This is a genomic window from Enhygromyxa salina (genome assembly GCF_002994635.1).
GTDB lineage: Bacteria > Myxococcota_A > Polyangia > Nannocystales > Nannocystaceae > Plesiocystis > Plesiocystis salina_B.
Window position 1 is genome coordinate 57672 of the sequence record NZ_PVNL01000101.1, and the last position, 57671, is coordinate 115342.

At 68.2% G+C, this 57671-nt stretch carries 47 protein-coding genes (1 of these 47 only partly in view); 29 read left to right on the forward strand and 18 right to left on the reverse strand.

Annotated features, from left to right (window positions below):
• The 3 genes in view from mrdA to ENSA7_RS25225 are tightly spaced (at most 31 nt apart) and all read left to right on the forward strand, a layout consistent with a single transcriptional unit that may run on beyond the window.
• A protein-coding gene (mrdA, locus tag ENSA7_RS25215; RefSeq protein ID WP_106091900.1) for a penicillin-binding protein 2 crosses the window boundary here: on the forward strand, nucleotides 1–1932 show its 3' portion. It extends 324 nt beyond the left edge of the window; only the last 1932 of its 2256 coding nucleotides appear in the window; its start codon lies off the left edge, out of view; the stop codon is at nucleotides 1930–1932.
• A complete protein-coding gene (gene rodA / locus ENSA7_RS25220; protein ID WP_106091901.1) occupies nucleotides 1929–3056 on the forward strand; it encodes a rod shape-determining protein RodA in 1128 nt (375 codons plus the stop codon). Before mrdA ends, rodA begins: the two co-directional genes overlap by 4 nt.
• Nucleotides 3057–3087: 31 nt before the next feature.
• A complete protein-coding gene (locus ENSA7_RS25225) occupies nucleotides 3088–3675 on the forward strand; it encodes a hypothetical protein (RefSeq protein ID WP_106091902.1) in 588 nt (195 codons plus the stop codon).
• On the opposite strand, the gene ENSA7_RS25230 is transcribed toward ENSA7_RS25225, so the two are convergent.
• Both ENSA7_RS25230 and ENSA7_RS25235 read right to left on the reverse strand, forming a co-directional pair.
• Nucleotides 3641–4123: a DUF2062 domain-containing protein gene (locus tag ENSA7_RS25230; RefSeq protein ID WP_106091903.1), complete on the reverse strand. Its 483-nt coding sequence runs from the start codon at nucleotides 4121–4123 to the stop codon at nucleotides 3641–3643. The two genes, ENSA7_RS25225 and ENSA7_RS25230, sit on opposite strands and share 35 nt — an antisense overlap.
• An 8-nt stretch (nucleotides 4124–4131) precedes the next feature.
• Nucleotides 4132–4905 carry a hypothetical protein gene (locus tag ENSA7_RS25235; protein WP_146158110.1) on the reverse strand — a complete coding sequence of 258 codons (774 nt, stop codon included), beginning with the start codon at nucleotides 4903–4905 and terminating at the stop codon, nucleotides 4132–4134.
• A 251-nt stretch (nucleotides 4906–5156) separates the two neighbouring features.
• On the opposite strand from ENSA7_RS25235, the gene ENSA7_RS25240 reads away from it, so the two are divergent.
• Nucleotides 5157–5759, forward strand: a complete 603-nt coding sequence (locus ENSA7_RS25240; protein WP_181234087.1) for a rhodanese-like domain-containing protein — start codon at nucleotides 5157–5159, stop codon at nucleotides 5757–5759.
• The gene (locus ENSA7_RS25245) at nucleotides 5756–6256 is read left to right on the forward strand and encodes a MauE/DoxX family redox-associated membrane protein (RefSeq protein ID WP_106091906.1); all 501 of its coding nucleotides are present in this window, start codon (nucleotides 5756–5758) and stop codon (nucleotides 6254–6256) included. Before ENSA7_RS25240 ends, ENSA7_RS25245 begins: the two co-directional genes overlap by 4 nt.
• Here the strand turns inward: ENSA7_RS25245 and ENSA7_RS25250 are convergent.
• From ENSA7_RS25250 to ENSA7_RS25270, 5 genes are all read right to left on the reverse strand, one after another.
• Complete coding sequence (locus ENSA7_RS25250; protein WP_106091907.1) at nucleotides 6205–7452, reverse strand: RNA polymerase sigma factor; 1248 nt, start codon at nucleotides 7450–7452, stop codon at nucleotides 6205–6207. The two genes, ENSA7_RS25245 and ENSA7_RS25250, sit on opposite strands and share 52 nt — an antisense overlap.
• A gap of 15 nt (nucleotides 7453–7467) precedes the next feature.
• Nucleotides 7468–7818 carry a YciI family protein gene (locus tag ENSA7_RS25255; protein ID WP_106091952.1) on the reverse strand — a complete coding sequence of 117 codons (351 nt, stop codon included), beginning with the start codon at nucleotides 7816–7818 and terminating at the stop codon, nucleotides 7468–7470.
• Nucleotides 7819–7901: 83 nt separating this feature from the next.
• Nucleotides 7902–9245 carry a myxococcus cysteine-rich repeat containing protein gene (locus ENSA7_RS44140; RefSeq protein WP_181234088.1) on the reverse strand — a complete coding sequence of 448 codons (1344 nt, stop codon included), beginning with the start codon at nucleotides 9243–9245 and terminating at the stop codon, nucleotides 7902–7904.
• Between the two features lie 68 nt (nucleotides 9246–9313).
• Nucleotides 9314–10717: a DUF4215 domain-containing protein gene (locus ENSA7_RS25265; RefSeq protein ID WP_181234089.1), complete on the reverse strand. Its 1404-nt coding sequence runs from the start codon at nucleotides 10715–10717 to the stop codon at nucleotides 9314–9316.
• A gap of 134 nt (nucleotides 10718–10851) precedes the next feature.
• Nucleotides 10852–11295: a hypothetical protein gene (locus ENSA7_RS25270; protein WP_106091909.1), complete on the reverse strand. Its 444-nt coding sequence runs from the start codon at nucleotides 11293–11295 to the stop codon at nucleotides 10852–10854.
• Between the two features lie 473 nt (nucleotides 11296–11768).
• Here ENSA7_RS25270 and ENSA7_RS25275 point away from each other — a divergent pair, with 473 nt between their 5' ends.
• The 15 genes from ENSA7_RS25275 (at nucleotide 11769) to ENSA7_RS25350 (ending at nucleotide 30926) form a co-directional block, all read left to right on the forward strand.
• On the forward strand, nucleotides 11769–14054 hold the full coding sequence (locus ENSA7_RS25275; RefSeq protein WP_181234090.1) for a GumC family protein: 2286 nt from the start codon (nucleotides 11769–11771) through the stop codon (nucleotides 14052–14054).
• A gap of 8 nt (nucleotides 14055–14062) precedes the next feature.
• Entirely contained in the window at nucleotides 14063–15160 is a 1098-nt protein-coding gene (locus ENSA7_RS25280; RefSeq protein ID WP_106091911.1) for an NAD-dependent epimerase/dehydratase family protein, read from the forward strand.
• Nucleotides 15157–16158, forward strand: coding sequence for a fatty acid desaturase family protein (locus tag ENSA7_RS25285; protein WP_106091912.1), 1002 nt, complete (start codon nucleotides 15157–15159; stop codon nucleotides 16156–16158). Before ENSA7_RS25280 ends, ENSA7_RS25285 begins: the two co-directional genes overlap by 4 nt.
• A 369-nt stretch (nucleotides 16159–16527) precedes the next feature.
• Nucleotides 16528–17559: a hypothetical protein gene (locus ENSA7_RS44145; RefSeq protein ID WP_244923904.1), complete on the forward strand. Its 1032-nt coding sequence runs from the start codon at nucleotides 16528–16530 to the stop codon at nucleotides 17557–17559.
• A gap of 158 nt (nucleotides 17560–17717) precedes the next feature.
• Nucleotides 17718–18641: a hypothetical protein gene (locus ENSA7_RS25300; RefSeq protein WP_146158111.1), complete on the forward strand. Its 924-nt coding sequence runs from the start codon at nucleotides 17718–17720 to the stop codon at nucleotides 18639–18641.
• Between the two features lie 60 nt (nucleotides 18642–18701).
• Nucleotides 18702–19070: a roadblock/LC7 domain-containing protein gene (locus ENSA7_RS25305; RefSeq protein ID WP_106091915.1), complete on the forward strand. Its 369-nt coding sequence runs from the start codon at nucleotides 18702–18704 to the stop codon at nucleotides 19068–19070.
• Between the two features lie 28 nt (nucleotides 19071–19098).
• Nucleotides 19099–19665, forward strand: a complete 567-nt coding sequence (locus ENSA7_RS25310; RefSeq protein WP_106091916.1) for a type II 3-dehydroquinate dehydratase — start codon at nucleotides 19099–19101, stop codon at nucleotides 19663–19665.
• A gap of 129 nt (nucleotides 19666–19794) precedes the next feature.
• On the forward strand, nucleotides 19795–20277 hold the full coding sequence (gene accB, locus ENSA7_RS25315) for an acetyl-CoA carboxylase biotin carboxyl carrier protein (RefSeq protein ID WP_106091917.1): 483 nt from the start codon (nucleotides 19795–19797) through the stop codon (nucleotides 20275–20277).
• Complete coding sequence (gene accC / locus ENSA7_RS25320) at nucleotides 20274–21647, forward strand: acetyl-CoA carboxylase biotin carboxylase subunit (protein ID WP_106091918.1); 1374 nt, start codon at nucleotides 20274–20276, stop codon at nucleotides 21645–21647. Before accB ends, accC begins: the two co-directional genes overlap by 4 nt.
• Nucleotides 21648–21665: 18 nt before the next feature.
• Complete coding sequence (locus tag ENSA7_RS25325; protein ID WP_106091919.1) at nucleotides 21666–24524, forward strand: tetratricopeptide repeat protein; 2859 nt, start codon at nucleotides 21666–21668, stop codon at nucleotides 24522–24524.
• Nucleotides 24525–24765: 241 nt separating this feature from the next.
• Nucleotides 24766–25953, forward strand: coding sequence for a trans-sulfuration enzyme family protein (locus tag ENSA7_RS25330; RefSeq protein ID WP_106091920.1), 1188 nt, complete (start codon nucleotides 24766–24768; stop codon nucleotides 25951–25953).
• Between the two features lie 221 nt (nucleotides 25954–26174).
• Entirely contained in the window at nucleotides 26175–27542 is a 1368-nt protein-coding gene (gene tig / locus ENSA7_RS25335; RefSeq protein ID WP_106091921.1) for a trigger factor, read from the forward strand.
• Nucleotides 27543–27982: 440 nt separating this feature from the next.
• A complete protein-coding gene (gene clpP / locus ENSA7_RS25340) occupies nucleotides 27983–28594 on the forward strand; it encodes an ATP-dependent Clp endopeptidase proteolytic subunit ClpP (protein WP_106091953.1) in 612 nt (203 codons plus the stop codon).
• Nucleotides 28595–28596: 2 nt separating this feature from the next.
• Nucleotides 28597–29847, forward strand: coding sequence for an ATP-dependent Clp protease ATP-binding subunit ClpX (gene clpX, locus ENSA7_RS25345; protein ID WP_106091922.1), 1251 nt, complete (start codon nucleotides 28597–28599; stop codon nucleotides 29845–29847).
• A 323-nt stretch (nucleotides 29848–30170) separates the two neighbouring features.
• Complete coding sequence (locus ENSA7_RS25350) at nucleotides 30171–30926, forward strand: hypothetical protein (protein ID WP_146158112.1); 756 nt, start codon at nucleotides 30171–30173, stop codon at nucleotides 30924–30926.
• Between the two features lie 32 nt (nucleotides 30927–30958).
• On the opposite strand, the gene ENSA7_RS25355 is transcribed toward ENSA7_RS25350, so the two are convergent.
• On the reverse strand, nucleotides 30959–34072 hold the full coding sequence (locus ENSA7_RS25355; RefSeq protein ID WP_181234093.1) for an MXAN_5808 family serine peptidase: 3114 nt from the start codon (nucleotides 34070–34072) through the stop codon (nucleotides 30959–30961).
• 184 nt (nucleotides 34073–34256) lie between these two features.
• Between ENSA7_RS25355 and ENSA7_RS25360 the strand changes: the two genes are divergently transcribed.
• From ENSA7_RS25360 to ENSA7_RS25370, 3 genes are all read left to right on the forward strand, one after another.
• Nucleotides 34257–35375 carry an RNA polymerase factor sigma-32 gene (locus tag ENSA7_RS25360; protein ID WP_106091925.1) on the forward strand — a complete coding sequence of 373 codons (1119 nt, stop codon included), beginning with the start codon at nucleotides 34257–34259 and terminating at the stop codon, nucleotides 35373–35375.
• Between the two features lie 6 nt (nucleotides 35376–35381).
• A complete protein-coding gene (gene rsmI, locus ENSA7_RS25365) occupies nucleotides 35382–36212 on the forward strand; it encodes a 16S rRNA (cytidine(1402)-2'-O)-methyltransferase (protein WP_106091926.1) in 831 nt (276 codons plus the stop codon).
• A gap of 407 nt (nucleotides 36213–36619) precedes the next feature.
• Nucleotides 36620–36883 carry a hypothetical protein gene (locus tag ENSA7_RS25370; RefSeq protein ID WP_106091927.1) on the forward strand — a complete coding sequence of 88 codons (264 nt, stop codon included), beginning with the start codon at nucleotides 36620–36622 and terminating at the stop codon, nucleotides 36881–36883.
• Between the two features lie 323 nt (nucleotides 36884–37206).
• On the opposite strand, the gene ENSA7_RS25375 is transcribed toward ENSA7_RS25370, so the two are convergent.
• From ENSA7_RS25375 to sfsA, 7 genes are all read right to left on the reverse strand, one after another.
• A complete protein-coding gene (locus ENSA7_RS25375; RefSeq protein WP_106091928.1) occupies nucleotides 37207–38682 on the reverse strand; it encodes a hypothetical protein in 1476 nt (491 codons plus the stop codon).
• 217 nt (nucleotides 38683–38899) lie between these two features.
• The gene (locus tag ENSA7_RS25380; protein WP_106091929.1) at nucleotides 38900–39940 is read right to left on the reverse strand and encodes an ATP--guanido phosphotransferase; all 1041 of its coding nucleotides are present in this window, start codon (nucleotides 39938–39940) and stop codon (nucleotides 38900–38902) included.
• Nucleotides 39941–40105: 165 nt separating this feature from the next.
• Nucleotides 40106–41602: a sigma-54-dependent transcriptional regulator gene (locus ENSA7_RS25385; RefSeq protein WP_106091930.1), complete on the reverse strand. Its 1497-nt coding sequence runs from the start codon at nucleotides 41600–41602 to the stop codon at nucleotides 40106–40108.
• A gap of 274 nt (nucleotides 41603–41876) precedes the next feature.
• Entirely contained in the window at nucleotides 41877–44177 is a 2301-nt protein-coding gene (locus tag ENSA7_RS25390; RefSeq protein ID WP_146158113.1) for a sensor histidine kinase, read from the reverse strand.
• A 103-nt stretch (nucleotides 44178–44280) separates the two neighbouring features.
• Nucleotides 44281–45084 carry a phytanoyl-CoA dioxygenase family protein gene (locus ENSA7_RS25395; RefSeq protein ID WP_106091954.1) on the reverse strand — a complete coding sequence of 268 codons (804 nt, stop codon included), beginning with the start codon at nucleotides 45082–45084 and terminating at the stop codon, nucleotides 44281–44283.
• A 40-nt stretch (nucleotides 45085–45124) separates the two neighbouring features.
• A complete protein-coding gene (locus tag ENSA7_RS25400; protein WP_106091932.1) occupies nucleotides 45125–48028 on the reverse strand; it encodes a LamG-like jellyroll fold domain-containing protein in 2904 nt (967 codons plus the stop codon).
• 71 nt (nucleotides 48029–48099) lie between these two features.
• On the reverse strand, nucleotides 48100–48915 hold the full coding sequence (gene sfsA, locus ENSA7_RS25405) for a DNA/RNA nuclease SfsA (RefSeq protein ID WP_244923905.1): 816 nt from the start codon (nucleotides 48913–48915) through the stop codon (nucleotides 48100–48102).
• A 143-nt stretch (nucleotides 48916–49058) separates the two neighbouring features.
• Here sfsA and ENSA7_RS25410 point away from each other — a divergent pair, with 143 nt between their 5' ends.
• From ENSA7_RS25410 to pgeF, 6 genes are all read left to right on the forward strand, one after another.
• Nucleotides 49059–49328 carry a hypothetical protein gene (locus tag ENSA7_RS25410; RefSeq protein WP_106091934.1) on the forward strand — a complete coding sequence of 90 codons (270 nt, stop codon included), beginning with the start codon at nucleotides 49059–49061 and terminating at the stop codon, nucleotides 49326–49328.
• A 1-nt stretch (nucleotide 49329) separates the two neighbouring features.
• Complete coding sequence (locus tag ENSA7_RS25415; protein ID WP_106091935.1) at nucleotides 49330–50307, forward strand: RluA family pseudouridine synthase; 978 nt, start codon at nucleotides 49330–49332, stop codon at nucleotides 50305–50307.
• Between the two features lie 66 nt (nucleotides 50308–50373).
• Nucleotides 50374–53202: a molybdopterin-dependent oxidoreductase gene (locus tag ENSA7_RS25420; RefSeq protein WP_181234094.1), complete on the forward strand. Its 2829-nt coding sequence runs from the start codon at nucleotides 50374–50376 to the stop codon at nucleotides 53200–53202.
• Nucleotides 53199–54203, forward strand: a complete 1005-nt coding sequence (locus ENSA7_RS25425) for an FAD binding domain-containing protein (protein WP_106091937.1) — start codon at nucleotides 53199–53201, stop codon at nucleotides 54201–54203. The genes ENSA7_RS25420 and ENSA7_RS25425 overlap by 4 nt, the downstream gene beginning before the upstream one ends.
• A 1-nt stretch (nucleotide 54204) precedes the next feature.
• Entirely contained in the window at nucleotides 54205–54438 is a 234-nt protein-coding gene (locus ENSA7_RS25430; RefSeq protein WP_106091938.1) for a hypothetical protein, read from the forward strand.
• A gap of 41 nt (nucleotides 54439–54479) precedes the next feature.
• The gene (pgeF, locus tag ENSA7_RS25435; protein WP_106091939.1) at nucleotides 54480–55220 is read left to right on the forward strand and encodes a peptidoglycan editing factor PgeF; all 741 of its coding nucleotides are present in this window, start codon (nucleotides 54480–54482) and stop codon (nucleotides 55218–55220) included.
• Nucleotides 55221–55226: 6 nt separating this feature from the next.
• Here pgeF and ENSA7_RS25440 read toward each other — a convergent pair whose 3' ends face one another.
• The 3 genes from ENSA7_RS25440 to aroB all read right to left on the reverse strand — a co-directional run bounded on the left by ENSA7_RS25440 (nucleotide 55227) and on the right by aroB (nucleotide 57563).
• The gene (locus tag ENSA7_RS25440; RefSeq protein ID WP_106091940.1) at nucleotides 55227–55445 is read right to left on the reverse strand and encodes a hypothetical protein; all 219 of its coding nucleotides are present in this window, start codon (nucleotides 55443–55445) and stop codon (nucleotides 55227–55229) included.
• A gap of 158 nt (nucleotides 55446–55603) precedes the next feature.
• Entirely contained in the window at nucleotides 55604–56284 is a 681-nt protein-coding gene (locus tag ENSA7_RS25445) for a hypothetical protein (RefSeq protein WP_146158114.1), read from the reverse strand.
• 106 nt (nucleotides 56285–56390) lie between these two features.
• Nucleotides 56391–57563: a 3-dehydroquinate synthase gene (gene aroB, locus ENSA7_RS25450; protein ID WP_106091942.1), complete on the reverse strand. Its 1173-nt coding sequence runs from the start codon at nucleotides 57561–57563 to the stop codon at nucleotides 56391–56393.
• Nucleotides 57564–57671: the final 108 nt, after the last annotated feature.

Below are 57671 nucleotides of genomic sequence, written 5' to 3' on the forward strand. Positions count from 1 at the left end.
GAGCAGAACTTCGTCGACACGATCGACGTCGAGGCCCCGCGCGGTCGGATCTTCGACACCAAGGGCCGGCCGCTGGCCACCAATCACGCGACCTACGCCCTGTACGTCACGGCGATCCCCCGCGTGCAGGTCGAGCCCGAGCAGCCCGGCGACGAGCCCAAGATCGTGCGGATGCCGATCGACGACCAGCAGATCATCGACCTCGGGGCGCTGATCGACTTCGTCGACGAGGACGACCGGGCCAGCTTCGTCGACAAGCTCGATCGCCTGCGCGCCGACGAGCGCAACGGTCGCTACGCCGTGGCCGTGCGCAACAACCTCTCGTGGGACGAGAACGCCCGGATCCAGACCCGCGGCTTCGACACCTGGGTCGAGATCCGCGAGTCCGCGCGCCGCTACTACCCGGAGCGCGAGCTGACCGCGTTCGTGACCGGCTTCATGCGCGAGATCGGTCGCAGCGCGCTCGAGGACAGCCGCTACATCGACTACCGACCCGGCGATCGGATCGGGGTGACCGGGATCGAGCGGCAGTGGGAGAACTACCTGCGCGGGCGACTTGGCGAGCGCTCCCGAGTAGTCGACGCGCTCGGCCGCGAGGTCGCCGAGCCGCCGCCGGCCGCGACCGCGGCGCTGCCCCCCGACCGTGAGCCGATCCCCGGGCAGGACATCTACCTGAGCTTGGATCTGGATCTGCAGCGGGTCGCCGCCACCGCGCTCGCGGGTGAGACAATGGAGGGGCTGGGCGGCGAGAGTCTAGCGATCGGCGGGCTCGATGGCACCGGCGCGGTCAAGCGCGCGGGCGGGGCGATCGCCATGGAGGTCCACACCGGTCGGATCATCGCGATGGTCTCGGCGCCCGCGATCGACCCCAACGTGTGGGAGGGCCGGATCACCCGGCAGCAGTACGAGGACTGGCTCAACTCCCCGTTCAAGCCGTTCGTTGACAAGACCGTCCAGGAGAACTTCTACCCGGGCAGCACCTATAAGGTGGTCTCGGCCCTCGCGATGCTCGAGGAGCCCAACTTCAACCCCGAAGAGACGATCGAGTGCGACGGCTACGTCGAGTACGGCGGCCGCCGCTTCAACGACACGCACAGGCACGGGATCATCAACCTCGAGCAAGCGATCGTTCAGAGCTGCAACGTGTACTTCTATCACCTCGCGATCGAGAAGGACCTCACGCTCGCGCGCATGGAAGAGGTCGCCCGGCGGCTGGGGCTGGGCGAGCGGACCGGCCTGGGGATCAACGCCGAGGTCCCCGGGGTCGTCCCGACCGAGGCGTCCGAGGCCCGCCAGGGCACGTTTCAGCGGGGTGTCCGGCTGAACTCGGCGATCGGACAGGGCAACGTGAAGGCCACGGTGCTGCAGATCGCGGTGCTCTACGCGGCGCTGGCCAACGGCGGGTATGTCGTCACGCCCTCGCTCGTCGATCGGGTCGAGACCTCGGACGCCAAGCTGGTCCTGCAGACCGAGCCCAAGTTCAAGCAGTCCGAGCCCGTGATCGCGCCCTTCGATCGCCAGCGAATCCACAAGGGGCTGATCGGCGTGGTCAACAGCGAGCTCGGCACCGCCTACAGCGAGCGGCTGTCGAGCGTGACCGTGGCCGGCAAGACCGGCACCGCGCAGGTCGGGATCGATCCCAAAGAGGGTGAAGAATTGATCGAGGGCTGGGACGTGACCAAGGACCACGCGTGGTTCGCCAGCTACGCGCCGGCCGAGAACCCCGAGATCGTGGTCGTCGCGCTCGTCGCTCACGGTGGCATCGGCGCCGACGCGGCCGCGCCGATCGTGATGCGCGTGATCGATCACTACCTGGGCTCGAAGGGCGCCGACGGCGATCTCTCGGCCCACCCGCGCGCGCCCGGGGTCCCGCCGCCGCTCCCGGGCGAGACCGAGCGCCAGCGCCAAGCCGAGATCGAGGAGGGCCTGTGACCAATCCGTTGATCACGGGGCCGCAGACCTGGTGGACCGAGCTGCGCCGCTCGATCGACTGGGTCGTGATCACGCTGACCTTCGGCATCATCACGCTCGCGCTGATCAACCTCAACAGCGCCGAGGGTGGCGACTGGAGCGGCGAGCTGGTCCGCGATCAGCTCCGGTTCGTGGCGATCGGCACGCTCTTGATGATCGGCGTCGCGGCTGTGGACTACCGGGTCTACTACCGGGTCGCGTACCCGGTCTACGCGATCGGCATCGGCTTCGTGCTGCTGGTGCCGATCGTCGGGACCACGATCAACAACGCCACGCGCTGGCTCGACCTGGCGTTCGTGCGGATTCAGCCGTCGGAGCTGATGAAGCTGCTGCTGGTGATCGGCCTGGCTCGCTACCTGCACCGGCTCGCGCGCAAGGACACGCGTCGAACCCTGGTCCAGACCCTGGTGCTGCCGGGCTTGCTGGTGCTGACGCCGGCGTTCATGGTCATTCAGCAGCCTGATCTGAGCACCGGGATCATCTTGATCCTGATCGCGCTGTCGATGCTGGCGATCACCGAGTTCGACCTCAAGACCCTGCTGACGCTGCTGGTCGCTGGTGGCATCAGCTTCATGGTCGCGTGGTCATTCTTCATGCAGGGCTACCAGACCAAGCGGATCGACGTGTGGCTGGACCCCGAGTCACACCCGGACGAGGCCTACCAGATCGTCCAGGCGCGCACGGCCGTGGGCAACGGCGGGTTCTTTGGGCGGGGGATCGGTCAGGGCACCCAGAACGTGCTCGACTTCGTGCCCTACAAAGAATCCGACTTCTCGTTCGCGGTGTTCGCCGAGGAGTGGGGCTTCGTCGGCTCGACGATGTTACTGGCGCTGTACATGAGCCTGGTGCTGTGGGCGATCAACCTGGCCTCGCAGGCCCGCGATCGGTTCGCGGCGTGCCTGTGCGTTGGAATTGGCGCGATGTTCCTGTGGCACGCGGTCCTCAATGTCGGGGTCGTGCTCGAGTTCTTTCCGAACACGGGTCTGCCGCTGCCGTTCTTCTCGCACGGCGGCTCGAGCGTGGTCACGCTGATGATCTCGCTCGGGATGCTGATGTCGATCAGCCGCTCGCGCGAGTGGCGATGAGCCGCTCGCAGTTGCGGTACTCTCGCGGGGGATGTCCCAGCTGCGGTTCACTGCGATCGGTCAGTCCTTGTCCCTGGTCAGCCTGATCGGCCTGGTCAGCCTGATCGGCCTGATGAGCCTGGTCAGCTGTGGACCCGAGCCAGAGCCCGAGCCCGAGCCGCAGATCTTCGACCCCGACGCGATCATCGCCGAGGCCGTGGACTACGAGGCCAACTACGTGCGGCTCGACCTCGACGGGGTCATCACCAAGCACGACGACACGGGCAGCACGACAGCGAGGATGTGGGCCAACGAGATCGGCGCCGAGGTGTTTCGGACCATCGATGTCACCGACCCCACCCAGACGCTCGAGATGCCGCGGGGGGCGGTGTTCGTCAAAGAGAGCTACAGCGCGCAGGGCACCCCGCTCAACGCCATGCAGGTGCTCGCCAAGTTCGAGGAAGGCTACAACCCGACCTTCGACGACTGGTTCTTCGCGCTGGTCGAGCGCGATGGCACCCCGATCGACGGGCGGATCGGCAACGGCGCCAAGGTGTTCTTCTGCGCCGACTGCCACAATTCCATGGGTGGCATGACCGACCTCGTCATTGGCTTGCCGGCGGATCAGCTGGCTCCGTGACCGACGCGGGTGGGTGGCGGCGCTGAAACCCAGCGACGATCCGGCGCAGGATCGGGTAGCACAGCGCCGAGATCCCCGTCATCAGGATCGCCGCGCCCAGCAAGAACGCGGGGACCTTCGAGCTGAACAGCTCCCACCAACCGCGCCAGTCGTAGGTCCGCACGACCGCCCAGCCCGGCAGCGGCTCACTCAGGGCGACGCTGCCCAGCCACAGCTCCGCGAAGTAGATCGCCGCGCCGGTCAGCGGGTTGACGATCGCGGTCCCGGCATAGACCGCCGGCAGGCTCGCGCCGAGCAGCGGAGCCAACGCCAGCGCCGCGAACATGCCCGCGAGCGGGATCGGGAACAGCGACAGCCCCAAGCCCAGCGTGAACCCCAGCGCGATCCCGTGCGGCGACGCGTTGAGCCGCAACAGCGAGACGATGCCCTGCCGGAGCCGAGCGAGCATGTGCTGGCCTAGAACCGGTACTCGAGCACCAGCGGCAGGATCTGCAGCGGCAGGATGAACGCCGGATTGTTGTTGGGTTCAGCGACGGCGGGCAGCCGCTCGCGGTGGATCACGAAGCCTGGCCGCAGCTCGACGTCGATCCCGAGCGCCAGCTCGCGGAGCAGGAAGAACCGGACCCCGGCCGCCGCCTGCAGGCCCAGCATCCAGCTGAGCTCGCGGGTCTGCTCCCGAGTGCCGTTCAGCCGCGGGTAGTACCAAAACCCGCCGGCCACGCCCGCGCGGAAGGTCGGCACGATCCACGGGTGCTTCTCGATGAACAGCTTGTGCGTGTAGCCAACCCACAGATCCAGGCCCGAGGTGGTCCCGGGCTGGCAGGTGCCCACTTGCGCCTCGAGGCCGCACGAGTCCATGCGGAAGGTCTGCCAGTCGCCACGATCGAACAGCGCCGCGGCGCCGATGTGCAGCCAGTGGGCGCGGTGCAGCTGCCGGTCGTACTGAAACCCGATCCGCCCGCGCGGGATGTACCCGTTGGGCGTCAGGCCGATCTGGACCGGAGCGAGCAGCGACACCGCGTTGCCACCGTAGACGAAGTCGGGCAGCTGAAAGCCCGACGGGGCGGACTTGTAGGTGCCACCTGGTCCGCCGCGACCGGACACCGCCGGTGACGCCGAGCCGGACGCCGAGCCAGACGCCGAGCCAGAAGACGGCGGCGCCGCGAGGGCAGCGCTCGCGAGCGGGAGCGTGACTGCGATCAGCACCAAGGCCAGCAGCAATCGACGCAAGACGGGTCGGCGGTGAAGCTTAGATCGAGGCATGGCGAACGCGCCGTCAGTGAAACACTGGCGCGGCTTCTATGCCAGCGCGTGTTTGTGCGCGAGGCTGCTCGGGGCCGCTGTAGCGCGCTTGCTCGCCACTTTCGCGGAGTACGCGCTGTGCACGGGCCCACTCCATGATCGCGGCGCATTACGCGAACACCCGCCTACGCCCAAAATCGCGTTGGGCGGTTGAACGGCTCGGGTCTAAGGTAGTCCCAGTGCTCGCGTTGCTCCTGATCGCCGCGCTCCTCGTGGCAACCATCGCGCTCGCGCGACAGCTCGAGTTGCTCACCGATCTGCTGCTGCTCGGCGGGGCGTCGCTGCTCGCTGGCGTGGTGTTCTTGGGGCTCCACCCCGACCTCGAGTGGATCGCGACCCCGCCCGCGGACGAGGGCAGCTGCAGCGTCGACGAGATCCCCAGCGTCGCGCCCGTGGTCGATCGCGTCTCGATCGAAGAGGCGCAGGTGTTGCTCGAGCAGGCGCAGGTGACCTTCGTGGACGCCCGCCCGGCCTACCACTACGCCGCCGCCCACATCCCCGGCGCGATGAACCTCCCGGCCGAGGACGCCGAGGGTCTGCTCGACATGCAGTCGCTGCCGATCCCGCCCGAGGGCGCCGTGATCACCTACTGCGATGGCGGCCGCTGCGAGCAGTCGGAGTACCTGGGGCTGCTGTTGCGCGAGCGTGACGTGTGCCAAAAAGTTCGGGTGCTCGAGGGTGGCTGGCAGGCCTGGGTCGCCGCGGGCGGCCCCATGGTCAGCGGTGACACCCGCTTTGGTGACGCGCCGAGCTCCAGCGTCGCGCCGGAGGCAGCCGGATGAGCTCGGTAGACCAGTCCAAGCAGGTGTCCGCAAGCGGGCGAGAAGCCCCCCCCAGGTGGATGATCCTCGCCAGCTGGCCCGCGCGGCTGATCGCGGGCGGCGTGTTCATCTACGCGGGGGTGCTCAAGCTGATCGACCCCGCGACGCTCGCCCAGGACATCGCCAACTACCAGGCGTTTCCGTACTGGACCTGGAACCTCGCGGCGGCCGTCGTCCCGATCGCCGAGCTGCTCGGGGGCCTCGCGCTGATCACCGGGTTCAAGCGGCGGGCCGGCTCGTTGGTGCTGGGCGCGCTGACGGTCGCGTTCATTGGCTTGATCTTGTCGGTGATCGTCCGCGGCATCGATCTGAGCTGCGGCTGCTTTGGCGAGGCCACGCAGGCCAGCGCGGTCGGCTGGCCGCTGCTGCTGCGCGACGTGGCGCTGCTCGCCGCGATCGTGGTCGCCTACCTGCCGCCCGAGCCACGGTCCAGCTCCGCCAAGCGCCTGGCCAAGTAGTCGCGCGCGACCTGATTGGGCGCCCCCGCGATCGCCTGCTGATAGGCCGCGACCGCGGCGTCGATCTGCCCGGCGCGGCGAAGCAGGTCAGCCCGCGCGGCGTAAAAGGGCTGGTAGTCACCCAACGAGCTGTCGTGTGCGAGCGCCTCGAGCAGCGCGAGCCCGGCCTCGGGGCCGTGGGTCCGAGACACCGCGACGGCGCGGTTGAGCTCGACGATCGGCGACGGATGCCGACGCGCCAGCTCGGTGTAGAGCGCGACGATCTGCCGCCAGTCGGTCGCGTCGACGCTCGGGGCCTCGGCGTGCAGGGCCGCGATCGCGGCCTGCAGCTGATACGAGCCGGCCGGGCCGATGCTCAGCGCGCGCTTGGTCAACGCGATGCCCTCGGCGATCTCCGCGTGGTTCCACAGGCCGCGATCTTGCTCGTCGAGCACGTGGTCGCGCGCGGCTCGGCGCGAGTGGTGCAGGGTCACGAGGGCGAGCAGGCCGAGCACCTCGGCGCGCTCGGGGAGCAGCTGCGCGAGCAGCCGGCCGAGCCGCAGCGCCTCGTCGCACAGATCCCGGCGCACGCCATCGGGACCGGTCGCGCAGTAGTAGCCCTCGTTGAACACCAGGTAGACCACGGCCAGGACCGAGTCGACCCGCTCGGGCAAGGCCTGCGCGCTGGGAACGACATACGGGATCTTGGCCGCGCGGATCTTCGCCTTGGCCCGAACCAGGCGCTGGGCCATGGTCGGGACCGGGACGAAGAACGCCGCGGCGATCTCGGCCGTGCTCAGGCCCCCGAGCGTGTGCAGGGTCAGCGCGACCTGGGCCTCGCGGTTCAGCGCCGGGTGACAGCAGGTGAAGATCAGCCGCAGTCGATCATCGGCGATGTCCGGCTGATCCAGCGACGCGGCGTCACGGCGCTCGTCGGCCTCGAGCTCGATCAGCGCGGCGACGCTGGCTTGCTTGGCGCCACGGGTGGCGGCGCGACGCAGGCGATCGATCGCCTTGCGCCGCGCGGTCGTGGTGATCCACGCGCCAGGGTTTTCGGGGATCCCGTCGCTCGGCCAGCGCTCGAGCGCGCTGGCCAGCGCGTCATGAAGCGCATCCTCGGCCAGATCAAACTCGCCAAGGATGCGGATCAGCCCAGCCAGCACCGCGCCTGACTCGCGCCGAAACACCCGCTCGACCGCGACGCTGACCGGGATCATCCGCGATGACCCCGACTAACTGAAGACCATGACCGGGCGGACCTCGATCGTGCCGGTCCGCGCGCCGGGGCACTTGGCGGCCCACTCGAGCGCGCCGTCGAGATCCGCGGCCTCGACCAGGTAGTAGCCGCCGAGCTGCTCTTTGGTCTCGGCGAACGGGCCGTCGGTGATCATGCGCTCACCATCGCGCAGCCGGACCGAGGTCGCGGTCGAGACCGGCTGCAGCGCGTCACCAGCGACGTACGCGCCCGCGGCCTTCATGTCGTTGGTGTAGGACATCCACTCGCCGAACACCTCCTGGCGCTGTTCCTGCGGGACTTGGGCTTCGGCGGCTTCGTTGGCGTAGATGAGCAGTAGGTATTGCATCGTCGGTGTCTCCTGGTGGTGAAGGTTCATCCCCTCGACGCACGAGCTCACGCCCGATCGACAGGGTCCCGAGCTTTTTTAACTCAGATCTCGAATTTTCGGATCCACAGATCCGAGTCCTCGCCCCCGCTCGCGTGAGCGCCCACCGCGATCGCGTAGTTGTGGGTGGTGACGACCACGTCGTAGAGCCGATCGAGATCGGCGTTGTCGAGCACCACGTCGGCCGCGAGCTCGCCCCCGTTGGCGTCGTACCAGCTCAACAACCCGTCGGCGGCGCCCCCCGAGCCGTTCGTGTACCCGGCGACCACCAGCCCTCCGGGCAGCAGCGCGAGGCCGCTGGCGCCGTGCTCGAGCCCGCCGCCATCGTGGGTCTGCGACCACTCGAGGGCACCCGCGGCGTCATACTTGCTCAGCGTGAACGAGCTCTGATCCGCGGCCCGAGCGAGCAGGTAGGCCTCACCGCCGCCGCCGATCACCAGCTCCTCGAACACGTGGTCGGCCTGACCCTCGATCGGCGCGGTCCAGCCAGGATCCCCGGTGACGCTGTAGCGCTCGAGCAGCGCCGCGTCGCCGCGGACCGCCCAGATCTCGCCACTCGGTGACACCCCGACCGGACCGAGCGAGCCGGCGGTGACCTGCAGCTGCGCCCAGGACTCGAGGTCGAGCGGATCGTAGCGAGCCAGGAACCCGCTCTCGCTGTGGTAGCCGACCGAGGTCACGAAGTCCTGCCCGTCGACGGCGACGCCGAGGATCCCCGAGTTGCCGACGTCGACCAGGGTCGTCCAGCCCGAGTCGCCGTCGGTGTCCCAGACCCGCGTGGCCCCCTGGCTGCCCAGGAGCCCGCCGACCGCGAGCTCGTCGAGCCCGGTGAGCTCCAAGCTGGGCTTGTCGGTCTGCAGCGAGCTCACGCTCCACACGAAGTTACCGTCGACGTCGAACTCGGCCAGCAGGTAGCTGCTGGCGTCGATCGAGATCAGCACGTCGATGTTGCGCTGGGCGTCGACGACGACCTCGAGGCCGACGTCGTCACCCTGCTGATCGTCGATGTCGATGAACCGCTCCCAGATCAGCGCGCCGGGGAGCTGACAGAACGCCGAGCAGCCGTCGCCGGGCTCGTTGTTGCCGTCGTCGCAGGCCTCGCCAGGGTCGAGCTGGCCGTCGCCGCAGCCCAGCGGCGGATCGCCGTCGCCGTCGCCAGGATCGTCATCGCCGTCGCCCTCTGCCTCGCCAACGTCACCCGCTGGATCGCCGTCGCCGTCGCCCAGGGTCCCGTCGCCCAAGGTTCCGTCGCCGTCACCGTCACCAGGCGCGCTGCCGCCGTCGCCGTCGCCGTCGCCGTCGCGGGCCGAGCTGTCACCGCAGGCCGGACAGATCAGCGCGCCGACGACGAGCGCCATGAACACGGGACGGTTGAGCGAGCTCGACATCCAACGATCCTGACGAGCGGCGCGCGAGCGTGTCAAATTTTGGTTGCTGGCGCTTGGTTTGAGGAGCCTTAGATCTCGAACTTGCGGATCCACAGATCGCCGTCTTGCCCGTCCGCGTGGTGACCACCGACAGCGACCGCGTAGCCGTCTCCAATGACCACGTCGACGAACACGTCGAGATCCACGGCCGCGTCACCATCCACGACGATGTCGGGGATCAGGGTGTCACCGTCGGCGTCGTACCAGGCGAGCAGGCCGTCCGCGCCGTCGGGGCCGCCGTTGGTGCTGCCGCTGACCAGCACGCCACCGCCGGGCAGCACCGCCAGGCCGCCCGCGGCCTCGAGCTGGCCGGGGTCATCGTGGTCCACGGTCCAGCTCAGCTCGCCGCTGCTGTCATACTTGCTGATCGTCAGCAGCGAGCCGTCGTTCGCGGCCGAGAGCAGATAGCTGTTGCCCTCGCCGTCGACGGCGAGGTCGGCATAGACAGCGTCGTCGAGCGGCGCAGAGACCCACGCAGGTGCACCCGCGGCCGTGTAGGTCTCGAGCTGCCGCGGGCTGCTGCGCATCGCCCAGCTCTGCCCGTCGGGGCCGACCGCGACCAGCCGGATCGAGACACCGTCCGAGTCGAAGTTGCTCCAATCCTCGGTCCCGGTGTTGTCATCGCGAAACAGGAGCGCCTTGTCGTTGGCGTGGTACCCACCCGCGACGATGAAGCCCATGTCGTCGACCGCGACGCCAAGCACCCGCGAATTGTTGACCGGGACGTTCTGCGTCCACTGCGAATTGCCGTCGGTGTCATACATGCGAGTCGCGCCCTGGTTGCCGTTGCTCCCGCCGACCACCAGCGTGTCATCGGGGCTGACCGCGAGGCTGGGGACCAAGGTTGCGAGCGAGGGATAGCTCCACAGCGCCGTGCCGTCGCCCGCGTACTCGGACAGGCGATAATTGCCGTTGGTGCTGATCAAGATGTCGATGTTGTCGCCGCTGTCGAGCACCACCTGAACCCCGACGTCGTCGTCACCCGCGTCGTCGTAGTCGAGGATCGACTCCCACACGACCGCCCCAGGCACCACGCAGCTGGCCGTGCACGCGTCGCCCGGGTCGGTGTTGCCGTCGTCGCAGACCTCGTCGTTGCTGGGCTGCACATAGCCGTCGCCACACGCCGCGAGCTCGCAGGCGCTCGTGCACGCGTCCTCCTCGACGTCGTTGCCGTCGTCACAGGCCTCGCCCGCGTCAAGCTCACCGTTGCCGCACTCGGCCTGCGGGTCGCCGTCGCCGTCGCCGTCGCCGTCACCTGGATCGCCGTCGCCGTCGCCGTCACCTGGATCCCCGTCGCCATCCCCGTCACCCGTGTCCCCGTCACCATCTCCGACTTCGGTCCCGGTCCCGGTCTCGGCCTCGGTCCCGGTATCGGCCTCCAGCGGCTCGGTCTGGCACGCGCCGAGGGTGAGGCCGACAGACAGGGTGAGCAATGAAGTACGGGCAGTCCTCATACGCGCAGCGGACATCAACCATGGTGACGTGTCAACTAATCCGCAGCGCAATTGCTACCCAGACCAATCGCACGCACGAATCGCGGACCACCCACAGATCGCAGGAAATGCTGCTACACCGAGCCGGTGCTCTTCACGGCTTGGCGGGCTGCGATCGCGGCTTGAATCGCGGCGTCGAATTCTTCGCGCTCGGCGAAGCTCTTGATCTTGGGCCCGATCGTGGCGTTGACCAGCGCGGCGCCCATCATGACGAGACGCGAGCTGAACAGCAGGTGCACGTCGTCGAGGTGAGCCTTGTTCTCGCGCATCCAGTCGGTCAGCCGGCGGCGAAACTCCGCCTCGAAGAACGCGAGATCCGTGGCGTCGATCGACAGGCTGATCCGATGACCAGCGGCGATGCGATCATTGAAGCGTGAGATCACCGGATCGACGACGATCACGGGTGCGGTCCCGTAGTACCGAGTGATGAAGACCGCAGGTGCCAGCTCACGCACTTCCACGTGGCCGTGTTCGTGCTCGATGAGCAAGCGGTCGTCGTCGAGTTCGCGGACGTCCATGTGTGGGCGGAGGAGGCAGCACCAAAAAGGTGACAGTTCGAGAGTGTACCTAAGACCGTTGAAAGTGCGAAGGTCTCAGTGCGCGGATTCGCCCGCTTAGACCCAACCCGCGGCGGCGGCCAGCGGCACGCCAGCTTGTGCCCGAGCCCGCCCGTTTCGCCAGCACGCTCGCATGGTACCCCCAAATCTCCGACCCCGGTTAGCTCCAGTCGACTCGTCGCAGGCTGGTGACTCAAAATGGTCACTGCTCAGCTGCACCGTCTTTGGGTGCGGAGTTTCTCGGGCCCTGGACCACGCGATGAGACCGCGCAGTCAGTCGAGACCCCTACCCAACGCCGACGAGCGTGCGCTGCGTCCCCCCAATGTTCAGGCTGTGCATGCGAAGCCCGTCAGAACCGCCGGGCAGGCCGGCCGGGAGAAGGATCGCCGCGTCTTGGACATCCCCCAGCGTGGCTCCTAAGCTGCGCGAAGACATGACGCAGCCGCCCGGCAGCCCACGGCCGTACGCCGCGCCTCGAGCAGGCGCAGATCGGGCGATCACGCCACGCGGCGGGGGCGAGGATGACGAGGGCGCGAAGGATGCTCTCGACGCGCTGCTCGAGCTCACGTCGATCCTCGGGCGTCGCTGGCTGGTCGTCGCGGTCACCACGGTGCTCGCCCTCGCGACCGGCGTGCTGGCGATCTCGCTGCTGCAGCCGCAGTGGCGCGCGACCGCGACCATGGTCATCAACCCCAGCGGACCGCAGGTGCTCGACGACGTGCGCGGCGTCAACGAGGAGCAGGGCACCGACCGATTCGCGTTCAAGCAGTACTTCGAGACCCAGCGCGAGATCATCTCGAGCCGCAAGGTCCAGGAGGCCGCGCTCGCGCGGCTCGGGCTCGCCGATGACCCCACGTTTCTGGGCACCGACGGGATCCGCGACGCCGATCTCCGAGATGAAGCCGAGGCCGGCATCGATCCGGTCACGCGCTTGCAGTCGATGATCACGATCGAGGAGGTCCGTGGCTCGCGCGTCATGGCGATCTCGGCCGAGTATCCCGACCCCACGCTGGCCCGCGACATCGCCAACGAGGTCGCCAAGGCCTACCTGGCCCACATCAATCGGCGCCGCTCGGACACGGGGGACAAGGCCCAGACCGACCTTCAGGCCGAGCTCGCCAGCGCCAACGCGGATCTTCAGGCGGCCGAGCAGGCGCTCGAGCAGTTCAAGCGCGAGCACCGGATCACCTCGATCTCCCTCGAAGATCGCCAGAATCTGATCGCCCAGGGGATCTCCACGCTGACCGCATCGGCCAAGGCCGCGCAGGCCGACCGCATCGGGATCGAGGCGGTCTATCGCCAGGCCAAGAAGCTCCGCGAGCAGGGCAGCCTCGCCGGGGCGTCACTGCTCAGCAGCGGCGAGCGCATCATCTTCGATCGGATGCTGGCCGAGCGGCTCGAGGCCGAGCGCGAGTTCAACGACATCGACCTGCGCTACGGCCAAAAGCACCCGCAGTGGCGCAAGTCCCAGCGGCGCGTGGAGCTGATCGAAGAGCGGATTGACGGGGAGAGCAAGGCCATGATCCGCACGATCGAGGCCCGCTACAAAGCCGCGGCCGAGACCGAGCAAAAGCTCGAAGCCGCGCTCACGGCCGAGCGTGACGACGCGATCGAGCTCGGCCGGCTCGAGCCCGCGTACCGCCAGCTCGAGCGCGAGACCCAAAACGCCGCCGACGCCTACGCCAAGCTGCGCAGCCGGACCGACGACATCGGGGTCAGCAACCGCGTCGAGATCCCGCCGGTCGAGGTGCTCGACTTCGCGACCTTGCCCGAGCGCCCCGTTCGTCCGCGCAAGCCGCTGCTGCTGGCGATCGCGGCGATCGCCGGGCTCAGCCTCGGGGCCGTGTTCGCGGTCATCATCGATCTGCGCGACCACCGGATCCGCTCGGTCGCGGACCTCGAGCGCGCGCTGTCTGCGTTCGGGCTGCCGACCCTGGGTCAGCTGCCGCTGCTGCCCGCCGATCCCGCCCTGGGGGTCGGCAACGTCCGCGCGCAACGTCGCCGCCGCGATCTCTACTCGCACCTGTTTCCCCAGTCGCTGATGGCCGAGCGCTGCCGGGGGATCCGAACCTCGCTGGCGTTCATGACCTCGAAGGCTGACTCGCTGGTGCTGCTCGTGACCTCGCCGGCGTCGGCGGAGGGCAAGAGCTCGACCGCGATGAACCTGGCCGTGAGCTACTGTCAGGCCAAGAAGAAGGTGTGCCTGGTCGACGCCGACATGCGCCGCCCACGACTGCACCAGGTGTTTCCTTCGGTCGTCGGTAAAGAAGACTACGGCCTGGCCACGGTGCTGCAGGGCGAGCACCTGCTGGTCGACGCGCTGCAGGGTCAGCTCGAGGGCGCACCCGAGACCCTGCAGGTGTTGACCTGTGGGCGGGTGCCCGAGAACCCGGCCGAGCTGCTCGAGTCGCCCGCCTGTCGCAAGACCATGGCCGAGCTGCGCGAGCGCTTTGACGTGGTGATCATCGACTCGCCGCCCGCGCTACCGGTCACGGATCCGTTGATTCTCGCCCCCCAGGTCGACGGTGTGATCGTGGTCGCCCGCTGCCGCTCGACCACGTGGACCGACATCCAGCGCGCGCTCACCCAGCTGCGCCAGGGCGACAACAACCTGCTCGGCGTGATCCTCAACGAGCTCGACGCGCGCGACGAGGGTCGCCGCTACAGCTCCGAGTACTACACTTATCGCCCGCACGAAGAAGCCACCGAAGGCGTCTGAACCACCTCATGAGCAAGCCCGAGATCGAAGCCGTCGAAGCCCACCTGCGCGCGACACCCCGCAAGTGGTTGGTCACCGGAGCGGCCGGCTTCATCGGCTCGCACCTGGTCGAGCACCTGCTCACGCTCGATCAACAGGTCGTGGGTCTCGACAATTTCGAGACCGGCACCCACGCCAACATCGAAGCGCTGGTCCGCAGCGCGGTCGCTCGCGGGGCGACCGACGCCGACGATCGCTTGCTGGTCGTCGAGGCTGACGTGCGCGAATTCGACGCGGTGCTGCACGCGTGCGAGGGCATCGATCACGTGCTTCACCACGCCGCGATCGCCTCGGTCCCGCGCACGATCGCCGAGCCGATCGAGGGCTTCACCGTCAACGTCGACGGCAGCTTTCACGTGCTCGAGGCGGCCCGCCAGGCGGGGGTTCGCAGCGTCGTGCATGCCTCGTCGTCGGCGGTCTACGGTGACTGCCCGGGCGAGCCCGGCACGGGCGCCCAGCGCGAGCAGACGATCGGCCGTCCGCTGTCGCCCTACGCCGCGCACAAGCACATCGCGGAGGTCCTCGGCCAGACCAGCAACCGCACCTTTGGCGGCGCGAGCGGCCTGTCCGTGGTCGCGCTGCGCTACTTCAACATCGTCGGCGCCCGCCAGGATCCCGAGGGCGCGTACGCGGCGGTGATCCCCAAGTGGGTCGCGCTGCTGGGCAAGGGCGAGCAGCCGGTGATCTTCGGCGACGGCCAGCACACCCGCGATTTTTGCCCGGTCGAGGACGTCGTCCAGGCCAACTTGCTGGCCGCGACCTGGGCCGAGCGCGTCGCCCCCGAGCTGCGCGAGCGACCGGGGGATCCCAGCGAGGGCGTGTTCAACATCGGGCTGGGCGGGCGCACCACCTTGCTCGAGCTCTATGACCTGGTCCACGCCGGGATGCTCGAGCTCGGGGCCCCGTGCCAGGGCATCGCCCCTCGCCACGAAGCTGCGCGAACCGGCGACATCGTCCACAGCCGCGCCGACATCACCCGCGCCCGCGAGCTGCTCGGCTACGCGCCACGCACGGCCATGGCAGACGCGCTGCGCAGCACCATGAGCTGGCTGCTCGGGCGCGCATGACCACCCGGGCGCGCCCGCGGGGGGTCACCGACTTTCTCACGGCCGCCGAGATCCGCGAGCTGACCGAGCGCAGCGACGCGCGCGGCTTCATGGCCGTCGCGACCAGCTGGGGCATGATCGCGGCCAGCTTCGCGCTGGTCGGCCTGCACCCGCGCTGGTGGACGATCGTGATCGCGCTGATCGTGATCGGAGGTCGCCAGCTGGGGCTCTCGATCTTGATGCACGACGCGGCCCACCGGTCGTTGTTTCGCACGCGCCGTCTCAACCTGGTGATCGGTCAGTGGCTGTGTGCCGCGCCGGGCTGGACCTCGCTGGCCCGCTACCGCGCGCACCACCTGCGCCATCACGCCCACACCAACGAGCCCGATGATCCCGATCTCGCGCTGGTCGCCCCGTTTCCGATCTCGCGGGCTTCGCTCGCCCGCAAATTTGCCCGGGATCTCTCGGGGTTGACCGGCCTCAAGCGCGTGGTCGCGCTGTTGGCGATGGACTTTGGCGTGCTGGAGTACACGGCCTCGGTCACGATCACGCGCATCGACCAGCGTGGGCGCTCGGTCGTCGACGTGGCTCGCTGCGGTCTGCGCAATTTTGGACCGGTCTTGCTGACCAACGTCGCGCTAGGTTTGCTGCTGCGCGCCGCCGGCCACGGTGAGCTGTACATGTTGTGGGTTGGGGCCTACCTGACCAGCTTCAGCCTGTTCTTGCGGATCCGCGCCATGGCCGAGCATGCGTGTACGCAGCCGCCCGCGGAGTCGGGCCCAGCTCCGCGCGCAACGGTGTTTTTCAATACCCGGACCACGCAGGCCAATCTGATCGCGCGACTCACCGTCGCTCCGCACGCCGTCAATTATCACCTCGAGCATCACCTGCTGCCCACCGTTCCGCTCTACTCGGTTTCGCGCATGCACCGGCTATTGCGTGAACGCGGGGCGCTAGCTGGCTGTCACGTGTCGTCGAGCTATCGCGCGATGCTTCGAACCGTGACGACCGCGCACTGATCCTCGGGACATTTAGGGGCGCGGCCAGGTTTGGGCCCGCGGGTCGCCATAAAAGTTGGGCTGCTCCCAATCTTTTTCATGACCGAATCAGCCGCTCGAGACACAACCAATCTCGAACGTTACACGGCTCGTGTGCGTCCTGGACAGGCGCACGCGGCAAATCCGCGCAGGGGGCTCATTTGGGGCAAACAATGAGCACCCAGTCCTCTGGATAGTCCTCTGGACACTGCGCCACCACCGACCCACGCACCGTGAACTCGCTTCCTGGGGAGTTTGCGGTGCGTGACCTATTGTTCGTTGTCGTGTCGTACCATTTGGATCTGGCGAGCGCGCCGGATCGGAATGAATGACATGGTACAGAAAAAATTGTTGTGGGCTTCACTTGCGTGGCTTGGCCTCGCGATCGCTTGCGCAGATGACGGGACCAGCGAGGGCTCGAGCGGCGACGGAGACACCGACACCGCGACCGCTGGCGACGAGACAAACGATACCCAAGAGAGCGGTGACACGATCTCCGGCGACGGCGACGGTGACGGCGACGGCGACGGCGACCCGGGTGACGGCGACGGCGACGGCGACCCAGGTGATGGCGATCCCGGCGATGGCGACCCAGGTGACGGCGATCCCGGTGATGGTGATGGCGACGGCGACGGCGACGGCGATGGCGACGGCGATGGCGACGGCGATGGTGACGGCGACGGTGACGGCGACGGCGACGGCGATCCCAACCAGCCGCTGGTGCTCGTCCATGTCCGCAACGACATCGACACGCTCGTGAAGATCGACGTCGAGACCGGGGACGAGACCCAGCTGTGCGACTTCGGCGTGAACGTCTCCTACCCATCGATCACCTTCGGCCTCGACGGCGAGCTCTACGGATCACGCAGCGGTCAGTTCCTCGACATCATCGACACCTGCGACTGCAGCACGACCCAGATCGGTCCGATGGGCTACACCGGGATCAACGGGATCACCGCCAACGGCCTCGAGGTCCAAGAGCTGTTCGGCATGACCAACGTGCAGGACGTGCTGCTCAACATCAGCACCCAGACCGCGATGGCGGTCGAGGTCGGCAACGGCCTGGGCGTCAACATCGGCACCCACGGCTCGACCTTCTCGTCGGACATCCAGGGGCTGTTCATGATCAACGGGACCGACGACGATCTGTACGACGTCGACATCCTGTCCGGCATCGCCACCAACACCACCCCGCTCGACGTGCCGTTCGGCACCGTCGGGATCGAGTGGCACCCCGGCAACGGGATCTTGTACGCGTGCACCGACGGTCACCTGTACGAGGTCGACCCGATGGACGGCACCACGATCGAGATCGGCAACATGGCCCACCCGTGCACCAACCTCGCCGCCCAGTGGACCCCGGTGGCCTGCGTCGACGGGTGATCTAGGCCCAGCAGCTGCGCATTGGGCCAGGTCGCTCGGTCAGGTGAAGGAGTTCGCCCTCGCGGACATACAGGCGGCCCCGCGCGGCGACCTTGGACTGCTGCGGGGCGGGCAAAACGGGCTTTGACGACTCGCAGGGGCCCGTGCAAGATCGTCCGATGACCCTGCGTGTTGGCCTCGCTTCGCTCGGCCTCGCTGCCTGCCTGCTCGGCTGTGGCCTGCGAACCGATCCCGACTACAGCCCCGTGTGCGTCGACGACAGCACCATCGCTGGCACGGGCGACACCGGCACGGGTGACACCGGCGGGATCCCAACGGCGCCGCGCGTGGGCTCCTGCCAGGATCCGATCGACCTGCCCGCGGGCGACACCATCGTCGTGCGCGGCAGCCTCGGCGGCTGCTCGGGCGTCGAGGGTTGGTGCGGCGGCACCGGGGCCGAGGACGTCTACCGGATCGGCTCCGTGTCCGGCGACGTGTTCGTCGACTTCCTGCCGCAAGAGACCAACTTCAACCCCGTGCTTCGGGTCGTGCGCGGCGAAGATCCCTGCGCCGAGGGTGGCATCGAGGAGTCGGAGGTCTGCGCCGACATCGTCAACTCGGTGCCCGGTCGCGGGTTCTACGACCAGGGCGGCGGCGACACCTACTTCATCATCGTCGACACCGAGCTGGGCGAGTCCGGCAAGTATGCGTTCGAGGTCCGGTTCGGCGATCAAGCGTTCGAGGGCGACTGCTACGACGCCGTCGAAGAGCAAGCGATCGAGCTGATGCCCGGCGGCAACTTCGTGTGGGAGGCCAGCCTCGAGCCCAAGCAAGGCCGGCTCGACAGCACCTGCTCGGCGCCCGGCGACGAGGACATCTTCGACCTCGTGCTCACCGGCGGCGGCACGGTCACCGCCACCGTCGAAGCGATCGAGGGCGACATCGTCCCGATCGTCTCGCTCCGCAACGACTGCGCGACCGAGAGCGAGCTCTCCTGCGGACCCTCAACCTCCGCCAACTTCGGAAGCTCGACGACCACCTACCTGGTCGTCGACCAGCTCGGCGCAGGCAAAGGCCGCTACCGCCTTTCCGTGAATTTTTAGGACCCCCACACCCCCTTGACCGGGGTTGGGGTTGGCTGCGAATCTCTTGGGAGAGCGCCGATGGACGAAATCCTGCAGAAGATCGTCGAGAGTACGCCTGGCGCCAAGGGCGCGATCCTCATGGGCTTCGACGGCATCACCGTCGAGCAGTGGGTGAAGCCGCAGTTCGAGAACGAACTCGACATCGAGTCGATGGCGATGGAGTTCTCGTTTCGGTTTCTCGAGCTGCGCGACGCGGCCCACAGCCTCGAGATGGGCATGATCTCGGACATCACGATCAAGGCCGAGTACGGGACCGTGTTGGTCCGCGTGCTCTCGCAAGAATTTTTCGTGACAGTCCTGCTCGAGAACGCGGCCCACATGGGCAAGGGCCGGTGGCTGCTGCGCTCGCAGGCCAGCGCCTTGAGCTCGGATCTCTATCCTGGCTGATCGCGAGTGCGCGGCCCGGTGACGGTTGATGGCTGGTGATCGACCGCGGGTCCTGGTTCTGCACGGACCCAACTTGAACTTGTTGGGCGTCCGCGAGCCACACATCTACGGCGCGACGGGGCTGGCGGAGATCGACGCGGGCCTGGTCGCGCTCGGTGATCAGCTCGGCGTCACCGTCGAGACCCACCAAGCCAACGGCGAGGGCCAGCTGATCGATCGCATCCATTTGTTTGCCGGTTTGGTCGACGGCCATGCGATCCCCGCTGCACACCCTCGAGCGGGCGGCCAAAGTGTGGATCCTCCGCACACCGCCCGCGGGTTGATCATCAACCCCGGCGGCTACACCCACACCTCGGTGGCCCTCCGCGACGCGATCGCTGGCGTCGGGCTCCCCACCATCGAAGTCCACCTGTCGAACATCTACGCCCGCGAGCCGCTGCGTCACACCTCCATCACCGGGGCGGCGTGTACAGCCGTGATCATGGGGCTGGGGTCGGAGTCGTATCGCCTCGCGCTTCACGCCCTCGCCGCACGCCTCGTGCCGGACGAGCCAGGTGAGCAGGGCGAGCCAAAAACGCCCGGTTCGCGCCGCTGAGCTCTTCGCGGCCGGCCCCCGCTCCAGTACCCTGAGGCGCCTGCAAGCGAGCCGCAAACCTGGCCCGCGCCTGCAAATTCTCTAGACTGGCCCGGCCTCCACGGCTGAACTTCGCTTCCGAACTCCGACATGTCCGACCAAGACTCGAAGCTGCCCGACATCGCTTACGTCAGCGAGCTCGCCAAGTTGTTCAAACGGTTCCGTCTCGACGAGCTCGAGATCGAGACCGGTGAGCAGCGCATCTTGATGCGCCGCGGCGACCTCACGACCTCCGCACAGCTGCCGATGCCGGCGCCGGTGCCTGTGGCCTCCGCCGCAGCGCCAGCGCCCGCCGCCAACCAGGCGCCGGCGGCCGCGGAGACCAGCGGTTCCGGCGACTACATCACCTCGCCCTTCGTGGGCACCTTCTACACCAGCCCTCGCCCCGACGCCCCGCTGTTCGTCAAGATCGGCGACACCGTGTCCGCCGGGACCACCGTGTGCATCGTCGAGGCCATGAAGTTGTTCAACGAGATCGAAGCCGAGTTCGGCTGCATCATCGAAGAGGTCCTCGTCGACAACCAACAGCCGGTCGAATTCGGGACCAAGTTGTTCAGGGTGCGCCGCCTGTGACCGAGATTCGCAAGGTCCTCATCGCCAACCGCGGGGAGATCGCCCTGCGTGTCATTCGGGCCTGCCGCGAGGTCGGCATCAAGACCGTCGCCGTGCACTCCACGGTCGACGAGATGGCCCTGCACACTCGCTTCGCTGACGAAGCGGTGTGTATCGGCCCCGGTCCGGCGTCCAAGAGCTACCTCAACATCCACAACCTGATCGCCGCTGCGGAGATCTCGGGCGCCGACGCCGTGCACCCGGGCTACGGGTTCTTGTCCGAGCGGGCCGAGTTCGCCGACGCCGTCCAAAAGTGCGGCATGACCTTCATCGGGCCCGATCCCGATCACATGCGCCTGATGGGCGACAAGGTCCAGGCCCGCGAGACCATGCAAAAGGCCGGCGTTCCGGTGCTCCCGGGCACCGGCGTGCTCGAGTCTGGCGAGCAGGCCCGGGCGGCCGCCGAGTCGATCGGCCTGCCGGTCATCCTCAAGGCTTCAGCCGGCGGCGGCGGCCGGGGCATGAAGATCGTGTGGGACATCGACAAGATCGCCTCCACGCTGGAGACCGCGCAGGCCGAGGCCCAAGCGGCGTTCGGCTGCGGCGACATGTACCTCGAGCGCTACGTTCAGAGCCCGCGCCACATCGAGATCCAGATCGTCGCGGACAAGCACGGCGGCGTGATCGACCTGTTCGAGCGCGAGTGCTCGGTCCAGCGCCGTCACCAGAAGGTCATTGAAGAGGCCCCGGCGGCCAATTTTCCCGAGGCCGTGCGGGCCAAGATGCGCGAGGCCGCGATCGCCGCTGCCCGCGCGATCTCCTACCACTCGCTGGGTACGGTCGAGTTCCTGCTCGACGGGGATCACTTCTACTTCATGGAGATGAACACCCGGGTCCAGGTCGAGCACTGCGTGACCGAGATGGTCACCGGCGTCGACCTCGTGCAAGAGCAGATCCGGCTCGCGGCCGGCGAACCGCTCGGTCACCTGCAGCGCGAGTTCAGGCCCCGCGGTCACTCGATCGAGTGTCGGCTCAACGCCGAGGATCCAGTGAATTTCGCGCCACACCCGGGTACCATCACCGCGCTGCACCTTCCGGGCGGAACCGGCGTGCGCGTCGACACCCACGTGTACCAAGGCTACACCGTCTCCCCGTACTACGACTCGATGCTCGGAAAATTGATCGTTCACGCGCCGACCCGAGAGCAAGCGATCGCCCGGATGCGACGCGCGCTCGGTGAGTGCGTGATCGAGGGGATCTCGACCAACATCGCCCTCCACCGCTGGATCCTCAAGCAGCCGCCCTTCGTCACGGGCGTCTACGACACCCACTTTCTCGAGCGCGACCTCGACTCCGACGGAGTCCGGGCCGAGCTCAACTCTCACGCCTGATCCACGAGGTGCTAGGCGGTGTCGTTTCGGCGAGACAAGGCTCTTCAGGCAGCTCAGCAGCACGCTGCCCGTGGTGACTTGTCCGCCGCGGTCGGCGAGTACCAGAGCGTCGTCGAGCATCAGCCCAACGACGCACCGACCTGGGTGCTGCTCGCCGACACCCTGCACCGGGCGGGCGACGTCGACGCGGCCGTCGACCGCTACGTGCACGCGGCCAACTTGTTGTTCGAGACCGGCGAGCTACCCAACGCGCTGCAGATCTACCGGCAGGCGCTCAACCTCGCGCCCGAGCGCTACGACATCCACATGCGCACGGCCCAGGCGTTCGAGCAGCTGCGCCGCTACCCGGAGGCCGTGGCGCTGTACGAGAAGGTCGCGGGCGTGTACCTGCGCAGCGGCAACACCCGCGAGGCGCTGCAGCTCTACGAGCGCGTCGCCGATCTCATGCCCCGCGAGATCGCCAAGCGCCTGCGCCTCGCCGAGCTGTTCTCGCGCGAGCGCCGGGTCGACGACGCGGTCCGGCACTTCTCGGCCGGCGCCGACTTCCTGCGCCAGGCCGGGCGCGCCGAGGAATACGTCCGGGTCGCCGAGCGCCTGCTCTATCACCGCCCGCTCGACGAGGTCACCCGCGAGCTCGTGCGCGTGTACCTCGAGCTCGATCAGCCCCGCCGCGCGCTGATGAAGCTCAACGAGCTGCTGCAGCGCCAGAACAACGACCCCGAGGGGCTCGAGCTGCTCGCCGACACCTTCGTGCGCATGGGCAAGGCCGACAAGGCCTGCTCGGTCGTGCTCGAGCTGGTCAAGCATCAGCGCCAAGCTGGGCCCGAAGGGATCCGCACCAGCGTCCGCGTGCTCCGCAAGGCGCTCGCCTGGGTTCCGAACAACAAGAAGCTCGAGAAGGCGCTCGCGGAGCTCGGCGACGTGCCCACGCCGACGCCGCCACCGACGCCCCCACCGACGCCGCCACCGACGCCCCCCTCGTCGCGTCGAGATCCCGACGCGCTGGCGATCCCAGCCGACGACGACGATGACGACGACGAATTCGAGGAGTTCGACGAGATCGAGGAATTCGACGAGATCGAGGACTTCGAAGAGCTCGAGGACGACGACGACGACGCGGCGGCAGCTCCGGTGGCCCCGCCAGCTCCAGCCCATCGTCCGCCGCCACCACCGGAGGCCGACGACACCGCGACCGTCCGGCCGCGGCGTCACACCCTGACTGAAGAGGTCATCTCCGAGGGCGCCCAGGCCGGCAGCGAAGACGCCGAGATCGACACCGACAAGCAGCTCGAAGAGATCCGCGTACTCATGAAGTACCACCTGTTCGAGCACGCCCTTGGGCACGCCGAGCAGATCCTCGCGGCCTCGCCCAAGCACGCCCAGGGCCTGGAGCTCGCGGCCGAGATCCTCGCCGCGCTCGGCCGCAACGACGACGCCGCCGACGCCCGCGCCCGGCTCGCGGCCCAGCTGATCGCCCGCGACCCGTCCGGCGCCGCGCGTCACGTCGAGCTCGCGCTGGCGCTGATCCCCAACCACCCGCTCGCCACCGAGCTCGGTGAGCGGCTGTCGGAGATGTCCGGCGTCGACGTCGGCGTCGCCAGTGACGACGACCCGCTGCCCCGCGACGACGACCCGCTCGGCTCCCTCGATCTCGACGACGACATGCTCGGCCCGATCGAGGCCAGCGACTCGCTGATCGGCGACGTCGAAGATCTCGATCACGGCATCACCACGAAGTTCGGCCGCGACGCGCTCGGGGCAGCCGGCGCCGAGCTCGACGATCCGCTCGACGACTCCGAAGACAGCGGCATCGACATCCGGTCCGCCGACCCCGGGCTCCACGGCCAGCTCAACCAGCTCGTCGACGACAGCTCGGACTTCGCGATCTCGCTCGATCAGCGGGCCGAGCACGAGTCACAGGCCGAGATCCGCTACGAAGATCGGTTCGGTCTCGGCAGTGACGACGACGACGCCGAGCCGAACCTCGGCGACACCGACGATCACCTCAACCCATCTCCCCCCGAGCCCGCGCCGATCATCGGCCGCATCGAGCCCGACGAGGACGCTGGCGATCGGGACGACGACAACCCGTTCGGGGACGACGACGACGAGCCAGAGCCGGAGCCGGAGCCAGACTCCGAGCCCCATGCGATCGGGGTCCCCGACGACGATGACGAGCCAGAGCCGGAGCCAGACTCCGAGCCCGAGGACTGGCTCGACCTCAGCGCCGAGCTCGAGGAGCTCGAATTCTATCTCGCTCAGGATCTCGAAGAAGACGCGCTCGCGGCCTACAACGACCTCCTCGAGCTGTTCCCCGGCCACCCCGAGCTCGCCAAGATCGCCCACCGGTTCCCAGACGCCGCGGGCGCGGGCGTCGACGCCGTCGAGGTCGCCGCCGCCGCTCCGTTGCTCGACCTCGAAGACGAGGACGAGGACGAAGACGACTTCCTCGCCGGCATCTTCGACGACGCCGCCCCGACCCAACGCAAGCAGCGCGAGGTCGCGATCCAGACCCACGAGGTCACCGACGCCGACGCCAGCGACCACTTCGATCTCGGCACCGCCTATCGTGAGATGGGCCTGCACGACAAGTCGTTCGCCGAGTACGAGCTCGCGGCGCGAGACCCTCGCTGGCAGGCCAAGGCCCTGGTCATGATGGGCAACCTGCGGCTGCAAGGCGGCGATCTCGAGGCCTCCGTCGAGCTGTTCGCCCAGGCCGTCGAGGCCGCCCGCACCAAAGACGAGCGCTGCGAGGCCAACTACGAGCTGGCCATGGTCAGCCTCGCGATCGGTGAGTTCGAGCAAGCCAAGGCCGCGCTCGAGCGCGTCGAGCCTGGCTACCGCGACCGCGACAATCGGCTCGAAGAGCTGGAATAGACCCCCACAGTCGCTTCGCACTAGACCCCCACAGACGCTTTCGCACTTCGCAGGTCACTCGCTTCGCTCGCTCCCGATGGTTAATTTGTGCGCGGTGGCATCATTGGCCCCCTGGAAGGGGGCTCTTGTCTGGGCACCTACGGCTACTGGGGCGGCGCTCCATTCGTTTTTTGCTTCGCGGCGGGGTTCGCTTCGCTCGCTCGCTCGCTCGCTTGCTCGCTCGGGCTGCTTCGGGTTCATCATGAAAAAGATTGGTCCGTCCACGCTCTCGGTTCACGGTGGTGAGCCCCACGTTCGCCCCAGCCGATCGGTCACCGAGCCGCTCGTGCTGGCGAGCACCTACCCGTTCGAGCACACGGCCGAGCTGCACGCCTTCATGCAGGGGGAGATTGAGCGGGCCGAGGAGTACGGCCGCTACGGCAACCCCACGGTCGCGGCGGTCGAGTCCCGGCTGGCCGCGCTCGAAGCCGGCGGCGCCGCGGGGTTTGGCGCGGTGCTGATGGCCTCGGGCATGGCCGCGATCACCTCGACGCTGCTGGCCATGCTCCGCGCTGGGCAGCACGTGATCTTCACCGCCGACGTGTACCGCAAGACCCGGGTGTTTGCGCGGACCTACCTCGACAAGTTCGGGGTCGCGGTCGACATCGTCGAGCCAACGCTGGCCGCGATCGAGGCCGCGGTTCGCAGCGAGACCAAGATCATCTTCACCGAGGCCCCGACCAACCCCTACCTGCGGGTCGTCGATCTCGAGGGCATCGTCGCGCTGGCCAAGCCGCGCCGGATCAAGACGATCGTCGACGCGACCTTCGCCACGCCGATCAACATGCGCCCGTGTGACCTGGGCGTGGACCTGGTGATCCACTCGACGACCAAGTACCTGGGCGGCCACAACGATCTGCTGGGCGGCGCGGTGGTCGGGCGCAGCGGGCTGATTCAGGCGATCCGTGAGCAAGTCGGCACGCTCGGGCCCGTGTGTGACCCCCACAACGCGTTCTTGCTCGGGCGCGGGCTCAAGACCCTGGCGCTGCGGATCGAGCGGCACAACCACAGCGCGCTGGCGCTCGCGCGCACGCTCGACGAGCACCCCAAGGTCGCCCAGGTCTGGTACCCGCTGCTGCCCTCGCATCAGGACCACGCCCTGGCCACCCGCTACTTGTCCGGCGGCGGCGGCGTGGTCAGCTTCGAGGTCCGCGGCGGGCTCGAGGCCGGCACCAGGCTGGTCGACGCCGTGCAAATTCCCAAGATCGCGCCCAGCCTCGGCGGCGTCGAGAGCTTGATCGAGCAGCCGGCGCTGATGAGCTTCTACGACCAGGGCCCCGAAGGCCGGGCCGCCCTCGGCATCCGCGAGGGCCTGATCCGCCTGAGCGTCGGGATCGAGGACCTCGAAGATCTCCGCGCCGACCTGCTCGCCGCCCTCGACCAGATGTGAGTTTCCCAAGTCCCAGGCCCAGAGCTCCGCGCCGCGCGATCCAGCGCTGCCCACGCTCGCCGAAAATGAGTTGATAGCCCCCTCCTAGAGGGTCACACCTGCATCGGGCGCAGATCGGCTCGGGACCGAGCGTGTGCGGCGAGCGACCCAAGCCGAACCGGTCGTGCATCGCAGAGTGCAGGATCCCGGTGGGGGTATGATATAGCGCCCGTTCTTCCGCCATGGACAGCCAGATCGAGCAGATTACCCCTGTCGAGTGCCGCGTTCGGGTCACGGTTCCGTGGACGACGGTCGGCCCTCGACTCGACACCAAGCTTCGCACTCTCGGACAGAGGGCTCGGGTCCCGGGCTTTCGACCTGGCAAGGTGCCCGCGCGCGTGCTCGAGAAGATGTTTGGCAAGAGCGCCCGGCAAGAGCTCGCCAACGAGCTGTTCCAGGAGACCTTCCAGACGGCCATGACCTCGCACGAGGCCAACCCGATCACGCAGCCGATGCTCGAGTCGAGCACGCTCGAGAAGGACACGGACTTCGTCTACGCGGCCCGCTTCGAGGTCGCCCCGAAGATCGAGCCGAAGGACTACAAGGGCGTCGCGGTCCGCCGTCGCCCGGCCGCCGCCGACGAGGCCAAGGTCGAGGCCGAGCTGGCCAAGAAGCAAGAAGAGTTCACGGAGATCCGCCCGATCGAGCGCGAGGGCGACGACGCCCGCACGATGACGCGCGACGGCGACGTGTGGACCCTCGACGTCGACGGCAAGATCGGTGACGAGCCGATCAGCCGCAAAGACCTCGAGATCACGCTGGGCAAGCCCGAGACCGAGTTCGTCCCCGGGCTCGGCGCCGAGATCGCCAAGTTCGAGCTCTCGGTCGTCGGCCAGTCGCGCGAGGTGGTGTTCGTGCCGCCCGCAGACCGGGTCAAGCCGCAGTTCCGCGACCAGGCGGTCAAGCTCACGCTCGCGTTGCGTGATGTCCGCGAGACTGTGATCCCCGAGCTCGATGACGAGTTCGCCCGCGACACTGGCGAGGCCGAGACCCTCGACGAGCTCAAAGAGCAGATCCGCGCCAAGGTCAGCGAAGAGGACGCCGACGTCGCCGAGCGTGAGGCCCGCCAGCGCCTGGTCGAGGCCCTGCTCGAGCGAAACGAGTTCGACCCTGCCCCGTCCATGGTCACGCGTGAGGTCCAGGCGCAGGTCGACATGTTCAAGCGCCAGCTCGCCCAGCAGGGCCTGACGCTCAAGCAGATCGGCAGCAGCGAGGCCCAGATGGCCGCGAACATGCGCCCGCAGGCCACCTTCAACGTCAAGGCCTTCCTCCTGCTCGAGGCGATCCGCAAGGCCGAGAGCATCGAGGTCCCCGAAGAGGAGATCGAGGAAGAGGTCAAGCAGATGGCCGAGGCGCAGGGGCAAAACCCCGCCCGGCTGCGTGCCACGATGGAGAAGAACAACCAGCTGCTACTTCTGCGCGCGCAGATGCGAGAAGAGCGGGTCCTCGACTTCCTCATGGGTGCCTCGGAAGTCACTGAGGCGCCCGATCCCGTCGAGCCGAGCGACGCCGACGCGGGCGAAGCCGAGCCATCCACTGAATCGGCTTGAACCGGCCCGCCAATCTGTCCAGCAGGCCTGGCCATCGGACCAGCTCCGAGGCCAGCCGCCATGACCGCTGGCAACCAACGCCCCGATCCGCCCCGCGCCTGCAACGGCCCTCCCCATTTTGGTAGGATCGACTTCGCTTGCCAGGCGCGAGCGTGGCACCCATCATCGTGTGCCCGCTGCACGACCGTCCAACGTCGTCGTCCACCGCTTCACGACGCCAGACGTCGCAACGCTGCTGCGACACGTCAGCTACGCGCCCGCTGCATGCAAAATGCACGCACCGGTTCTCTTGTCTCCGGGCATGCCACACCTTGCCCCACGCCCGGCGACTCGTTCGCGATTTTCCTCAGCCTTGCAACCCAGCGCTCTCGCGTTCAACATACGAGAGACTGTAACGGAGCCTACGAATGTCCGTCTTCGGTGACTACACTCCGCATACCATGAGCATCCCCTTCGTCGTGGAGCAGACCCACCGCGGTGAGCGCTCGTGGGACATCTACAGCCGCCTTCTCAAGGATCGGATCATCTTCCTTGGCGACCCGATCAACGACCGCGTCGCCAGCTTGGTGATCGCGCAGCTGTTGTTCCTCGAGTCGGAAGATCCCGACAAGGACATCCGCCTCTACATCAACTCGCCAGGCGGCGTCGTCACGGCCGGCCTCGGCATCTACGACACCATGCAGTATGTGCGCTGCCAGGTCGCAACCTATTGCCTCGGCCAGGCCGCCTCGATGGGCGCGTTCTTGCTCGCAGGTGGCGCCAAGGGCAAGCGCTTCGCGCTGCCGAACGCGCGGATCATGATCCACCAGCCGCACGGCGGGGCCTCGGGTCAGGCCACCGATATCGAGATTCAAGCTCGCGAAATTCTCCGACTGCGTGAGATGCTCAACGCGATCATGGCGAAGCACACCGGGCGCACGGTCGACGAGATCCTCTCCGACACCGACCGCGACAACTTCATGAGCGCAGACGAGGCCAAGAAGTATGGCCTCGTAGACGAGGTCCTCCGGCGCGTCGACGACGCCCCGGGCACGGACCAAGAACAGGGATAAGTATGCCGGCCAACAACAAGGGAAGCGGAAACCTGAGCTGCTCGTTCTGCGGGAAATCGCAGAAAGAGGTCAAGAAGCTCATTGCTGGTCCTTCCGTCTACATCTGCGACGAGTGCATCTCGCTGTGCAACGACATCCTCGCCGAGGAAGTCCAGAAGGAAGAGCGGCAAGAGGGCCCGGGCAAGGTGCCCAAGCCCAGGGACATCCGGGTGATCCTCGACGACTACGTGGTCGGTCAGGACTGGGCCAAGAAGATCATCTCGGTCGCGGTCTACAACCACTACAAGCGGATCAACGTCAAGAACACCGCCGACGAGCCCGAGCTACAAAAGAGCAACATCTTGCTGCTCGGTCCGACCGGCTCGGGCAAGACCCTGCTCGCCCAGACCCTCGCGCGGATCCTCGATGTGCCGTTTGCGATCGCCGACGCGACCAGCCTGACCGAGGCCGGCTACGTCGGTGAGGACGTCGAGAACATCATCGTCTCGCTGCTTCAGAACGCCGACCACGACGTCGAGAAGGCCCAGCGCGGCATCATCTACATCGACGAGATCGACAAGATCGCGCGCAAGGGTGACAACCCCTCGATCACCCGGGACGTCTCGGGCGAGGGCGTTCAGCAGGCGCTGCTCAAGATCCTCGAGGGCACGATCGCCTCGGTCCCCCCCAAGGGCGGCCGCAAGCACCCGCAGCAGGACTTCTTGCAGGTCGACACGACCAACATCCTGTTCATCTGCGGCGGCGCGTTCGCGGGCATCGAAGACATCATCGAGTCCCGCGTCTCGGCCAAGACCATGGGCTTCGGCGCCAAGGTTCAGCGCAAGCAAGAGAAGCGCCACTGGGATCTGCTGCAGCAGGCCCAGAGTGAAGACCTCATGAAGTTCGGGTTGATCCCGGAGTTCATCGGTCGCCTCCCCGTCGTCGCGCCGCTCAAGGAGCTCGACGAAGAGGCGCTGGTCTCGATCCTCACCGAGCCCAAGAACGCGCTGGTCAAGCAGTACAAGCGGCTGATGCGAATGGACGGCGTGGAGCTGACCTTCGCCGAGGACGCCCTGCATGCGATCGCTCGCAAGGCCAAGGATCAGCGCGCAGGCGCCCGTGGGCTGCGGTCGATCCTCGAGCGAGCGATGCTCGAGGTGATGTACGACATCCCGAGCGTCGACAACATCGCGGAGGTCCACATCAACGCGGAGACGATCACCGAGGACAAGCGCCCGGTGCTGGTCTACGAGGACAAGAAAGAAGCTAGCTGAGCTAGACACCAGTTGGCCATCTGGCCACGCGAACGAGATAGGCCTGCGCTAGCGCGGGCCTTCTCTTTGGTTGTCGGTTGTCGGTCGATTTCGAGGCTGTTTTCAGCTCGGGCCAGGCTTCTGGCCCGCCTGCGGACGCCACTGGCTATTGGACCGCTCGTTGGCAGCGAACGGCTGTTTTCAGCTCGGGCGAGGCTCCGGGGTTGTTCCCGTGAGCAGCCATCGTGTGCAGGGCGTCACCTTTGTACGCCCAAAATAGAAGCCTCCAGCAGGCGACTCCGTTGAACCCGCCACGAGGTCGCACGATGGTTCAACGCACGGCAATGCTCGCTCCCGCTCTGGTCTGTTCACTGCTTGCTCCTGGGTTGGTCGCCGCCGCGCCGCCTGCCGATGTCGCGGCCGAGCCAGCTCCCGCCCCTGCCCCGATCGAAGTGACTGCCTTTGCGGCGCCGGCCGATGCGAGCCCCGCCGAAGCTCCGGTTGCCGCCGACGTCACCACCGTCGCGCCCCCCGTCGAGCCGGCACCCGAGACCCTGGAGTTTCTCGAAGACGACATCGCCGAGCCCGACTATTACGAAGAGCCGTACGAGACCTACGACCCCGGCCCCGACAAGCGCACGACCCTCGAGCTGCAGTCGGGCTACTTCGGGCTCGGCATCGCCCCCGGCATGACCCTGCACCATCGTGGATTTCACCCGAACACCCGCTTCGAGCTCGAGTTCGGCGGGACCCTCGAGCACGAGTTTCGGGACCTCGCGCTGTCGTTCGGCGTCGCCACCCAGATCACCCCCTACTACGAGCGCAAGACGCCCAGCTATGGCGCCGACGTGACCTCCACCGTCGTGCTCGGCCCCGTGTACCTGCGCACCGGTCTGGGCGCCGTGGGTGGGATCCCGCGCGACCACAGCCTGCTCAACACGGCAGCCGCGATCGGCGGCGTGGTCGGGGCCGGCCTGACCTTCCATCGCGCACCCCAGGTCCGCGTCGGAGTCGACTACGACTTCCGGCTCACGACCCGGCTCGAGCCGATCCACACAGTCTTCATCGCCCTACGCCTCGCCTGCTGCCGCAGCGAGTAGGAGCTCCAGCCTGGCCCGAGCTGAAAACAGCCTCAGCGGCCGTTGTTGAAGGTGTCGACGGCGAGGTTGCCGTTGGACTTGAAGCTTCGCTCGGCGGCGCGGGCCTCGGCCAGGCCGGAGGTCCGCAGGACCCACATCCGCTCGACGCCCGTGACCTGCTCGTTCTCGCGGGCGTGGATGTCGATGATGTTGTTGCCGGGCTGCAGCGGGACCTCGGCGGAGAACTCGAGGCGACCGGTCGTGGGATCGACGGCGGCCTCGTAGTAGACCTTCTCGGCGCTGCCGAACAGGTTGCGCGAGGGGTTGTAGACGGTGATGTAGACGTCGCGGACCTGCTCACCGTCGATCGCGGTGCCGCTGATCGTGATCGTGTCGCTCGCGGTCTGGGCGGAGATCGGGGCCAGCTCGATGTGTGGTGGGGAGACCGAGAACACGGGCGTGGTGGCGCCGGGCTTGCGCGGCGCGCTGCTGCCCAGCTCGACCCGGGTGCCCTCGACGTAGGCGAACTGATCCTTGCCGAGCTCGATCTTGTGCCACCCGGCGGCCGAGCCGAGCGAGGCGAAGCGGGTGCCGCTGGGCGCCCGGGCCAGGATCGCCCCGGTCGCGTCGGGGCTGGCGTAGAGATCGACGGCGGCGCCGCCAGACGTGCAGGTCACCCCCTGCTTGGCGGTGTCGAAGGCCAGCGACTTGCTGATCGGGAACACGATTTCTTCGGTCACGTACTCGCCGATCTTGTTGTCGCTGACCGTGAGCTGCAGCTCGACCTCGTCGACGGCCTTTTGGACCTCGAAGCTGAGCTCCACGAAGTCCGACTTGCCGACCGCGAGCGCGCCGAGCTTGGCCCGGCCATCGTGCAAGAACACGGCGTCGCCCGAGCCGTTGCGCACCTGAACCCGCGCGTCCTGGGCGTCGCCTGGGCCGGAGTTTTGAACCCACACGCGCAGCTGGACCCGCTCGCCGACCTGCAGCAAGCCGTCGCCGTTGCCGCTGATGTCGTGGCCGTGCGCCGGGTCATCGAGCACCTGGTAGCCGTAGGCAAACCGTGGGCGCGGGATCCCTTCGGCGGCGATGTCGATCCACGTGCGCGCGCCCTGCTCGAGCACCTCGCCGTCCTGCGAGAGCACGTGAAAGTCGATGCGATCGACCCGCGACAGCTCGTAGGCCGAGACCGAGAGCTTGAGCGTCGCCTTCTTGGTCTCGCCCGGCATGATCTTGCCGAACAGCAGCTCGCGCTCGTCGAAGTAGTTGTAGTCGCTGTCGGAGATGGCCCGCACGCGGTAGGCCGGCGCGTCGCCGGTGTTGGTCAGCTCGACCGTCAGGACCCCGTGCTCACCGCCGCGGATCGTGTGGTTGGGCTTGTCGGTGCTCAGCGCGAGCGACAGCGCAGGCGCGGCGTCGGCGGTTGGCGCGGGGCCCTCGGACCAGTCGATCTTCTGGGTGGAGAGGCTCTTGGCGATGCGGGCGTCCTCGAGCTTGGCCTGGGCCGCGGTGAACTGCGGCAGCGCGGCGAGGATGTCGCTGCGCCGCGAGCTGGGCGCCCAAATTGCGAGGTCCCGCGCCATCCGAAGCTCGGGATCCTCGAGCAGCAGGTCCACGCGCTTGTCGGTGTTCTCCTCGAGCTCGACCCGGGTCAGCGCGCTCGAGCCGTCGTTGGCCGAGCCCTGCTGCAGGAAGTACAGCGGCCCGGCCGTGATCACCTGCTGCTTGGTCTTGGCGCTCTCGAGGTGCGAGGACAGCGACTCCTCGCGGACCAGATCGAAGCGCTTGCGCCCGTAGTAGGCCAGGTACTCGTCGCCCACGAACACGGGCACGGTCTCGAGGTCGGGGCTGACACCGACCGACTGGATCGAGACGTCGCCCGGGGTCAGGTACTGGGCGATCGTGAGCTTGAGCGCGAGCTCGGTCTCGGCCACGCGACGATCGTGGAGGACCTGGACCGAGCCCTTGCCGAAGGTCCGACGTCCGACGATCACGGCCCGGTCGAGGTTGCGCAGCGCGCCCGCGACGATCTCCGTGGCCGAGGCCGACCCCTGATCCACGAGTACCACCAACGGCACGTCCGCGAACTGGTACTGGCCGGTGGCCTTGCTCTCGTCGCGGGCCGAGGCGACACCGACCGTGGACACGATCGTGCCGCGGTCGACGAACGCGTCGGCGACCTCGACCGCCGCCGTCAGCAGCCCGCCGGGGTTGTCGCGCATGTCCAGGACCACGCCGCTGACGCCCGCCTTCTCGAACGCGGCCAGCTGGTCACGCAGCTCCTTGCCGGTGGTCTGGGCGAAGTTACGGGTGATCTGGACCAGGCCGATCTTGACGTCGTTGCCCTGCGCGTCCTTGCCCGGGAGGATCTCGCCGACCACGCTGTCGAGCTTGATCAGCGCCCGCTCGATCGAGAATTTCTTGGGCTTCTCGAGCCCCTCGCGGCGCACATAGACGGCGATCATGCTGCCGGCCGGGCCGCGCATCAGGCCGACGGCCTCGTTGAGGGTCATGGTCACCGTCGACTCGTCGTCGATCTGGACGATGCGATCGCCGGCCTTGAGGCCGACCTTGCTCGCGGGGTTGCCCGGCAGCACCCGGATCACCGTGAGCTCGCCCTCGCGCATGCCGACCTCGATGCCGAGCCCGCCGAAGTGGCCCGAGGTGTTGGTGCGCATGTCCTCGAACGCGTCGGGGCGCAGCAGGTTGGTGTGGGGATCGAGGGTCGAGAGCACGCCCTCGACCACGGCGTACTCGGCCTCGCGCTGCTCGTCTTCGCTGAGCGCGGCGTGGTCGTTGATGAACGAGAACACCTCGCGGACCTGGGGACCGACGGCCCACAGCGCGTTGGCGTCGGCCGCGAATTCGCGCTCCGTGGTGCCGACGCGGACCTTGACCTTGCCGTTGCCCGACGGCTTGACCAGGACCTCGGGGATCGCGGCCTCGAGCGCCTCGAGCCCGGCCATGGTCATGACCGCGGGATCGACCCGCTGCGGCTCCACGTAGTACTTGCTGATGTTCCACAGCGTCCAGTCGAGCACGCGCAGATCGGTGGGATCTTCGTCGACGCCGAGCCGCGCGTGATCGCCCAGGTCGCCGCGCCCGGCCTGGGCCTCCGTGTCGCCCAGCGCGGTCAGCCCCAGCGCGATCGCCAACGAGCCGAGCACGACAGCTGGAGTGGACCAAGAACGACGAGCCTGGGAGCCGCTGCGATTCACCACCGTGCGAGTTTAGACCCGGGCGTACCCATGAGCCAGGAACGGATCCAAGCGCGCGCGCGGCCCAGTCAGATCTGCGGCAGTGACCGTCTAACTTCGTACCGCGATGCACTCTGGCGTAGACTCCGCGGAGATGGACAAGTCCAAGTCCAAGTCGACCGAGGTCGACGCCGAACAGCGACTCCCGGCCAAGCGTGAGCAGGCGGTCCCTGCGGTCGTCGACGTCGACGCCGACGAGACCGACGACGACGACGACGCCGACAGCAGCGATGACGGCGTGCTGTCCGACGTCAGCCCGGCGACCGACGAGGAGCTCGACCAGATCGCGGCCTCGCTCGCCGGGGCCAAGCTCCCGCGCTCGGCGCCGGAGGGCACCCGCGCCCTGGCCGTCCGCGACCCCATGGCCGCGTACATGTCCGAGGTCCGCCGCTACCCCCTGCTGACCCGCGAAGAGGAGCACGACCTCGCGGTCGAGTGGGTCGAGAACGGCAACAAGGAGGCCGCCAAGCGGCTCGTGACCTCGAACCTGCGCCTGGTCGTGAAGATCGCCAACGAGTATCGGCGCGGCTACCAGAACCTGCTCGACCTCGTGCAAGAGGGCAACGTCGGGCTCATGAAGGCCGTGCAGAAGTTCGACCCGTACCGCGGGGTCAAGCTCTCGACCTACTCGGGCTGGTGGATCCGCGCCTACGTGCTCAAGCACATCCTGAATAACTGGCGGCTGGTCAAGATCGGCACGACCCAGAACCAGCGCAAGCTGTTCTTCAACCTTCGCAAGCAACGCGACGCGTTGATCCGCGCGGGCGTCGATCCGACCGCCGAGAACATCGCCAAGGAGCTCGATGTCTCGACCGAAGAGGTCGTCGAGATGCAAAAGCGGATGGCGGCTCCCGACGCGTCGCTCAACGCTCCGCTTGGATCTGGGGGCGACGAGGGCAACGCGCGCACGCGGATGGACACGCTCGAGGACGACGCGGGGGGGCCTGAGGATCAGGTGTCGGGTGACCAGTTCAAGCGCTTGCTTCATGACAAGCTGCGGACCTTCGGTGCCACGCTGTCTGGGCGTGAGGCGGAGATTTTTACGGATCGCTTGGTCGCGGATGAACCGGTGACGCTGCAGGATCTTGGTGAGCGGTGGGGGGTTAGCCGCGAGCGGGCTCGGCAGGTGGAGAAGCGGATGGTGTTGCGGCTGCGGGAGTTCTTGCAGGAAGAGCTCGGCGACGCCGTGCAGATCGCTCTTGGCCAGGATTAGGGGTTGATGGCTGGGGGTAAGCTAGTCCTTGTCGGGACGCCGTTGGGGAACCGCGAGGATCTGTCGGATCGCGCGCGGCGAAGCTTGCTCGAGGCTGATCTGTTGTTGTGCGAGGACACTCGCTCGCCGCAGCGGCTGCTGCCTGATGTGGCGCTGCCCGAGCGCGTGAGTTGCTTTGTTGGCAACGAGCACCAGCGGGTGGCGCTGCTGCTCGAGCGGCTGGAGACCGGGCAGACGGTGGCGTTTGTCAGCGAGGCGGGGCTGCCAGTGTGGAGCGACCCGGGGCGGTTGTTGGTCGCGGCGGCGGTCGACGCTGGGTTCGAGGTCGACGTGATCCCGGGGCCCACGGCGGGCACGTGCGCGCTGGCGGCTTCGGGGTTCGTGGCTGAGGGGGCGCGGTTCTTGGGGTTCATCCCGCGGGGCGGCAAGCAGCGCGACGCGATCCTCGGTCAGCTCGCCGACGAGACCGGCGCGGTGGTGATCTACGAAGCCGGCAACCGAACGCCCGCGTTGCTGCGCGAGCTCGCGGCCCAAGTCGGAACGCGTCGCGTCCTGGTCGCCCGTGAGCTCACCAAGCTGCACCAAGAGATGCTGCGCGGGTCCGCGGCCGAGCTGGCGGTTCAGATCACCGAACCACTTCGCGGCGAGGTCACCCTGGTGATCGAAGGGGCCCCACCCAGCGATAGCTCGAGCGACGTCGCCCCCGCCGAGCAAGCCGCCCGCGCCGTCCTCGACGTCATGCTCGACACCACGCTCAAGCCCCGCGCCCGCGCCAAGGCCCTCGCCACCCTCACCGGCCTCGACGCCCGCACCCTCTACGAGCGCTTGGCGACTTAGGCCCAGCCTCGAACTGCTAGAGCGCCGATCAGTTTGGAGTCGCGTCGTCAGGTGCGTCTGGGGCCGTTCCTGCCTAGGAGCGAGGCCGAAGCTGTATCCGGCATACTGCGAGCGCCGAGTCGACAACGGCAGGAGCGGCCCCAGATGTGCCTGGCGTCGTGAATTCAAACTGGTCGGTGCTCTAGGTTGGGCACTCTCTCAGCAGCCACGTGGCTTGGACTCACGAGAACGGCTCTTCGCGCGCCGTCGCGGTGCTGGACACGTCGGCAGTTGGGTTGGACGACGCACGCAGCGGCGAGCAGGGCGAACACGATGCTTCCATTTTTACGCAGACCGATCGCAGCAAACCCACTACACCTGCAATTGAAGCGTGAGCGACAGCTCACTCTAGTGACTACCCTGCAATCATGCTCACCAAAGCGATCATGTTCACCCTGCTCGCCGCCGCGTGCGGCGCCAACCCCAACTCAGCGACCGAAGAGCCGGAAAAAGAGCCGCCCGACGAGATCCAAGAGGATCAGCACTTTTGCTGTCAGTCCGTCAGCCCCAACTCGCCCAGCGGCGAGGGCTGCCAGCTCGTCCCTAAAGAGTACATCGCCCAGTGCCAAAAGATACTGTATTGCGAGAGCAGCTGGACGATGGATGACGGCAAGGTGACTTGCCACAACTGATCGTCGGCAGTCAGCCCGTCCTGCGCGCGTAAGGTGTGCGCCGACCAGCCTGCTTGCGCGATGCTCCGATCACGGTGTTCCACCGCGGGACGCTTCGCCGCCGCCTCCCCAGCGTTGCCCACCCAAGCTGCCCCCCCCCGCAACTCGTGTTGCGCCCGACAACAGCGCTGGTTCTGCGCGCGGCCGGTTGGTCTAAGTTGGGCACTCTCTCAGCAGCCGCAGGCCGCAGGCCGCAGGCTAGATCTGCCCCAGTTTGATGGACGCCTCCATAAAAACCCAGAGTTTTAGAGATTTGCCTGGGGAGGCACTGCCCAGGCGAATCTTTAGAACGTAACGATGAAGTTGAGGTACCCGTTGATGTTGAACACATCATCAACGGCGTAGCGACGACCCACGTTGTCCACGACGTCCCGCCGCACCGGGTTGACGTCCACGCTGTCCGGCTCGACCAGATCCGGATCACCGCTCTTCGACCCATCACCGCGACTCGCAGCCGTCACGAAGTGGCGCGTGTCGGTTGACATGTCGACGCCGAAGTTGAGCCGGGCGTACTTGCTCATGTGGAAGTTGAGCCCAGCGTTGAGCCCGAACGTCCCGAAGTCGTTGATCGTGGTGATGCCGTTGTACGACGCACAATCCTGACCGCCAGCGGCGACGTAGCCACCGTTGCGTGCAGGGTCGAGCGGGTTCGCGGCGGCGTGCGCCAAGGCTGCGCCAGCGCTGCACCCTTGCGAGTCGCCGGGGCTGTAGTCGCCGACGAGCGCGGGGCTGTCGGCCAGGAGCTCCCAGACTTCGGAGTAGGCGCGACCGTTGTAGTGCAGGGCGGTGGAGCCCATGAGCACGATCGAGAAGCGCTTGCCCTGGGCCTTGTTCTCCCACGGGACGATCTCGGCGCCGAAGTAGGCCCCGGTCTCGGACTGCGGGTTGACGTCGCCCTGGGTCGAGCCCCAGTTGTCGAACTGGGTGTTGCCCGCGCGGACCGCCTGACGCCAGTGCGCGCCGAAGAAGGGATCCAAGAAGCGGTAGCGCCGGCTCAGGGCTGTCCACACGCCGAGCTCGTGCATGCCCCGACCGACCCGGTGGTTGCCGGAGGGATCGTCGGTCTGGATCGACCGACTGAAGGTCATGGGCTTGGCGATCGCAAACCGCCCCTCGAGGCCGATCAACCAGTTCGGCAGATGCGACTTGCGCTCCTGGTTGAGGATCCCGATCTTGAGCCCGACGTGGATCTGATCGAGACCGCGGCGCACGGGCGCCCGGAAGATCATGTCCGTCTCGGCGTCGGTGAACTGCCCGTAGGGGTTGCTGTCCTCGAGCGCGTCGAAGCCATCACGCGGGATCACGCCGTCGCGGATGCTGGTCGAGTTGGTCTTGTTGACGCAGGTCGCCGAGCCGGACTCGAAGTTGGTGGTCGACGGGTTCTCCGGGAACACACAGTCGCCACCTTGCTCTTGATCGAACTGGTAGTTGCGCGTGTCGGAGACGACGACCGGCATGGCCACGTAGACCGACAAGTCGTGCCACAGGCCGATCTCGAGGGTTGGCGTGACCGTGTGCCGGAACTGCCGATACACGAGGTCGCGGGCGAGGTTGTTCCTTCCGCCGGCCCCCCACTCGCGCAGGATCGCGGCTTTCTTGAAGTCGAAGTCGTAGGAGACGCCGAAGTGGAGGTCGAACGCGTTGTCGTTGAAGTCCTGGTCAAAGGACGACGCGACGCGGGTGACCTCGGCGGCGTTGGCGACCTGGCTCCAACCCAGCACCAGGCCAAAGGCAGGCAAGAATCGCAGGAGCTTCCGCATGGGGTTCCGGGTAGAAAAAGGCACGCTCACGACACAGACCGAGCCAGGGCACGCTACCAGCGCACGTGGTCGAACGTCAAGAATCACGGGCAGCTTCGCACACTTGGGCGCCGAGCGGGACAGTTTCGCGTTCGCGCTGGTCTCGCGGGGTCGAGATCCTGACTGTTTCGCGGTGAACGCACGCTTGGATCGGTCACACGACCACGCGCGAGAGAGCTCAGCAGGACCGCTCAGCGCCCAGCAGCGCCGACATGCCCTCGGCGAGGCGCTCGACGCTGGCGACCTCGGACGCGCCGAGGCAGCGCCGGTTGCTGAGCCTGAACACGCAAGATCCCGCGTCATGTGAGGGGTCGCGGTGCGGGGCGTCGCCGTGGTCGGGGTCCGACATGGAGATCGCGCGACCGCGCAGGTCGAGGCCATGGGTCTCGACGATCTCACGCAGGCGCCGGGGCTGACCGGCGAGTCGAGGCAGGCGCAAGACCGCGCTCGCGCGCAGGCCGGTGCCGACGTTGCTCGGGCAGCTGGCCAGATATCCGAGTCGCTCATCGTGGTGAAACCCAAGCAGATCCTCGAGCGCCCACGCGAGCTCGCGGACCCGGGTCAGGCACGACGAGAGATCACCGCGCTCGGAGCTGGCGATGAAGCGCAGGTGATCCTCTTCGTTCACCCACGCGACCAGGCGACGGTCGTCGCTGCACCACAACCCGCGACCCTCGGGCCAGTCTCGCGTGATCCCGGCGGCCTCGAGGTAGCGATCGTCGCCGTCGAAGCACAGCTCCCGGGTCTCGAGCGTGCGGCGACGTGGCCCGGGCAGCTCGGCGAGCGGGTAGTACTGACCGGCGAAGCGTCGGTTCAGCGCCCGCAGGGCGGTGCTCGTGCGGCGCTCGACCTCGAGCCGCGCGCGGCGATTGATCAGCGCGGGGAACTGACAGGCCCGCAGGTTTCGAGTCACCCGCACGCTGACCGAGAGCACGCCCAGGTCGTCGCGTAGCTGCGGATCGACGCGGGGCACCTCGTTGGTCCAGCGCCCGGGCGCGCCCGAGCTCTGGCCGTGAACGTCGGCGATGATGCGATCGAGCAGCGGGGCGAACACCTGGTAGGACTCGGCGTCGCCCACATGAACGCCGATCTTGCAGCTCGGGTAGGCCCGCCCACATCGAGTCAGGTCCGCGAGCGTCCAGCCAGCGGCGGTCTTGCAGGTCTCGAGCCGACGCTCGAGCTGTGGGTCCAGGTGTTTCGAGAGTAGCGAGTCGACCATGGGTCCATGGCGACCACGCAACGCGGTCGCGGATCGGACCGTCGAGTCTGGCCGACGGCGACCGCGATTGGACCGGCTCGCAGGTGGGTGGAGGCGCCGATTTTTTGTGTCCCTGCCCCCGCAGGCCCGCTCCCGAGGTCGGGCCTGCGGTCGGGTCGAGACCGGCTAGAGCTCGTCTTCGGTCGCGCCGGGCGACGAGACGCCGCCCTGCTTTTGGATCTCTTCGCGCAAGCCCAGCTCTTTCATCTTGGACTGCAGGCTGCGCCGCGAGATGCCCAGCTTGCGGGCGGACCGAGTCACGTTGGCGTCGGTCTGGGCGAGCGCCTCGCGGATCAGCGCCTCTTCGATCCGGCGCGAGCCGGCCTTGACCGCCTCTTTGAGATCCAGGCCGAGGCTGTCGAGCGGCAGCCGGATCGCCCGCGGGAGACCGCCCTCGTCGTCGTCTTCGTCGTCGTGCTCACCGTCGACGCTGGTGAACGAGTCCGGGAGCTCCCCGACACCGATCAGATCGGCGCTGGCGAACAAGACCATGCGCTCGACGAGGTTCTCGAGCTCGCGGATGTTGCCTTGCCAGTTGTAGCCACGCAGAGCCTCGAGCGCGTCGGCGTCGAAGCCCTTGACGTCCTTGCCGAGCCGATCGTTGGAGCGATGCAAGAAGTGCTCGAGCAGCGGCTCGACGTCCTCTGGTCGCTCGCGCAGCGGCGGCAGGTGGATCGGCACGACGTTGAGGCGGTAGTACAGATCCTCGCGGAACCGCTTGTCCTTGATCTCGTCTTCGAGGTTGCGGTTGGTCGCGGCGATCAGGCGGACGTCGACGCGCAGGGTCTTGACCCCGCCGACGCGCTCGAACTCCGACTCCTGGATCGCGCGCAGCAGCTTGACCTGGATCTCGAGCGGGATCTCGCTGACTTCGTCGAGGAACAAGGTGCCGCCGTCGGCCAGCTCGAACCGCCCCTGGCGGGCCGAGACCGCGCCCGTGAACGCGCCGCGCTCGTGGCCGAACAGCTCGCTCTCGACCAGGGTCGAGGGGATCGCCGCGCAGTTGACCCGGATGAAGGGCATCGCGCGGCGCTCGGAGCCGAGGTGCAGCGCGCGAGCAACCAGCTCCTTGCCGGTGCCGCTCTCGCCCGTGATCAGGACCGTGGACGGGCTCGCCGCCACGGTTCGGATCATCTCTTTGACGGTGGTCATCGCGTCGCTGCGCCCGACCATGCCGTCGTCGACCGACGGAGCCGCGGCACCCGGCGCCGCGACGGGCTCGGTGCGCGGGCCCGAGAGCCGACGGGTGGAGATCGCCTTGCCCAGGATCTTGTCGATCTGCGCCCGATCAAACGGCTTCTCGAGGAAGTCGAAGGCGCCGGCCTTGACCGCCTCGACCGCCGTGTCGACGCTGCCGTGCGCGGTCAGGATGATCACGGGCAACCCGGGGTCCTCCTCGACGAGGGCCCGCAGCAGCTGCATGCCGTCCATGCCGGGCATGCGCAGATCAGAGATGACGACGTCGAAGGTGCCGCGCGGCGAGCTCTTGACCCGAGCCAGCGCGGACTCGCCGTCGGCTTCGGTCACGACCTCGTGGCCTGCCTGCTGAAGCATGGCCGCGAGAACTTTGCGGAGGTTGGGTTCGTCGTCGACGACGAGGACGCGTGGTTTGGGCTCAGTCACTGACTCGTGCTCGTGATTCCGAGATCGGCCGGGAGCCGCACCGCAGCGCTGGCCCCCCGCGGGGATTGTTGCCGACCTCTAGCATCCCACGCTGATTTTCCACGATGCGCGGGCTGATCGGCAATCCCCGCCTGTACCACCGCCGTTGGTCGTGTGGAAGGGCACGGGAACGTCGGCCATCGTGCGCATGGTACCCGATCTCGCAGACGACGCGCGCCGATCCGCGCTCGCCGAGCGTGCGTCACCAGCTTCGCTCACTGGCGCTCCGTGGCGCTCACTGACTCGTGCTCGTGATGCCGAGATCAACCGGGAGCAGCACGGTGAAGCTGGCCCCCGCGTCGGGGTTGTTGCTGACCTCGATCATGCCCCGGTGGTTCTCGACGATCCGCTGACTGATCGGGAGGCCGAGCCCGGTGCCACCGCTCTTCGTCGTGTGGAATGGCACGAACAGGTTGGACATGGTCGCGGTCGACAACCCGGGTCCATCATCGCGCACGGTGATCGCCACGGCGTCGGTGTCTGGCAGCCCGCGGACCCGGTGCTCGAGCTCGATCCAGACCTTGCCGGGCGGGCTCTGCTCTTCGGTCGCGTCGAGGGCGTTGAGCACGAGGTTGTGCAGGACCTGGCGCAGCGCCTCGGGGTCACCACGGACGGCGGGCGCGTGGGCCTCGAGGGTGAGGTTCGCGTGCGAGGCCTCGGCGGCCGGGAGCTCGCGCGAGTGCTCGACGAAGGCCCGAAAGTCGACCCAGACCCGACCGATGCGATCGCTCGGCAGCAGCCGCAAGGTCGCGCGCACGACCTCGGTGAGGTCGAGGGCCTGCATCTCGCCCGAGTACGGGCGCGAGTAGCCGAGGAACTGCGTGACCACGCGGTTGAGGCGATCGACCTCCTCCACGATCACGCCCAGGAACTCGCGGGTCAGGTCGTCGGCGTTGACGAGGCCCGGCTCGACGACCTGGACCGCGCCCTTGATCGCGCCGAGCGGGTTGCGGATCTCGTGGGCCAGGCCGGCCGCCATCTCGCCGAGGGCCGCGAGCCGCTCGCGCTCCTTGCGTTGCTCCCACACCGCCGAATTTTGCAGGGTCACCGCGGCCTGCGAGGCCAGGATCTCGAACAGCTCGACCTCTTCGCTGGAGAACGGCTCGAGCAGGCGCTCGTCGTTGACGAACAGGGCCCCGATCAGCTCGCGCCGACTCAGCTCGCGCCGGCCCCGGTCGCTGTCGGCCTGCTGTGGATCCCGGCGCGCCAGGGCCCACCCGGTGCCACGCACGCCGCTCGACTCGTGATCTTCGGGGCGGTCGGGGACCGACAAGATCGGCACCGCGAGCGCGGCCCCGAGCTCGACCAAGATGTCGAGGCAGTCCTGCAGCTCGACCTCGGCGTCGCGACCGGCGCGCTCGCGCTCGCGCTCGAGCACGTCGCGCAGCTGCGGCCCCTGGGTGCGCATGCGCTCGAGCAGCGGGCGGCGCTTGGCGACGTCGAGCCGGGTCACGCTGGCGGGCTGCTCTCCGATCTCGCGCAGCAGCACCAGCGAGGTCCCGCGCGCGTCGAGCAAGAACATGCTGGCCGTGGTCACCCGGTTGGACTCGGCCAGAGCCTCGAGCACGACCTGCACCATCTCGTCGGGATCGATCACGTTGAGCAGGCGAAACCGCAGCTGGACCAGCAACGCGCGCAGCTCGGCGCGATCACGAAACAGCCAGGCCTCGACGCGCGACTCGAATTCCTGGCGGACCGGGTCGAGCAGCACGATCACCGCGAACGCAGCGACGGCGCTGTTGAACAGGAACAGGGTCCAGCTGCCCTGCTTGGACGGGATCCACAGCAGCAGCAGCGCCAGCAGCCCGGTGACCGCGATGATCAACAGCGCCAGGGTCATGATCCGGGCCGCGAGCTCCGGCAGCTCGAGCAGGCGCTCGCGCTGCAGCGTCTGGGCCACGAAGTACAGGTAGACCGCGCTGATCACCGGTCCGATCGCGGTGATCGCCGGCGAGCCGAACACGATCGCGATCATGCTGGCGTAGAACAGGTAGCGCAGTCGCGGGGCGGTGGCGGTGCCCTCGGCTTGCTTGGCGGCCCGCCACATGCGCCGGGCCACGAACGCGAGCCCCACGATCACGTAGGCGTTGAGCCCGGCCGAGACCAGATCCCACGGGCCCCAGTCGGAGAAGTCCCAGAACCGCTCGCGGGTCACCGCGTCGAGGCCCTGCTCGGGCGAGCGGCTGAGCAGGAGGAACAGCGCGGTCGCGTGGGCGCCGAGCAGCAACACCAAGATCGCCGTCTGCAGGCGGCTGCGGCGGCGGGGACGATCGTCGGCGGGGATCAGGGTCGAGAAGCAGCGGTCCGCCGTCCACGGCAGCACCAGCGAGATCGACTGCGCGCCCCAGCGAAACAGCGTGATGTCCGAGAACTCGTGAAAGAAGCTGGCGAGGTGGAACAGCCCCAGGTTGAAGCAGAACACCGCGAACAGCACGAAGTCGTCGCGCGAGCGATCGCGCAGCACGACCGAGGTCCCGATCGCAAACGCGACCGTCGCGGTCAGGAGCGACGGTAAGCTGCCCGTCAGCGGGTTCACGTTCGGCCCCACCCGAAGTGAGCGTTGATCCGGGATGCGGCGAGCATGGCGAGGTCGGAGGATACCCGATCTCGCCACCAGGGCCGCCACCGCGAGGTGGCGATCAAAATCCGCGCAACGGCATGTCGGGCGGGCGCTGCAGCCAGTTGTCCGCCGCGTACTCGGCGACACCGTCGATCACGTGCAGGGTATAGGCGCAGCGCGAGCGAGCCGAGCGGTTGGCGGCGCTGCGGTGCGGGAGCAGGCCTCCGAACGCCACGAGGGTCCCGGCCGGCACCTCGACGGGCCGCCAGCCGTCGTGCGGCCAGGCGCGGGCGTCGAGGATCTGCGTCCACGTGCGGTCGCCCTCGCGTCGGTAGCGTTTGCGCAGGCCCAGGCGATGGCCGCCGGGCAGCAGCTCGAGGCAGCCGTTGTCCAAGCTCGCGTCCTCGAGGGCGAACCACAGCCCGATCACCGACTGCGGCTCGGTGTAGAGGTAGGTCGCGTCCTGGTGCGCGGTGACCTGGCCGCCGACCCGCGGGTGCTTGAAGATCACCATGGACTGCAGCAGCCGCGGCTGCGCGACGCCGAGCTCGGCGACCAGCGCGGCGAGCTCGGGCGTGCGCGAGAACTGATCGAAGATCGGCACGCGGTCGTGCAGCGCGTGGCCGAGCTTGTTGACCCGCGCGTGTCCGTCGTCGCGCTCGGGCTCGAGGAACGCCCGGACTTCGCCGCCAGACTCGAGGAACCACGGATCCTCGCCGTGTCGCTGGCCGCGAACGTCGAAGGCCGTGCGGATCGACGCGATGTCGGCCGCCTCGACCAGCGCCTCGGCGGCCTCGCGCAGCTGCTCGCAGGCGCTCGCGCTCGCAAAGCCTGGGATCACGATGAACCCGTCACGCTCGAACTCGGCTCGTCGCTCGCTCACGCCATACAAGCCTAACAGGGACCTTGGCACGCGGCGACGGTCACCCGCACGGGCCAGCCTCGAACAGCGGGGTGTAGTGCACCCCGATATCCAGCGGTGAGCTGTCGGTGCACTGCGAGGCCATGGTGGTCAGCACGCTGGGGTCGAACTCGGCGGTCTCCCCACCAAAGTCCGCGCACGCGGTGCCGGGCAGCAGGTAGTGCTCGACGCGGCCGTCGTCATCGAGATCCGCCGGATCAAACGGGGTCTGATGGGTGACGACGCCGGGGCCATTCGCGAGCAGCCACGGGCTTGGTGCGACGCACGACCAGCCCATGTAGATGTTTTGCCCGACGATCAGATCTGGCCAGGCCGCGCAGTGGCGCATGGACATGTCGGGCCCGGGAGGCGCGTACAGACCCGCGCCGCTGGGCGCGACATTGTCGGCGAAGGTCGAGTGAATGAAGGTGCCGCGCCCGTACACGCCACCGCCGCTGGACGTGGCAATGTTCGAGGCGAACTCGGTATTGATGATCGTGGCGCCGGACTCGGTCAGGAGCAGGCCGCCACCGCGGCTGACCGTCGCGTGATTGGCGATGAACCGACAGTCGGCGATCTCGAATACGTCGGGGCTGACACCGACGCTGCCGTTCGCAACCTCGACGGCGCCGCCGCGCCCGCCCTCGTTGTTGGCGAACACCACCGAGTGGATCGACGTCGTCGACTCCTCCGCATAGATCGCCCCGCCGCCTTGGACCCCGACATTGGCCACGAATTCGCCGCCTTCGATCGTGAGCTCCATATAGCTGGGATCGAGCGGATCATCGTCCAGGAAGATCGCGCCGCCCCAGGTCGTGGCCACGTTGCCGCTGAAGTTGCTCTGCGTGATCGTGTAGGCGCCCCCGTTGCCGCCCAGGTGGAGCGCGGCCCCGCGCGAGGCGTCGTTGTCGATAAACTCGCTGCTGATCAGGTCGATCGAGCTGCCGGTCGCCCGAATCGCTCCGCCGAGCGGCGCGGTGTTGGCCTGAAAGCGGGACGTGACAATGTCGATCCCGACGGCCCCGGTGGTCAGGATCCCCGCACCCGCGCTCGCGACGTTGTCGGTGATCGTGAGGTTGTGGAGAAACACGCTGGTTGGTTGCTGAGGCGCGAGCCCGGCGGTGATCTGGATCGCCCCGGCCTGGCTGCCGGCGATCGTGAAGCCGTCGAGCCGCAGCGCCGTGAGCTGCGAGACCGCGCTGGGCTCGACGACCACGACCCGGGACTGCCAGCCGTCGGCGCCGAGCCGGACTGGGTGCTGCTCGATGTCGCGCTGCTCGAGCGCGTCCTCGGTCCCATCAAACCCGGCGTAGATCGCCATCGGCCTGGTGATCGTCGCAACTGGGGAGCCAGGGTCCGGCGCGTAGGTGCCCTGCGCAACCCAGATCTGCGGATACGTGCACTGCGACGACGCGTCGATGGCCGCTTGCAGATTGTTGAACGCGGTCGCCCACGAGATCCCGTCGCCACCCGGCGCCGCGTCGACGTTCACGTGGATCGGCCCGCCACACACGCTGGGCACACACAGCAGCGCGAGCTCCTGCTCGGACAGCGCCCGGCTCCACACCCGCAGCTGGTCGATCTCACCCCCGAACCACGTGCTCGGGGACCCGCCCTGCCCGACCGAGGAATAGCCGTAGTCCTTCAGACCGATCGCGGGGTTCAGCAGCTCCGAGCGCATCGCACAGTCGACATAGACGCGCGCGGACGCACCTCCGTCGACGACCATCGTGACCTCGGCCCACTCGTTGGCGGTGATCTCATGGTTGGGCGTGGCTGGCCACAGCAGGCCCTGGGTGCTGGAGTTGTGGATCGCCGCGGCGACCCGACCGCCCTGGCCCGGGTCGCCGACGTAGACGACCTGCGAGGGCCCGCAGCCGTAGCACAGCGAGTTGTACCTGGCGACGTCCGCGACCCGCATGCGCGCGCTCAGGGTGAAGTCCCCGTCGACGCCGCCATAGATCGCGGGCGCGCGCGGCCCCACGAACGAGATGCGGTCATCGATCCCGTCGAGGCTGACCGCCTTGCCCGCGGGCGAGTCGACGATCGCCGCGCCGCCCTGCAGCGTGCCGTGGCGGGCGTTGCCAGACATGTCCGTTATTTGGTTGCCTGTGTGATTCTCGAACGTCCAGTCGAGCTCGAGCCCCTGCTCGAGCGACGGCGGCGTTGGACACAGCTGCTCGAGCTCGGCCTCGGACAGGGCCCGGTTCCAGATCCGGAGGTTGTCGATCTGGCCCTGGTACCAGCGGTCTGCGGTCGCGCCCTGGCCGATCGCCGAGTAGCCGTAGTCCTTCAAGCCCACGCCCGGGTTGGCCAGCTGCGAGTCGAACTCGCAGTCGAGGTAGTAGCGCGCGGCCACGCCCCCCTCGACGATCATGGTGACCTCGGCCCAGGTGTCGGCGAGCAAGCCCTCGGACGAGGTGGGCCACAGCAGACCCTGGGTGGTCTGGTTGTAGATCGCCGACATGACCCGCTCGCCGTAGGTCGAGGCGCCGACGTACATGACCGACAACGGCCCGCAGCCAACGCACAAGGTGTTGTACCTGCCGAGATCCGCGACGCGGACGCGCGCGCTCACGGTGAAATTCCCGCCCACGCCGCCGTAGAGCGCGGGCGAGCGGGGGCCGGCGAACGAGACATAGTCGTCGATGCCATCGAGGCTGATCGCCTCGCCGAACGGTGAGCTGACGAACGAGCCGCCCTGCAGCATGCCGTGGCGGTTGTTGCCCGACACATCGGTGATCTGCGTACCGACGTGATCTTCGAAGGTCCAGTGCAGCAAGAGGCCGTCTTCGAGGCCCCGAAATTCGCCCGACTCGAGCGCCTCGTCTGATGCCTCATCGACACAACCGGCGAGCGCCAGGGCCATGAGGAAGGTGGGCAACAGACCAAACCGAGTGGACGGGGGGTTCAAAGGCGTACGCATGCGGGGGCTCTTGGACGCAGTGGGTCTGGCTGTATGTCGGCGTCGCGATCGGCCTTCACACCATCGACGTCCTATCCCTCGGCAGGCGTGACCCGTCGAGGATCGCGGCGCCAGCCCGACCACGGCAGCTTCTCGGCCTGCCAGCGCGCGTGCGCGTGGGTCTGGTAGGGCGCGAGCTCGACCGGGATCTCACGGATCACGTCGAGCGCCTGCGGCGTGGCCTGGATCGTCACCGCCCGAAATCGAACGCCCGCTTCGCCCGCCGCACGAGCGGCCGCCGCGAACTCGGGATCATGCAGGATCGACGGGCGGATCGCCTCGATGTCGGGGCGCTGGATCGTGAACAGCACCGTCGCCTTGGCCCCGGCGGCGACGACCTCGGTCAGCGCGCGAAGGTGGTGGGTCGCGCGGGCGCTGACCGAGTCGGGGAAGTAGCCGCGACCGTCGGCGTAGCGCAGGTGACAGTTCTTGACCTCGAGATAGTGCGGCGTGGCGCCGTCGAGCAAGAAGTCCACGCGCGAGCGCTCGGCGTAGGCGACCTCGCGGTGTAGCGCTCGAAACCGCCTCAGACCAGGCAGCACGCGGGCGGCGAGCAGCTCGCCGACCACCCGATTGGGCGCGACGGTGTTGACCCCGACGATCCGCCCGTCCTCTTCGACGAGCTCCCAGGTGTAGCGAAGCTTGCGCTTGCTCGCGGCCGGCACGGGCGAGACCCAGGCCCGCGCGCCGGGCCGGACCTGGCCCTCCATCCGACCCGGGTTGACGCAGTGGGCCCGGATCCGCTCGCCCGAGTCGAGCTCGATCTCGGCGGTGAAGCGCTGGTAGCGATCGACGAGCCGGCCGCGCAGCAGCGGCCAGGGATGCTCGACCCGCAACAGCACACGCACTGGTACCCGATGGGCCGCGCGCCGTCAGCCCCGGCGCTCGACCAGATCCCTCGAGATCACCCGAAATCCCCCCGTCTGCGCGCCCCTGCGGTGCGTCCGCCCGTTTCTGGCCGAGCCGCCGAAGCTTGTGGCAGACTTGCACCGTGGCCCAGCAGATCATCGACAACGAAGCCCGCGCCCAGCAGCTGTCCCGCGCGATCGCATCGGACATCCAGCTGTACAACAAGGCCAAGATCGAACAGGGCCTCAAGGACGACAACTTCTTCGAGGTCCTCGGCGAAGAGATCACCGAAGGCCGCGACCTGTTTCGCAGCCGCGTGACGCCCGAGCTGTTCCGCCGCAACTACTTCGACCGCGCCATCGTCGACCGCGTGATCAAGACGATGGCCAACCTCGACACTGGCATCTGGTAGCATGCAAGTTGGCCTCTCGGAGGCGGTGATCGGCCAGCGTCTGGATCGGGCGCTGGTCGAAGCGTTGGTTGGCCTGGGACACGAGATCACCCGCTCGCAGCTGGCCCGCAGCTTCGCCGCCGGACAAGTGCGGATCGACGGGCGCGTGGTCAAGCGCGGGACCAAGCTCGAGCGCGCGTGCGAGGTCGAGCTCGAGCTGCTCGCCCCGCAGCCGCTGGTCCACGCGGAGCCAGAGCCGATCCCGCTGACGATCATTCATGAAGATCGCTCGCTGCTGGTGATCGACAAGCCCGCTGGCATGGTCGTGCACGCGGGCCCCGGGCACAGCCACGGGACGCTGGTCAACGCGGTCCTGTATCACCTCGAGGTCAACCGGGAGGCCCGCGCGCTCCCGGTGCTGCCGGGCAACGGACCCGAGCGCCCCGGCGTGGTGCACCGCCTCGACCGCGACACCAGCGGGCTCATCGTCGTGGCCAAGACCCTGCCCGCGCTCACGGCCCTCGCCGAGCAATTTCGTGCCCACTCGATCGAGCGAGCGTACCTGGGGATCGTGCATGGGGTCCCGAGCTGGACGCAGCATCGGGTCGAGACCTGGCACGGGCGCGACCCGACCGAGCGGCGCCGGTTCAGCCCCGAGCACGGCGAGCGCCGGGCGATCACCACGATGTCGCTGGTCCGGGCGCTGGGGAGCAAGGCCGCCCTGCTGCGCTTCGAGCTCGAGACCGGGCGGACCCACCAGATCCGCATGCACGCGCGCCATGTCGGGCACCCGATCTTCGCCGACAGCCTGTATGGGCGGCGGGTTCGCGACCCGCGCGAGCAGGCGCTGTCCGAGCAGCTGGGCCGCCACGCGCTGCATGCCGCGGTGCTGGGCTTCGAGCACCCCGACGGTGGGCGGCTGCGCTTCGAGTCGCCGCTCGCGGCCGAGCTCGCGGAGCTCGTGATCGCGCTCGAGACCCCCAGGCCAACCCGCAGCTGACCGCGCAGGGCCGTGGTATGAGAGCACGACTAGGGAATGGCCGATAGCCCGAGTCGCCTGGTAGCCATGCAAACGACACGACGCGGATTCCTGAAGAGCACGGTCGCTGGCGCGACAGCGACGGTCGCGTGCGCCAAACCACAGCGGCAGACAGCGGTGGGCACCCACCCCAAACTGCCCGAGTCGGCACCCACGACCGACACGGTCGAGCTGAACACCCACGTCAACGGCGAGCGGGTCTCGCTGCGGGTCGGGGCCGACCACTCGACCCTAAACGTGGTCCGCGAGCAGCTGGGCCTGACCGGCAGCAAGCTCGGCTGCGGCCACGGGGCTTGCGGCGCGTGCACGATGCAGCTCGACGGGACCCCGGTGGCGACCTGTCTGCTCCCGGCGACCAAGCTCGAGGGCCGCCAGCTCCACACCGTCGAGGGGATTGGGCCCCGGTCCGCGGGCGGTCAGCTGCACCCGATCCAGCGCGCGTTCATGGCCGAGGACGCGCTTCAGTGTGGCTACTGCACGCCGGGCTTCATCGTCGAGTCCGCGGCGTTTCACGATCGATTTCGGGCCAAGCACGGCGCCGCGACCCCGAGCCGCGACGAGATCGCGGCCGCGCTCTCGGGTCACCTGTGCCGCTGTGGCGCCTACGTGGCGATCTACCGGGCGGTCGCGGGCGCCTGCGCGGGCAAGTTCGACGACGGCCCCGACCAGGGCCCGCGGATCGACGCGCTGGCCAAGGTCACGGGCGCGGCCAAGTACAGCGTCGACATTGCGCCCGAGGGTCTGCTGATCGCCAAGGTCCTGCGCTCGCCTCACGCCCACGCCAAGCTCGGCAGCATCGACTGGAGCGGCGCGCTCGCTCACCCCGGGGTGGTCGGCGCGATCGAGCTGACCCGGCCGGGCCACAAGCTGCGCTACGTCGGCCAGGAGATCGTCGCGCTCGCTGCGATCGACGAGGCCACCGCGATCGAGGCGCTCACCAAGGTCCACGTCGAGTACGAGCTGCTGCCCGCGGTGCTCGGGCTCGACGCCCCGCTCGAGCCCAACGCGCCCGAGCTCTACGCCGAGAAGAAGGCCCGCAAGGCCGCGCCCAACGCCAACGAGACCCCGCTGCTGCCCGAGACCTGGCGCGGCAACCTGCGCGGGCCGTTCGAGCTGTTCTCCCACAACCGAGGCCGCGCGCGCCGACGGGTCGAGCGGGCCCGAGACGGCGAGGGCGAGCTGTACTCGGGCAGCTTCGAGACCCAGGTCCAGCTGCACACGCCGCTCGAGCCCAAGGCCGCGGTGGCCGAGTGGCTGAGCGCGGACAAGCTGCGGGTGCACGCCTCGTCGCAGGGGGTCCGCCAGATGGCCGAGGACATCGCGACCCGCTGGGGCCTGCGCCACGAGGACGTCGAGGTCATCGCCGATTATGTCGGCGGCGGGTTCGGGGCCAAGGGGCTGATCTACATCGAGATGGTGATCGCTATCGAGCTCGCGCGGGTCTGTGGCCAGCCGGTCAAGTACGCCAACGATCGCCGCGAAGAGCTCGCGGTCGGCGGCTCGCGCCCGGGCTTGCGCACCACCGTCAGCGTCACCGGGGCCATGGATACGCTGCCGGCCTTCGTGATCGACTCGCGGTCCGACGCTGGGGTCGCGGTCGGCTCGTCGGCGTCGATCCTGGCCCGGATCAATTACCCCCAGGCCGACCAGCACCTGTCCGACTACGACGTGCTCAACAACGCCCCGCCGAGCTCGCCGTTCCGCGGCCCGGGGGGTCCGCCGATGTACTTTGCGATCGAGCAAGCGATCGACGCGCTGGCGATCACGCACGCCGTCGACCCGATCGCCCTGCGGAGCAGCTGGAACGAGAACGACAGCCGCCAGCGGGTCTACGACTGGGCCAGCGCCCACCCGATGTGGCAGGCGCGACGACCCGCGCGCAGCGACACGGGCCGGTTTCGGCGCGGCATCGGGATCGCCACCGCGAGCTGGTGGTGCCTGGCCGAGCCGGCCACGCGCGTGCAGATCGACGCGAGCCGCGACGGCGTGGTGATCTCGACCGCCTGCCAGGACATGGGCAACGGCAGCCGCACGCTGCTCGCCGACGTCGTCGCCGACGTGCTCGGGGTCGATCCGCACAGCCTGACGGTGAAGATCGGCAGCTCGAAGGCGGTGCACGGCCCGATGTCCGGGGGCAGCCGCACCGCCACCTCGCTGGGCCCGGCGGCGACCGACGCCGCGATCGAGCTGCGCGACGAGCTGGTCGAGGTCGCGCGGCGCCGACTCAAGCTCGCCAACGTCAGGCCGATCGCGGGCGGCGTCGAGCATGACGGCGGCCGGCTGACCTGGACCGAGCTGCTCGAGGTCGCGCCCGCGATCTCGGTCACCGGCAAGCGCGGACGCGACCAGGGCGGCTTCGTGCTCCCGCCGATCGCCGATCTCGCGTTCTCACGCTACCTCAGCGCCACCGTGCAGATCAGCGAGGTCGAGGTCGACACCCGCCTGGGTCGGGTTCGAATGCTGCGCAGCGCCTGTGGCGTGAGCGTGGGCAAGATCTACTCGCCCCTGCTCGCGCGCAGCCAGGCCGAGGGCGGGCTGGTCCAGGGGATCAGCTACGCGCTGTTTGAGGAGCGCCGCCTCGATCCACGCCACGGCACGCTGCTGACCGGCGGGCTCGAGGACTACCGCCTGTGTGGGCTCGGCGACATCGGGGAGATCGAGGTCGAGTTCGTGCCCGGCGGGTTCGAGCGGGTCCGCGGCCAGGGCGTGGGCATTGGCGAGCTGGCCACGCTCACGCCCGCGGCCACGATCGCCAACGCGGTCTACGACGCGACCGGCTGGCGACCCACACACATCCCGCTGCGACCCGATCGTGTGCTCGCTGGACTCGCGCAGACCTCGGGGGCCCAGCCATGATCGTGTTCCCCAAGACCGTCGACGAAGCGATGGCCCTCGCGGTCGAGCTGGGCGGCAGCTACCGGGCGGGTGGCACGGATCTGCAGGAGCGTCGCCAGCACCTCGCCGTGCTCGGTCAGCACACGCTCGCGCCGATCGTGGATCTGCGTGACGTGCCGGGGCTCGACAGCGTCGCGTGTGATGATCGCGGCGCGTGGATCGGCGCCATGACCACGCTCGCAGACCTCGCCGCGCACCGGGTGCTCCGCGAGCGCTGGCCGGGCGTGGCCGAGGCTTGCGAGGCGCTCGCGAACCCGCAGATCCGCGCCGTCGCGAGTATTGGCGGCAACCTCATGCAGGCGCCCCGTTGTTGGTACTACCGCCACCCGGACTACCAGTGCCTGCGAAAGGGCGGCACCAGCTGCTTCGCGCGCGAAGGCGATCACCTGTTTCACGTCTGCTTCGACACCGCGCCCTGCGTCGCGCCGCACCCGTCGACCGTGGCGCTGGCGCTCGTCGCCTACGAGGCCGAGGTCGAGCTGATCCAGCCGGCCACGCCCGAGCCCACGCGCGCGCCGATCCAGGCGGTGCTGGGTGCGGACGCCGTGGCCGAGCACGCGATCATCACCACGATCCGGCTGGGCGCACCGGTCGCGAACGAGCGCAGCGCCTACGTGCGCGCCAGCAACCGCGCCCACGCCGAGTGGGCGCTCGCAGAAGTCACGGTCCGACTCGTGCTCGACCAGTCCGGGGCGATCGTGTTTGTCCGCGTCGCAGCGGGCGGCGTGGCCCCGACGCCGCTGCGCCTAAGCGCGGTCGAGGACGCGCTGGTCGGCGTCGTGCCCGAACCACTCGCCTTGGCCAAGGCCGCCGCGCTGGCCCGCGCAGACGCCAAGCCGCTCGCGATGACCGGCTACAAGCTCGAGCTGCTCGAGGGCGCCGTGCTCGAGGCGCTCGAGCGCGCGCTTCAGACCAGCCCCTCCCCCTCCGCGATCACCACCCCCAGCCAGGACGGAGCCTGACATGCAACTGTGCCGCAACCTCAGGTGGAAGAGCATCACCCGGGACCTCGACGATCCCGACGAGATCCTCGCCGCGTTCGCCCGCAACCAGGTCCCCTACTCGTGCCTCGAGACCTGTCGCAGCTGGGGACCCGACGACGAGCTCGCGGCGCCGGAGCGGTGCGGCTCGCAGCGGGCCTGCTTCGTGCCCTCGGCCCTGACCTTGCGCCTGCGCAAGCCAGCCCCGCCCGAGTGACGCCGCTGGGCGGGGCGTGCTCGCGACGATAGACTGCCCCGATGCTGCAGCGTGCCCAGCTGTTTCCCGCCGAGATCATCCATGGCTTCTCGACGCGGATCGGCGGCGTCAGCCAAGATCGCTACGCCAGCCTCAACGTCGGCGAGCGCTGGGGTGACGACCCCGAGGCGGTGGCCGAGAACCTGCGCCGCATCGCCAGCCTCGCGCAATTCGAGCTCGAGCAGCTGGTGCGGGTCCGACAGGTTCACGGCGTCGGGGTGCTCGCCGCCCACGAGCTCACGCCCGACAGCGAAGCCGACGCGCTCTGGCACGCCCGCGCGCACCCGGGCCCCGCGAAGGTCGTTGGCGTCATGACCGCCGACTGTGTGCCGGTCTTGATCTGCGACCGCGACGCCAGCGTGGTCGCGGCGATCCACAGCGGGTGGCGGGGGACGGTCGCCAACATCACGGGGCGCACGGTCCAGACCCTGTGCGACGAGGGCGACGTCGCGCCCGTCCAGCTGCTCGCCGCGATCGGCCCGTGCATCGAGCTGCCCGCGTTCGAGGTCGGCGAGGAGGTCGCCGCCGAGTTCGAGGATCGCTTCGTCGACCGCAGCTTCGGCGCCAAGCCCCATGTGGATCTCGTCGCGTGTGTCCGAGCCCAGCTGATCCAGGCCGGCGTCCCGGCCGCACAAATAGAACGCGTGGGCAGCTGCACCCACGCGAACCCAGATCTCTATTTTTCTTACCGACTGGACGGCGCTGGCATCGGCCAGCACCTGAGCCTGATCGGGCTGCGGTGAAGCGGCTTACTCAGCCGGCTTGGTGCCGTCGTCGCGCTGGACCTTGTCGAAGTTCATCTCCTGGGTCTCGGTGAACGAGCCGATGACCGAGCCGATGATGACGGCGACGAAGAACAGAGCGAACCCGCCCATCATGATGATGATCCCGATTGAAGCGGGATTGGTCACCGGTGGTTTGATGGACTCGACTTCCCACTTGTTGTCTTGGATCTCTGCGAGCGACATGTGTCCTCCGGGACGTACGAAGCCTCAGCACGATCTCGGCTGGGCAGGTGCCGAACCTATCATGTCCCACAAGGGTTGTCAGGCTGAACGGACAGGACTTTCTGATCGGCGTGAAGTCCGCGGAGCGGGCGCCGCGGCCCACCGCGCACGAACGAAGATCACGACGGAGCCGTGCACAGGGGGTTGTAGACCGCGGATCCCTGGGCAAACCCGCAGGTGCCGGCCCACGCGGCCTCGCTCGCGCAGACCGGGGGATCTTCGGCCGCGCCGCCACAGTCGTTCGCTGGCAGACAAATTCCGAGGCAGCCGAGGCAGATCTCGAACGGGTACACGTAGGGGCGCGTCTTGACCTCGCCGAGCTTGGACTTGCCGACCTGCCCGGTCCGGCGGCCCTTGAAGACGACCTCCATCTCCAGGGTTTCGAAGCTGCCAGCGGGGAGCCCCTGCATGGTCGAGCGGAGCGACGCGGAGATGTCTGCGGGCACCTGGATCAAGAAGGTCTGCGACGTCCCGCCAGGGATCGAGTTGGTCGGGATCGTAACCTCGAACGCGCTGGTGGACACGCCGCCGCCCGAGAAGCTCAGGCTGACCTCGGCGGTCTCCATCACGATCTCCGAGTCGTCGATGCCCGTGTTGCTGTTGTTGTTTTGGACCTGTTCGTTGCTGACCAGGAAGGCCATGCCGATCCGGGTGTCGTACAGAACGTCGACGGTCATCGCCAGCGGCGTGTCTTCGGAGCCCGTGAGCGTGCAGCTGTCGGGTGCGCTGAACCAGATCGCGCGATCGACGATCACGAAGTCCTGATCTTCGACACAGGCAACGCCGCCAGTGAGGGCCATGACGATGGATCCCGCGACCAAACCTGCGCGGAAAATACGGGAAGACAGGCTCGAGGTCATCATGAAGCTCCTGGCGCGACCGGTGAGGGCCGTCCCAGCCAGCTTATCAATCTGGCTTCGGATTCCGCAACAAACCCACGATCTCTTGCGGAGTCAGTGACAGCACGGCTGGATCACCGATCCGCGACAGCCCAATGTAGGAGATGCTGGAGAAGCCGCGCTTCTTGTCGTTCCCGAGCCCGGCCTCGAGGCGCTCGATTCGCTCGGGGGTCAGCCAGTCATCGAGCTGGGTCGGGAGCCGCAGTGCCGTCAGCGCCGCCTTCATTTGCTCCTCGAGCCCCGGCTCGCCGTCTTCGGCCTTGGCGAGATCTTTGCGCTCCGACACCCGGCAGGCCGCGATCAGGCCCAGCGCCACGGCCTCGCCGTGCTTGAGCTCGAACCCCGACGCGAGCTCGAGCGCGTGGCCAACCGTGTGACCGAGGTTGAGCACCACCCGACCCTTGCCGGCCTCGCCCTGCTCGCGGGGGTCCCGGCTGACGCACGCGGCCTTGAGCGCGACCGAGGCCGCGGCCATCCGCGCGAGCACGTCGGCGTCGCGCCGATACAGATCGTCGGCCGCGGCGACGACCTGGTGAAAGTGCTCGGGGGAGAACAGCGCCCCGTGCTTGAGCATCTCCGCCAGGCCACAGCCGAGCTCGCGGTCGGGCAGGGTCTGGATCACCTCCGGGTCGATCAGCACGACCGTGGGAAAGTGAAAGGTGCCGAGTAAATTTTTGCCAACCGGGAGGTCGACCGCCACTTTGCCCCCGACCGACGCGTCGACCTGGGCGACCAGCGAGGTCGGACACTGCATGCACGCGATCCCGCGCATGAACATCGCAGCCGCGAGCCCAGCCAGATCACCGACGACCCCGCCACCGAGCGCGACCACGACGTCGCGCCGACCCATCTGCGCGCCGACCATGCCCTCGATCAGCTTGACGAGCTGCTCGACGCTCTTGGACGACTCCCCGGCCGGGACCGTGAAGCTGTGAACCACGAACTCCTCGGCCTCGAGGCTGGACTTGGCCAGCTCGCCGTACAGCGGCATCACGTTGTCGTCGGACACGAGCGCGACCCGACGCGCGGTCGAGTGGCTGCGACGCAGCTCGTAGCCAAGCTTGGCGAGCAGCCCCGGACCGATGAGCACGGGGTAGCTCTCGTCTTCGGTCGGCACCGCGACGTGCAATGCGACCGGCTTGCGCTTCTCCGTGCCCCGCTGCGACTGCGACTGCGACATTGGGTGCTCGTGTTCGAAGGAAGATCGGGCCACGCGTTGCGGGCTCGATCGCAGGGGCGTCTTATCGCGGCCAGCGGGCCAAGAGCAACTTACCACCGGACGGTGTTT

Bases quoted from the DNA above. Each gene is read 5' to 3' on its own strand.
- ENSA7_RS25225 (WP_106091902.1), top strand. From the start codon at position 3,088: ATGTCCCAGCTGCGGTTCACTGCGATCGGTCAGTCCTTGTCCCTGGTC.
- ENSA7_RS25230 (WP_106091903.1), bottom strand. From the start codon at position 4,123: ATGCTCGCTCGGCTCCGGCAGGGCATCGTCTCGCTGTTGCGGCTCAAC.
- ENSA7_RS25245 (WP_106091906.1), top strand. From the start codon at position 5,756: ATGAGCTCGGTAGACCAGTCCAAGCAGGTGTCCGCAAGCGGGCGAGAA.
- ENSA7_RS25250 (WP_106091907.1), bottom strand. From the start codon at position 7,452: ATGATCCCGGTCAGCGTCGCGGTCGAGCGGGTGTTTCGGCGCGAGTCA.
- ENSA7_RS25255 (WP_106091952.1), bottom strand. From the start codon at position 7,818: ATGCAATACCTACTGCTCATCTACGCCAACGAAGCCGCCGAAGCCCAA.
- ENSA7_RS44140 (WP_181234088.1), bottom strand. From the start codon at position 9,245: ATGTCGAGCTCGCTCAACCGTCCCGTGTTCATGGCGCTCGTCGTCGGC.
- ENSA7_RS25270 (WP_106091909.1), bottom strand. From the start codon at position 11,295: ATGGACGTCCGCGAACTCGACGACGACCGCTTGCTCATCGAGCACGAA.
- ENSA7_RS25275 (WP_181234090.1), top strand. From the start codon at position 11,769: ATGACGCAGCCGCCCGGCAGCCCACGGCCGTACGCCGCGCCTCGAGCA.
- ENSA7_RS25280 (WP_106091911.1), top strand. From the start codon at position 14,063: ATGAGCAAGCCCGAGATCGAAGCCGTCGAAGCCCACCTGCGCGCGACA.
- ENSA7_RS25285 (WP_106091912.1), top strand. From the start codon at position 15,157: ATGACCACCCGGGCGCGCCCGCGGGGGGTCACCGACTTTCTCACGGCC.
- ENSA7_RS25300 (WP_146158111.1), top strand. From the start codon at position 17,718: ATGACCCTGCGTGTTGGCCTCGCTTCGCTCGGCCTCGCTGCCTGCCTG.
- ENSA7_RS25305 (WP_106091915.1), top strand. From the start codon at position 18,702: ATGGACGAAATCCTGCAGAAGATCGTCGAGAGTACGCCTGGCGCCAAG.
- ENSA7_RS25310 (WP_106091916.1), top strand. From the start codon at position 19,099: ATGGCTGGTGATCGACCGCGGGTCCTGGTTCTGCACGGACCCAACTTG.
- accB (WP_106091917.1), top strand. From the start codon at position 19,795: ATGTCCGACCAAGACTCGAAGCTGCCCGACATCGCTTACGTCAGCGAG.
- ENSA7_RS25330 (WP_106091920.1), top strand. From the start codon at position 24,766: ATGAAAAAGATTGGTCCGTCCACGCTCTCGGTTCACGGTGGTGAGCCC.
- tig (WP_106091921.1), top strand. From the start codon at position 26,175: ATGGACAGCCAGATCGAGCAGATTACCCCTGTCGAGTGCCGCGTTCGG.
- clpP (WP_106091953.1), top strand. From the start codon at position 27,983: ATGAGCATCCCCTTCGTCGTGGAGCAGACCCACCGCGGTGAGCGCTCG.
- clpX (WP_106091922.1), top strand. From the start codon at position 28,597: ATGCCGGCCAACAACAAGGGAAGCGGAAACCTGAGCTGCTCGTTCTGC.
- ENSA7_RS25350 (WP_146158112.1), top strand. From the start codon at position 30,171: ATGCTCGCTCCCGCTCTGGTCTGTTCACTGCTTGCTCCTGGGTTGGTC.
- ENSA7_RS25360 (WP_106091925.1), top strand. From the start codon at position 34,257: ATGGACAAGTCCAAGTCCAAGTCGACCGAGGTCGACGCCGAACAGCGA.
- rsmI (WP_106091926.1), top strand. From the start codon at position 35,382: ATGGCTGGGGGTAAGCTAGTCCTTGTCGGGACGCCGTTGGGGAACCGC.
- ENSA7_RS25370 (WP_106091927.1), top strand. From the start codon at position 36,620: ATGCTCACCAAAGCGATCATGTTCACCCTGCTCGCCGCCGCGTGCGGC.
- ENSA7_RS25375 (WP_106091928.1), bottom strand. From the start codon at position 38,682: ATGCGGAAGCTCCTGCGATTCTTGCCTGCCTTTGGCCTGGTGCTGGGT.
- ENSA7_RS25380 (WP_106091929.1), bottom strand. From the start codon at position 39,940: ATGGTCGACTCGCTACTCTCGAAACACCTGGACCCACAGCTCGAGCGT.
- ENSA7_RS25400 (WP_106091932.1), bottom strand. From the start codon at position 48,028: ATGCGTACGCCTTTGAACCCCCCGTCCACTCGGTTTGGTCTGTTGCCC.
- ENSA7_RS25415 (WP_106091935.1), top strand. From the start codon at position 49,330: ATGCAAGTTGGCCTCTCGGAGGCGGTGATCGGCCAGCGTCTGGATCGG.
- ENSA7_RS25420 (WP_181234094.1), top strand. From the start codon at position 50,374: ATGCAAACGACACGACGCGGATTCCTGAAGAGCACGGTCGCTGGCGCG.
- ENSA7_RS25425 (WP_106091937.1), top strand. From the start codon at position 53,199: ATGATCGTGTTCCCCAAGACCGTCGACGAAGCGATGGCCCTCGCGGTC.
- ENSA7_RS25430 (WP_106091938.1), top strand. From the start codon at position 54,205: ATGCAACTGTGCCGCAACCTCAGGTGGAAGAGCATCACCCGGGACCTC.
- pgeF (WP_106091939.1), top strand. From the start codon at position 54,480: ATGCTGCAGCGTGCCCAGCTGTTTCCCGCCGAGATCATCCATGGCTTC.
- ENSA7_RS25440 (WP_106091940.1), bottom strand. From the start codon at position 55,445: ATGTCGCTCGCAGAGATCCAAGACAACAAGTGGGAAGTCGAGTCCATC.
- ENSA7_RS25445 (WP_146158114.1), bottom strand. From the start codon at position 56,284: ATGGCCCTCACTGGCGGCGTTGCCTGTGTCGAAGATCAGGACTTCGTG.
- aroB (WP_106091942.1), bottom strand. From the start codon at position 57,563: ATGTCGCAGTCGCAGTCGCAGCGGGGCACGGAGAAGCGCAAGCCGGTC.